57 protein-coding genes, 3 pseudogenes and 1 riboswitch (1 of these 61 only partly in view) are annotated in these 54,201 nt (G+C 73.3%); of the genes and pseudogenes, 39 read left to right on the top strand and 21 right to left on the bottom strand.

Translation table 11 applies throughout. The features are described 5' to 3' along the window. Window positions 1-140 carry the beginning of a family 43 glycosylhydrolase gene (locus AB0K05_RS39965; RefSeq protein WP_364236453.1) on the bottom strand. It extends 1,312 nt beyond the left edge of the window, so the window shows 140 of its 1,452 coding nt (coding positions 1-140); it begins with the start codon at window positions 138-140; its stop codon lies off the left edge, out of view. A 220-nt stretch (window positions 141-360) separates the two neighbouring features. Here AB0K05_RS39965 and AB0K05_RS39960 point away from each other — a divergent pair, with 220 nt between their 5' ends. From AB0K05_RS39960 to AB0K05_RS39950, 3 genes are all read left to right on the top strand, one after another. Next, complete coding sequence (locus tag AB0K05_RS39960) at window positions 361-801, top strand: hypothetical protein (RefSeq protein WP_364236451.1); 441 nt, start codon at window positions 361-363, stop codon at window positions 799-801. Between the two features lie 108 nt (window positions 802-909). Further along, window positions 910-1,043: riboswitch (cyclic di-AMP (ydaO/yuaA leader) on the top strand. A gap of 12 nt (window positions 1,044-1,055) precedes the next feature. Further along, window positions 1,056-1,949: a serine hydrolase gene (locus AB0K05_RS39955; protein ID WP_364236449.1), complete on the top strand. Its 894-nt coding sequence runs from the start codon at window positions 1,056-1,058 to the stop codon at window positions 1,947-1,949. Window positions 1,950-2,053: 104 nt separating this feature from the next. Continuing rightward, window positions 2,054-2,428, top strand: a complete 375-nt coding sequence (locus tag AB0K05_RS39950) for a DoxX family protein (RefSeq protein ID WP_219545861.1) — start codon at window positions 2,054-2,056, stop codon at window positions 2,426-2,428. Between the two features lie 21 nt (window positions 2,429-2,449). On the opposite strand, the gene AB0K05_RS39945 is transcribed toward AB0K05_RS39950, so the two are convergent. From AB0K05_RS39945 to AB0K05_RS39935, 3 genes are all read right to left on the bottom strand, one after another. Next, on the bottom strand, window positions 2,450-3,454 hold the full coding sequence (locus AB0K05_RS39945) for a LacI family DNA-binding transcriptional regulator (protein ID WP_364236445.1): 1,005 nt from the start codon (window positions 3,452-3,454) through the stop codon (window positions 2,450-2,452). 72 nt (window positions 3,455-3,526) lie between these two features. Further along, entirely contained in the window at window positions 3,527-3,913 is a 387-nt protein-coding gene (locus tag AB0K05_RS39940; RefSeq protein ID WP_364236442.1) for a VOC family protein, read from the bottom strand. 43 nt (window positions 3,914-3,956) lie between these two features. Then, window positions 3,957-4,343 carry a RidA family protein gene (locus AB0K05_RS39935; protein WP_364236439.1) on the bottom strand — a complete coding sequence of 129 codons (387 nt, stop codon included), beginning with the start codon at window positions 4,341-4,343 and terminating at the stop codon, window positions 3,957-3,959. A gap of 72 nt (window positions 4,344-4,415) precedes the next feature. On the opposite strand from AB0K05_RS39935, the gene AB0K05_RS39930 reads away from it, so the two are divergent. Beyond that, entirely contained in the window at window positions 4,416-5,303 is an 888-nt protein-coding gene (locus AB0K05_RS39930; RefSeq protein WP_364236437.1) for a LysR family transcriptional regulator, read from the top strand. Between the two features lie 8 nt (window positions 5,304-5,311). Here the strand turns inward: AB0K05_RS39930 and AB0K05_RS39925 are convergent, their stop codons facing one another. Then, on the bottom strand, window positions 5,312-6,052 hold the full coding sequence (locus AB0K05_RS39925) for a hypothetical protein (protein WP_364236435.1): 741 nt from the start codon (window positions 6,050-6,052) through the stop codon (window positions 5,312-5,314). A 42-nt stretch (window positions 6,053-6,094) separates the two neighbouring features. Continuing rightward, window positions 6,095-6,889 (bottom strand): universal stress protein, encoded by a 795-nt coding sequence (locus tag AB0K05_RS39920; protein WP_364236432.1) that lies wholly within the window; start codon window positions 6,887-6,889, stop codon window positions 6,095-6,097. Between the two features lie 222 nt (window positions 6,890-7,111). Here AB0K05_RS39920 and AB0K05_RS39915 point away from each other — a divergent pair, with 222 nt between their 5' ends. Beyond that, window positions 7,112-11,233, top strand: coding sequence for a multicopper oxidase domain-containing protein (locus AB0K05_RS39915; protein ID WP_364236430.1), 4,122 nt, complete (start codon window positions 7,112-7,114; stop codon window positions 11,231-11,233). A 234-nt stretch (window positions 11,234-11,467) separates the two neighbouring features. Here AB0K05_RS39915 and AB0K05_RS39910 read toward each other — a convergent pair whose 3' ends face one another. Further along, window positions 11,468-11,704: a hypothetical protein gene (locus AB0K05_RS39910; protein ID WP_364236428.1), complete on the bottom strand. Its 237-nt coding sequence runs from the start codon at window positions 11,702-11,704 to the stop codon at window positions 11,468-11,470. A 114-nt stretch (window positions 11,705-11,818) separates the two neighbouring features. Between AB0K05_RS39910 and AB0K05_RS39905 the strand changes: the two genes are divergently transcribed. Further along, the gene (locus AB0K05_RS39905; protein WP_271279406.1) at window positions 11,819-12,001 is read left to right on the top strand and encodes a hypothetical protein; all 183 of its coding nucleotides are present in this window, start codon (window positions 11,819-11,821) and stop codon (window positions 11,999-12,001) included. A 51-nt stretch (window positions 12,002-12,052) separates the two neighbouring features. Here the strand turns inward: AB0K05_RS39905 and AB0K05_RS39900 are convergent, their stop codons facing one another. Both AB0K05_RS39900 and AB0K05_RS39895 read right to left on the bottom strand, forming a co-directional pair. Further along, window positions 12,053-12,793, bottom strand: coding sequence for a DUF2249 domain-containing protein (locus AB0K05_RS39900; protein ID WP_148031814.1), 741 nt, complete (start codon window positions 12,791-12,793; stop codon window positions 12,053-12,055). Window positions 12,794-12,957: 164 nt separating this feature from the next. Further along, a complete protein-coding gene (locus tag AB0K05_RS39895) occupies window positions 12,958-15,105 on the bottom strand; it encodes a BTAD domain-containing putative transcriptional regulator (protein ID WP_364236424.1) in 2,148 nt (715 codons plus the stop codon). A 59-nt stretch (window positions 15,106-15,164) separates the two neighbouring features. Between AB0K05_RS39895 and AB0K05_RS39890 the strand changes: the two genes are divergently transcribed. The 4 genes from AB0K05_RS39890 to AB0K05_RS39875 all read left to right on the top strand — a co-directional run bounded on the left by AB0K05_RS39890 (window position 15,165) and on the right by AB0K05_RS39875 (window position 19,471). Further along, entirely contained in the window at window positions 15,165-16,655 is a 1,491-nt protein-coding gene (locus AB0K05_RS39890; RefSeq protein ID WP_364236422.1) for an MFS transporter, read from the top strand. Window positions 16,656-16,767: 112 nt separating this feature from the next. Beyond that, window positions 16,768-17,007 carry a hypothetical protein gene (locus AB0K05_RS39885; RefSeq protein ID WP_364236419.1) on the top strand — a complete coding sequence of 80 codons (240 nt, stop codon included), beginning with the start codon at window positions 16,768-16,770 and terminating at the stop codon, window positions 17,005-17,007. Then, entirely contained in the window at window positions 16,995-17,897 is a 903-nt protein-coding gene (locus tag AB0K05_RS39880; protein ID WP_364236417.1) for an ABC transporter ATP-binding protein, read from the top strand. Before AB0K05_RS39885 ends, AB0K05_RS39880 begins: the two co-directional genes overlap by 13 nt. After that, window positions 17,894-19,471 carry an ABC transporter permease gene (locus tag AB0K05_RS39875; protein ID WP_364236414.1) on the top strand — a complete coding sequence of 526 codons (1,578 nt, stop codon included), beginning with the start codon at window positions 17,894-17,896 and terminating at the stop codon, window positions 19,469-19,471. The genes AB0K05_RS39880 and AB0K05_RS39875 overlap by 4 nt, the downstream gene beginning before the upstream one ends. Before the next feature lie 19 nt (window positions 19,472-19,490). Here AB0K05_RS39875 and AB0K05_RS39870 read toward each other — a convergent pair whose 3' ends face one another. From AB0K05_RS39870 to AB0K05_RS39855, 4 genes and pseudogenes are all read right to left on the bottom strand, one after another. Then, the gene (locus AB0K05_RS39870) at window positions 19,491-20,375 is read right to left on the bottom strand and encodes a GerMN domain-containing protein (protein WP_364236411.1); all 885 of its coding nucleotides are present in this window, start codon (window positions 20,373-20,375) and stop codon (window positions 19,491-19,493) included. A gap of 172 nt (window positions 20,376-20,547) precedes the next feature. Next, window positions 20,548-21,591 (bottom strand): zinc-dependent alcohol dehydrogenase family protein, encoded by a 1,044-nt coding sequence (locus tag AB0K05_RS39865; protein ID WP_148031808.1) that lies wholly within the window; start codon window positions 21,589-21,591, stop codon window positions 20,548-20,550. A gap of 115 nt (window positions 21,592-21,706) precedes the next feature. Continuing rightward, window positions 21,707-21,880, bottom strand: a pseudogene (locus AB0K05_RS39860) (flavoprotein); the annotation flags it as partial. Continuing rightward, window positions 21,817-22,050, bottom strand: coding sequence for a hypothetical protein (locus AB0K05_RS39855; protein WP_364236409.1), 234 nt, complete (start codon window positions 22,048-22,050; stop codon window positions 21,817-21,819). The pseudogene AB0K05_RS39860 and the gene AB0K05_RS39855, both read right to left, overlap by 64 nt. Window positions 22,051-22,190: 140 nt before the next feature. On the opposite strand from AB0K05_RS39855, the gene AB0K05_RS39850 reads away from it, so the two are divergent. After that, a complete protein-coding gene (locus AB0K05_RS39850; RefSeq protein WP_148031807.1) occupies window positions 22,191-22,757 on the top strand; it encodes a dihydrofolate reductase family protein in 567 nt (188 codons plus the stop codon). Window position 22,758: 1 nt separating this feature from the next. On the opposite strand, the gene AB0K05_RS39845 is transcribed toward AB0K05_RS39850, so the two are convergent. Then, window positions 22,759-25,950, bottom strand: coding sequence for a BTAD domain-containing putative transcriptional regulator (locus AB0K05_RS39845; RefSeq protein WP_364236406.1), 3,192 nt, complete (start codon window positions 25,948-25,950; stop codon window positions 22,759-22,761). A 209-nt stretch (window positions 25,951-26,159) separates the two neighbouring features. On the opposite strand from AB0K05_RS39845, the gene AB0K05_RS39840 reads away from it, so the two are divergent. The 6 genes from AB0K05_RS39840 to AB0K05_RS39815 all read left to right on the top strand — a co-directional run bounded on the left by AB0K05_RS39840 (window position 26,160) and on the right by AB0K05_RS39815 (window position 31,185). Then, window positions 26,160-27,128: a hypothetical protein gene (locus AB0K05_RS39840; RefSeq protein ID WP_271279171.1), complete on the top strand. Its 969-nt coding sequence runs from the start codon at window positions 26,160-26,162 to the stop codon at window positions 27,126-27,128. An 8-nt stretch (window positions 27,129-27,136) separates the two neighbouring features. Next, window positions 27,137-28,402, top strand: coding sequence for a histidine kinase (locus tag AB0K05_RS39835; protein WP_271279172.1), 1,266 nt, complete (start codon window positions 27,137-27,139; stop codon window positions 28,400-28,402). Continuing rightward, window positions 28,399-29,058, top strand: coding sequence for a response regulator transcription factor (locus tag AB0K05_RS39830; protein WP_364236402.1), 660 nt, complete (start codon window positions 28,399-28,401; stop codon window positions 29,056-29,058). Before AB0K05_RS39835 ends, AB0K05_RS39830 begins: the two co-directional genes overlap by 4 nt. A 141-nt stretch (window positions 29,059-29,199) precedes the next feature. Continuing rightward, on the top strand, window positions 29,200-29,613 hold the full coding sequence (locus AB0K05_RS39825) for an Hsp20/alpha crystallin family protein (RefSeq protein ID WP_364236399.1): 414 nt from the start codon (window positions 29,200-29,202) through the stop codon (window positions 29,611-29,613). A gap of 199 nt (window positions 29,614-29,812) precedes the next feature. After that, window positions 29,813-30,337: a hypothetical protein gene (locus AB0K05_RS39820; protein WP_364236396.1), complete on the top strand. Its 525-nt coding sequence runs from the start codon at window positions 29,813-29,815 to the stop codon at window positions 30,335-30,337. A gap of 125 nt (window positions 30,338-30,462) precedes the next feature. Continuing rightward, window positions 30,463-31,185: a universal stress protein gene (locus AB0K05_RS39815; RefSeq protein WP_364236393.1), complete on the top strand. Its 723-nt coding sequence runs from the start codon at window positions 30,463-30,465 to the stop codon at window positions 31,183-31,185. On the opposite strand, the gene AB0K05_RS39810 is transcribed toward AB0K05_RS39815, so the two are convergent. Further along, entirely contained in the window at window positions 31,172-31,495 is a 324-nt protein-coding gene (locus AB0K05_RS39810) for a cupin domain-containing protein (protein ID WP_148031801.1), read from the bottom strand. The genes AB0K05_RS39815 and AB0K05_RS39810 overlap by 14 nt on opposite strands. 72 nt (window positions 31,496-31,567) lie before the next feature. Between AB0K05_RS39810 and AB0K05_RS39805 the strand changes: the two genes are divergently transcribed. Together AB0K05_RS39805 and AB0K05_RS39800 are read left to right on the top strand one after the other, a co-directional pair. After that, the gene (locus AB0K05_RS39805) at window positions 31,568-32,527 is read left to right on the top strand and encodes a helix-turn-helix domain-containing protein (protein WP_364236390.1); all 960 of its coding nucleotides are present in this window, start codon (window positions 31,568-31,570) and stop codon (window positions 32,525-32,527) included. Window positions 32,528-32,560: 33 nt separating this feature from the next. Further along, complete coding sequence (locus AB0K05_RS39800) at window positions 32,561-33,286, top strand: phytanoyl-CoA dioxygenase family protein (RefSeq protein ID WP_148031799.1); 726 nt, start codon at window positions 32,561-32,563, stop codon at window positions 33,284-33,286. Here AB0K05_RS39800 and AB0K05_RS39795 read toward each other — a convergent pair whose 3' ends face one another. Then, window positions 33,287-34,099 carry an AraC family transcriptional regulator gene (locus tag AB0K05_RS39795; RefSeq protein ID WP_364236387.1) on the bottom strand — a complete coding sequence of 271 codons (813 nt, stop codon included), beginning with the start codon at window positions 34,097-34,099 and terminating at the stop codon, window positions 33,287-33,289. 107 nt (window positions 34,100-34,206) lie between these two features. Here AB0K05_RS39795 and AB0K05_RS39790 point away from each other — a divergent pair, with 107 nt between their 5' ends. From AB0K05_RS39790 to AB0K05_RS39760, 7 genes are all read left to right on the top strand, one after another. Continuing rightward, on the top strand, window positions 34,207-35,205 hold the full coding sequence (locus tag AB0K05_RS39790) for an ABC transporter substrate-binding protein (protein ID WP_364236385.1): 999 nt from the start codon (window positions 34,207-34,209) through the stop codon (window positions 35,203-35,205). Between the two features lie 2 nt (window positions 35,206-35,207). Next, window positions 35,208-36,017 (top strand): siderophore-interacting protein, encoded by an 810-nt coding sequence (locus AB0K05_RS39785; RefSeq protein WP_364236382.1) that lies wholly within the window; start codon window positions 35,208-35,210, stop codon window positions 36,015-36,017. Continuing rightward, window positions 36,007-36,993, top strand: coding sequence for an iron chelate uptake ABC transporter family permease subunit (locus AB0K05_RS39780; protein ID WP_364236380.1), 987 nt, complete (start codon window positions 36,007-36,009; stop codon window positions 36,991-36,993). The genes AB0K05_RS39785 and AB0K05_RS39780 overlap by 11 nt, the downstream gene beginning before the upstream one ends. Further along, the gene (locus tag AB0K05_RS39775) at window positions 36,990-38,012 is read left to right on the top strand and encodes an iron chelate uptake ABC transporter family permease subunit (RefSeq protein ID WP_364236377.1); all 1,023 of its coding nucleotides are present in this window, start codon (window positions 36,990-36,992) and stop codon (window positions 38,010-38,012) included. Before AB0K05_RS39780 ends, AB0K05_RS39775 begins: the two co-directional genes overlap by 4 nt. Window positions 38,013-38,036: 24 nt before the next feature. Beyond that, on the top strand, window positions 38,037-38,201 hold the full coding sequence (locus AB0K05_RS39770; RefSeq protein WP_364236374.1) for a hypothetical protein: 165 nt from the start codon (window positions 38,037-38,039) through the stop codon (window positions 38,199-38,201). 57 nt (window positions 38,202-38,258) lie between these two features. Further along, window positions 38,259-38,525, top strand: coding sequence for a hypothetical protein (locus AB0K05_RS39765; RefSeq protein WP_219545885.1), 267 nt, complete (start codon window positions 38,259-38,261; stop codon window positions 38,523-38,525). 388 nt (window positions 38,526-38,913) lie between these two features. Continuing rightward, a complete protein-coding gene (locus AB0K05_RS39760; RefSeq protein ID WP_364236371.1) occupies window positions 38,914-40,302 on the top strand; it encodes an MFS transporter in 1,389 nt (462 codons plus the stop codon). A gap of 42 nt (window positions 40,303-40,344) precedes the next feature. Here AB0K05_RS39760 and AB0K05_RS39755 read toward each other — a convergent pair whose 3' ends face one another. Beyond that, window positions 40,345-40,821: a nitroreductase/quinone reductase family protein gene (locus AB0K05_RS39755; RefSeq protein WP_364236368.1), complete on the bottom strand. Its 477-nt coding sequence runs from the start codon at window positions 40,819-40,821 to the stop codon at window positions 40,345-40,347. 75 nt (window positions 40,822-40,896) lie between these two features. On the opposite strand from AB0K05_RS39755, the gene AB0K05_RS39750 reads away from it, so the two are divergent. From AB0K05_RS39750 to AB0K05_RS39705, 10 genes and pseudogenes are all read left to right on the top strand, one after another. Then, window positions 40,897-41,559, top strand: a complete 663-nt coding sequence (locus AB0K05_RS39750) for a TetR family transcriptional regulator (RefSeq protein WP_364236366.1) — start codon at window positions 40,897-40,899, stop codon at window positions 41,557-41,559. 32 nt (window positions 41,560-41,591) lie between these two features. Next, window positions 41,592-42,200, top strand: coding sequence for a TetR/AcrR family transcriptional regulator (locus tag AB0K05_RS39745; RefSeq protein ID WP_187281177.1), 609 nt, complete (start codon window positions 41,592-41,594; stop codon window positions 42,198-42,200). Between the two features lie 60 nt (window positions 42,201-42,260). Continuing rightward, window positions 42,261-43,052 (top strand): VOC family protein, encoded by a 792-nt coding sequence (locus AB0K05_RS39740; protein ID WP_271279186.1) that lies wholly within the window; start codon window positions 42,261-42,263, stop codon window positions 43,050-43,052. Window positions 43,053-43,195: 143 nt separating this feature from the next. Continuing rightward, window positions 43,196-43,360, top strand: a pseudogene (locus AB0K05_RS39735) (hypothetical protein); the annotation flags it as partial. Window positions 43,361-43,522: 162 nt separating this feature from the next. Then, window positions 43,523-43,708, top strand: coding sequence for a TrmH family RNA methyltransferase (locus AB0K05_RS39730; RefSeq protein WP_345482622.1), 186 nt, complete (start codon window positions 43,523-43,525; stop codon window positions 43,706-43,708). Further along, window positions 43,705-43,929 (top strand): annotated as a pseudogene (locus tag AB0K05_RS39725) (rRNA methyltransferase); the annotation flags it as partial. The gene AB0K05_RS39730 and the pseudogene AB0K05_RS39725, both read left to right, overlap by 4 nt. Window positions 43,930-43,933: 4 nt before the next feature. Next, a complete protein-coding gene (locus tag AB0K05_RS39720) occupies window positions 43,934-44,434 on the top strand; it encodes a hypothetical protein (RefSeq protein ID WP_364236547.1) in 501 nt (166 codons plus the stop codon). Between the two features lie 279 nt (window positions 44,435-44,713). Beyond that, window positions 44,714-46,171, top strand: a complete 1,458-nt coding sequence (locus AB0K05_RS39715; protein WP_364236364.1) for a glycoside hydrolase family 43 protein — start codon at window positions 44,714-44,716, stop codon at window positions 46,169-46,171. Window positions 46,172-46,316: 145 nt separating this feature from the next. Next, window positions 46,317-46,790, top strand: coding sequence for a hypothetical protein (locus tag AB0K05_RS39710; protein ID WP_364236361.1), 474 nt, complete (start codon window positions 46,317-46,319; stop codon window positions 46,788-46,790). A 230-nt stretch (window positions 46,791-47,020) separates the two neighbouring features. Beyond that, a complete protein-coding gene (locus tag AB0K05_RS39705) occupies window positions 47,021-48,274 on the top strand; it encodes a TIGR04053 family radical SAM/SPASM domain-containing protein (RefSeq protein ID WP_364236359.1) in 1,254 nt (417 codons plus the stop codon). 377 nt (window positions 48,275-48,651) lie between these two features. Here AB0K05_RS39705 and AB0K05_RS39700 read toward each other — a convergent pair whose 3' ends face one another. After that, entirely contained in the window at window positions 48,652-49,620 is a 969-nt protein-coding gene (locus AB0K05_RS39700) for a phosphotransferase (protein WP_364236356.1), read from the bottom strand. Between the two features lie 9 nt (window positions 49,621-49,629). Then, the gene (locus AB0K05_RS39695) at window positions 49,630-50,193 is read right to left on the bottom strand and encodes a helix-turn-helix domain-containing protein (RefSeq protein WP_364236354.1); all 564 of its coding nucleotides are present in this window, start codon (window positions 50,191-50,193) and stop codon (window positions 49,630-49,632) included. Between the two features lie 242 nt (window positions 50,194-50,435). Here AB0K05_RS39695 and AB0K05_RS39690 point away from each other — a divergent pair, with 242 nt between their 5' ends. Both AB0K05_RS39690 and AB0K05_RS39685 read left to right on the top strand, forming a co-directional pair. Beyond that, window positions 50,436-50,732, top strand: a complete 297-nt coding sequence (locus AB0K05_RS39690) for a hypothetical protein (protein ID WP_148031783.1) — start codon at window positions 50,436-50,438, stop codon at window positions 50,730-50,732. Then, window positions 50,732-51,832 (top strand): WXG100 family type VII secretion target, encoded by a 1,101-nt coding sequence (locus tag AB0K05_RS39685; protein WP_219545900.1) that lies wholly within the window; start codon window positions 50,732-50,734, stop codon window positions 51,830-51,832. The genes AB0K05_RS39690 and AB0K05_RS39685 overlap by 1 nt, the downstream gene beginning before the upstream one ends. A gap of 34 nt (window positions 51,833-51,866) precedes the next feature. Here AB0K05_RS39685 and AB0K05_RS39680 read toward each other — a convergent pair whose 3' ends face one another. Together AB0K05_RS39680 and AB0K05_RS39675 are read right to left on the bottom strand one after the other, a co-directional pair. Then, a complete protein-coding gene (locus tag AB0K05_RS39680; RefSeq protein WP_219545901.1) occupies window positions 51,867-52,277 on the bottom strand; it encodes a VOC family protein in 411 nt (136 codons plus the stop codon). Between the two features lie 10 nt (window positions 52,278-52,287). Further along, window positions 52,288-52,728: a helix-turn-helix transcriptional regulator gene (locus AB0K05_RS39675; protein WP_364236349.1), complete on the bottom strand. Its 441-nt coding sequence runs from the start codon at window positions 52,726-52,728 to the stop codon at window positions 52,288-52,290. 162 nt (window positions 52,729-52,890) lie between these two features. Here AB0K05_RS39675 and AB0K05_RS39670 point away from each other — a divergent pair, with 162 nt between their 5' ends. After that, window positions 52,891-53,883 carry a hypothetical protein gene (locus AB0K05_RS39670; RefSeq protein WP_364236346.1) on the top strand — a complete coding sequence of 331 codons (993 nt, stop codon included), beginning with the start codon at window positions 52,891-52,893 and terminating at the stop codon, window positions 53,881-53,883. The last annotated feature ends 318 nt before the right edge of the window (window positions 53,884-54,201 follow it).

The raw sequence follows: 54,201 nt of genomic DNA, 5'->3' as shown, positions 1-54,201 counted from the left end.
GGCGTCGGGACGACGGGGTTGGTGAAGGACGGGCCGGGCGCCGCCTGGGCGCGGCCGGTCGTGAACAGGGCTGACAGGACGATCGTGACGACGGCGAGCGTCAGGATCCGGCGCACCGTGCCCGGCAGGGAAGCCAACACGAGGACTCCTTGGGGGGTGGGGTCGACCAGTTGTGTTAGCGCTAACACAACTGGTTGCTTCGTCGTGCTCACTTGCTGGTGGAGAGATGTGTGCCAAGTGTTAACGCCAACACCACAACCGTCAAGGGCGCCTCCGCCGCCGGCTGGGAGGTGGGACAACCTTCAGAGTGCCTGAAGCTTCCGCTAAGCTTCAGTCACCCTGAAGGTTGGAGGATCGAACGTGAGGGATCACGTCCTGCTGTCCGTGCACGTCCTGGCGGCCATCGTGTTCGTCGGGGGCTCGGCCGTGGCCGCGAGCCTGTTTCCCCGCTACGCCCCCGTGGCGGGCCCGCCGGGCGAGGGCGAGCGCAGCCCGGCCGTGGCCGCCGCCCTGCACCGCATCACCCGCGGCTACAGCCTGTTCGGTCTGGTGGTGCCCGCCGTCGGCATCGTGATGGCCCTCGCGCAGGGCCGGATGGGGGAGCTCTGGATCGTCGCCTCGATGGTGCTGACCGGCGTCGCGGCCGTCCTGCTGGCGACCCAGATCTACCCGCGCCAGCGGGACGCGCTGCGCGACCCGGACGACGGGAGCCGGCTGCGCGCGCTGTCCATGCTCGCCGGCTTCTACAACCTGGTCTGGGCGGCCGTGGTCGTGCTGATGGTCGTCCGGCCGGGAGCATGACCGGCGATATCGGAGGTCAAGTCCTAATCATGGCGAGTTGCGACGTTTGTCAGATTGCATTACGTTGAGGCTTCATTTGCCCAGACCGTGCGTGCCCCACCCCCGGGGAGCGCACGGCCGCCGAATCCGTTCGCGGAGCCGGGGACCCATTCCCCTCGGGGTGAATCGGCGCACCACGCGCCGTAGGGCACTTCCACGCCCGAACCCGTCAGCTAACCCGGTAGGCGGCATGGAAGCTAGGAGCAAGCCCCGAGATGAACGTCACCCACCGGTTCGGCGGAGCGCTGATCAGCCTCGCCGTCGCCGCCGCGGCGTTGACCGCCGGCAGCACCGCCGCCCACGCCGCCCCGCCGGTCGCCACCCCCGTCGACGCCGCGCAGGCCGAAGCCGCCCCCGCCGTCCTGGCCACGGCCGCCCACCTGGTCGACGCCACCACCGGCCAGGTCCACTTCAGCAAGGAGGCCGACCTGCGCAGGCCGGTCGCCAGCCTCACCAAGATGATGACCGCGTACGTGGTGCTCCAGCGGGCCGAGCCCACCGACAAGGTCGAGGTCACCACCGCCGACGTCGGCTACGCCGCCAGGGGCGGCGCCGCGGTCGCCCACCTGCGCGCCGGCGACACGCTGACCGTCGAGGACATGCTGCACGCGCTCATGCTGCCCTCCGGCGCCGACGCCGCGCACGCGCTCGCGCGCACGTACGGGCCGGACGTCGAGGAGTTCGTGGCCGCGATGAACGCCACCGCCCGGCAGCTCGGCATGAACGACACGCTGTACGTCAACGCGGACGGCATGCCCTACGGCGGCGGCGGCCACTCCACCGCCCGCGACCAGGTCCGCCTGGCCCAGAAGGTGCTGGAGAACCCGACCCTGGAGAAGGTCACCTCCACCCAGTACCACACCGTCCCCGCGACCTCCGAGCGCCGTTCGTACTCATGGCGCAACACCAACCGCCTGCTCGGCACCTCCGGCGCGCTCGGCGTCAAGACCGGCTACACCCGCGCCGCCGGTTACACGCTCGCCTTCGCCGCCGATCGGGGCGGCAGCCGGCTCGTCGGCGTCCTCCTCGGTGAGACCAGCTCCAGCCGCCGCTTCCAGACCGCCGAGGCCCTGCTCGGCTGGGCCGGCGCCGCGGCCGCACAGCGATAGCGGTCTCCGTGCGAGCGGCCCGGCCAGGGCCGCTCGCACGGACGGACCGCCGCACCCTCTAGGGTCCTGTTGAACATTTCAAGCCGCGTGAGAACGGGACCCCCATGAACCTCGCACTGTGGATCGTCGCGGGCCTGCTGGCCGCCGTGTTCGGTGTGGCCGGGCTGATGAAGCTGGCGCAGCCCAAGGAGAGGCTCGCGGCCTCCGGCCTGGCCTGGACGGAGGACTTCTCCGCCGGCGCGGTCAAGGCCATCGGCGGGCTGGAGGTGCTGGCCGCGCTCGGGCTGATCCTGCCGGCGACGTTCGGCGTCGTCCCGATCCTCACCCCGCTGGCGGCGGCCGGGCTGGTCATCGTCATGATCGGCGCCGCGGTCACGCACGGCCGGCGCGGGGAGCATCCGGCGATCGCCGTCAACGTGGTGCTGCTCGTCCTGGCCGCGTTCGTGGCCTGGGGCCGCTTCGGCCCCCATGCCTTCTGACGTGACAGCTCGGCCCGGGATTCACGGGTGCGCCGTCGAGACCCGCTCCACCAGGTCAGGCTGGAAGACCACGTGACGGTGCTCGTGGCCGCCGGGGCTGTCGGCCTCCTCCAGCAGCATCAGCGCCGCGGTGCGGCCCAGCTGCTCGCGCGGCTGGCGGATCGACGACAGCGGCACGGCCGCCGCCGCGGCGAAGTCGATGTCGTCGTACCCGAGAATCGCCACGTCGGCGGGGACCCGCAGGCCGCGCTGGGTGAGCTCCTGCAGCACGCCCATCGCCACCAGGTCGTTCGCGCAGAACACGGCAGTGGGCCGCTCCTCGCGGGGCAGGCCGGCCAGCTCCTTGCCGGCCTGGCGGCCGGTGGCGACGGTGAGGTCCGGCAGCGGGATCACGGTCAGCTCGCTGTCCGGGCCCAGCACACCGGCCAGGCCGTGGTGGCGGTCCTCCACCTGGCGGACGGGGAACGGCCCGCCGGCGAAGGCGATCCGCCGGTGACCCCGGTCGAGCAGGTGACGCCCGGCGAGCCGGCCGCCGAGCACGTCGTCCACCGAGACGGCGCACCCGTAGGAGTGGCGCGACGAGCTGTCGAACGTCACCACAGGGATGCCCCGGGAGATCAGCCCGCCCAGTCGCTCCCGCTGGCCCGAGGCGTTGACCGGGGTGATCAGCACGCCCAGCGGGCGCTCCTCCTCGAACATGCGCAGCAGCCGCGCCTCCCGGGCGGCGTCCTTGCTGCTGTTGACCACCATCACGTTGACGTCCACGTCCTGCGCGGCGGTCTCGACGCCGTTCAGCACGTCGATGAAGAACGGGTTGGTCAGGTCGAGCGCGACCACGGCGATCGTCGTGCTGCGCCCGGCCCGCAGCTGGCGGGCGGACCCGTTGCGGACGTAGCCGAGCTGGACCACCGCCGCCTCCACCCGCATGCGGGTCTCCCTGGCCACCATCTCGGGCCGGTTGAGCACGTTGCTCACGGTGCCGACGGAAACCCCGGCGAGTCGGGCGACGTCTTTGATGCTCGGCATCGTTCCTCGGTCATGAAGTGCGGCGGCGCTTGAACCGTATCAATGCTACGGGCGCCCCCGAGAGACCGCGTCTCAGCGCGGATCGCGCCGCAGCGGATGCTCGGGCGGCACCTCCACCAGCACGATCCGGTGCCCGTCGGGGTCGGCGATCCAGAACTCGACCAGCCCCCACGGCTCCCGCCTGGCCTCGCGCAGCACGGTGACGCCCGCCCGCCGCAGCCGCTCCTCCTCCCGGCCCACGTCGCGGACCTGCAACCACAGCATCATGCGCTCGCCCGCCGGTCCGCCGGAGTGCCCCGACAGTTCGAGGAACCCCTGCCCGAGGAAGAAGACCACGCCGGGATGGTCCGGCGGGCCGAACTCCCGGTAGACGGCCAGGCCGAGCGTCTCGGCGTAGAAACGGCGGCTGCGCTCCAGGTCACCGGGGCGCAGCAGTACGCGGCTGCTCAGCACTTCCATGACCCGGACCGTTCCCCGCCGGCACCGGATCAGACGCCGCCGGTCAGGACGGGCGGCGCGCGTACACCTCGATCTCGATCTTCATGCGCGGGTCGGCGAGCCCGCAGACCAGCATCGTCGCGGCCGGGCGGACCTCGCCGAAACAGCGGCGCAGCGCGGGCCAGCAGGGCTCGAAGTCGGCGCGGTCGGGCAGCAGGTAGCGCACCCTGACCACGTCGCCGAAGCCGCACCCCGCCTCGGCGAGCGCCGAGCCGATGTTGCGCAGGCACTGCTCGGCCTGCTCCACCATGTCGCCGGAGATCGTCATGGTGGCGTAGTCGAAGCCGGTCGTCCCGGACACGTGCACCCAGTCGCCGTCCACCACGGCGCGGGCGTAGCCGATCTGCTCCTCGAAGACCGAACCGCTGAGGATGGCGCGTCGCTCTGTCATGCGCGGCACGATAGGTGATCGGCGGCGATACGTCGAAGACGCGTGGACTCATGGACTGATATCTCTGGGCGTATGGACCGTCCCGAGCTTCCGCTGCACCACCTGCACGCGTTCGCCGTGCTCGCCGAGGAACTCCATTTCGGCCACGCGGCCGTCCGCCTCGGCATCGCGCAGCCGCCGCTGAGCCAGCAGATCCGCCGCCTGGAGGAGAGGGTCGGCCACCCGCTCTTCCACCGCGAGCCGGGCCGGATCTCCCTCACCGCCGCGGGCCGGGAGCTGCTGCCGGCCGCCCAGCGGGTCCTCGCCGGCGTCGCGGCCGGGCTCGCCGCCGCGCGGGACGCGGGAAGCGGGCGGACCGGCCGGCTGCGGATCGGGTTCGCCGCCTCACTGGCGCTGACCGTGCTGCCCGGCCTGCTGCGCGCCTTCCTGGAACGGTTCCCCGAGGTGCGGCCCGACATCCGCGAGATGACCACGGCCCCGCAGCTCGCCGCCCTGCACGACGGGACGATCGACGTCGGCCTGCTGCGCGAGCCGCACTCCGGTGAGGCGGAGCTCGGCTTCGCGACGGTGCTGACCGAGCCCTTCGTCGCCGTCCTGCCGTCCGCGCATCCGCTGGCGTCCCTCCGGTCCGTCCCGCTGGCGCGGCTGGCGGACTCGCCGTTCGTGCTCCTGCCCCGCGCGGCGGGGCCGGGCCTGTACGACCAGATCACGGACCTGTGCGCCGGCGCGGGCTTCACCCCGCGGATCGGCCGGCACGCGGTGGAATGGCTGACCGTGTGCGCCCTGGTGGAGGCCGGGCTGGGCGTGTCACTGGCCCCGGCGAGCATCCGGCGCGTCCGGCTCGCCGGGGTCGCCTTCCGCGCGATCACGCCCGGCACGGCCCGCACCCGCGTCGCCGCCGCCTGGCGCCGTGACGACCCGAACCCGGTAGTCGCCAACTTCCTGGCGACGCTGCCCTGACGAGGGGGTCACGCGACCTTGGCGGACGGCGCCTTCCACGTGTTGCACGCACCCGGCTTGCCGGCCTTGTGGCCCTGCCCGGCCCAGTGAGCACGGTTGGCGGGCTTGCCGTCGTTCTTGGCGAACCTGGCATACGCCTTGGGCTGAGCGGACTTGAGGAAGGCCGGCCAGTCCTTGACGGTGCGGCCCAGGCTCTTCACCGACACGCCCTGGAGGCAGTCGGACTGCAGGCCGTACCGGCGGTTCTGCTCGTTCATCACCTTCTCCGAGCCGTCGTTCCGCAGCGCCCACCAGGCCCGGCCGATGCCGGTCTGGCCGAGGACGACGCCGCTCCACGTCCGGGTGAGCGAGGAGAGGATCTTGTCGTCCTTCTTCGCCCTGATCCAGTCGTCGGCCAGCCGCACCTTGATGACGGTGCCGCAGACCTCGGAGAAGGACTCGCGCAGGTCCATGCCGCTGGAGCAGGACTGGAGGTCGTCCTTGGCCCTGAACTCCACCTTGACCGGCTGGAAGTCCTCGATGGCCGGCTTCCACGCCTTGTTGAGACAGCCGACGAGCTTGGTGATGTACGTCCTGGTCGAGGCGGCGGTCGTGCCCTTGGCCGCCCCGCAGGAGACCTTGGGCAGCTTGGCCGCCTTGTAGAGCGCGTTATGGGTCAGTTCAGGGGCGCCCTTGACCGGGTCGGCGTGGGCCGCACCTGACAGAAGCACCACACCGGCGGCCACCGCCGCCGACAAACGAATGATCATGACGCGGAATCGTACGGCCCGCGCCCGTGGAATGGCCAGCCGTCACGTCACGTCACGGGTGATCATGACCGGGCAGGGCGCGTGCTGGGCACAGTACTCGCTGGTGGACCCGAGCAGGACGCCTTCCAGCCGGCTGCGGCCGTGGGAACCCAGGACGAGCAGGTCCGCCTCGGCGCCGAGCCTCGTCAGCACGTCGGTGGGGTGGCCCTGGACGACGAGGGGCCGGGCCTTGACCCCGGTCTCGGCCAGTTCGCGGTCCAGCGTGCGCTCGCCCCACTCCATCAGCCGGTCGGTGTCGGGCTTGACCAGTTCGACCCCGACGGAGTCCCAGTGCACGGCGTGCACGGCGTGCAGGTCGACGCCGCGCAGCGCGGCTTCCTCCGCCGCCACCCGCAGGGCGTGCCGGGCGTGCTCCGATCCGTCGACCGCGGCGATCACGTGGCTGTGCGAGTCCGACAGGCGCGGCAGGTCCGGGACGACGGTCACCGGGCACGGCGCCTGGTACAGGCAGGCCTTGCTGACCGAGCCGAGCAGCAGCCCGGCGAGCCGGTTGTGGCCCCGCGAACCGACGACGAGCAGGTCACCGGGGGAGCAGGCGGCGATGAGGCCGGCCGAGGCACCGCCGTGGCCGAAGCGCGGTTCGGCGTAGCCCCGGATGATGTCGCCGGCCGCCCGGCGCAGGTCTTCCTCGGTCTTCTCGTCCGTCGCCGATGTCCGGTCCGGCAGGATCGTCCAGGGCTGGAGCTCGGCGCGGTGCAGGCGAGCCTGGCCGAGCGCCCACCCGAGCGCCCTGACGGAGCCCGGCGAGCCGTCGAATCCGGCGATGACGCGTTCCACGGAAATGTCCTCCTTGGCGTGGTGGAGCAGATGATCTCGCGGCGTGGTCGCTTGTCGAGGGCGGTGGGGCGCCCCATACCCCGGGTCACGCTCCGTACGCGGCTTCCTTGATCCCGGTGGAAAAGGACTTTGGTCCTTCCCGAGATGACCTTCGGCCCCCGACCGGCGGCCTGAGCTCGCCCTACGTTGGTCACGTCCCTCCCGGAAGTGGAGCAACCGCCCGTGCCGACGACCCGTGCGCACCCCGGCCCCCGCCTGGCCGCCGGGCGGCTCCCCCTGCTGGCCGGGGCCGCGGTGGCGCTGGTCGCGGGCCTGTTCGGCGGAGTGGCCCTGCTGGTCGCCTGGTTGCCGGCCCCCGCGGCGTTCACCGAGCAGCACGGGCCGCTGATGGCGCTGGGCTTCCTGGGCACGCTCATCTCGCTGGAACGCGCGGTGGCGCTCCGGCAGCTCTGGGGATACGCGGCCCCCGCGCTGTCCGCGTTCGGGGCGGTCGCCCTGGCCGCCGGCGCCGAACAGGCCGGCAAGGCGGCGCTGACCGCCGCCGCGGGCTGGCTGGTGGCCGTCTACGTCGCGCTGCTGGGCCGGCGGGTGAGCCGCGAGACGCTCATGCAGCTGGCCGGCGCGCTGGCCTGGTTCGGCGGCGGCCTGCTGTGGCTGGCCGGACGGCCGATCCCGGAGCTGGTGGTCTGGTTCGCCGCCTTCCACGTGCTGACCATCGCCGCCGAACGGCTGGAGCTGGCGCACGTCGTCTTCCTGCGGCCCGGGGCGTGGGGCGGCCTGGTGGCCGCGGCCGCGCTGGTCGGCGGCGGCGCCCTCGTCTCGCTCGCCGGCCCGGCCATGGGCGCGCGGACGGCCGGGGCCGGGATGGTCCTGGTCGCCGTCTGGCTGGCCTGGCGCGACGTGGCCCGCCACACCGTCCGCGGCTCCGGTCTGCCCCGGTACGCGGCCGTGTGCCTGCTGGCCGGCTACGCCTGGCTCGGCGTGGCCGGAGTCCTGTGGGCCGCCACCGGCCTGTCGTCCGGCCGCTACCTGTACGACGCGGCCCTGCACGCGCTGTTCCTCGGCTTCGTGATGTCGATGGTCTTCGGCCACGCCCCGGTGATCCTGCCGGCGGTGCTGCGGGTGCGGCTCCCGTACCGGCCCGTTCTGTACGCGCCGCTGACGCTGCTGCACGTGGCCGTGGCCGCCCGGGTCGCCGGTGACCTGGCCGCCCTGGACGCGGTGCGCACATTCGGCGGCGTCCTGGCCGTGTTCTCCCTGCTCTTGTTCGCCGGATGCGCGGTCGCGGCGTCGCGCTCGCGGACCGGTCACGATAAGGAGGTGCCGGCGGTGAACCCCGTCGAGATCCGTAAGGGGCCGGGTGCCCCGAGCACGCCGCCGCAGCGCCCGCGCGCGTCGTGGCACCTGCGGGCGAACGCGATCGTGGTCGGCTGGCTGGCCCTCACCGTCGCGGTGGCGCTGGCCGGCGACGTGCTGCCGGCGCCGCGCTGGCTGCTGATCCACGTGTTCCTGCTCGGCGGGGTCTCCACCGCGATCCTCATCTGGAGCGAGCACTTCACCGTCGCGCTGCTGCGCACCAGGACCCCCGCGCAGACGGCGAGCCTCGCCCGGCTCGCGCTGCTCAACGCCGCCACGATCGCGATCCTGTACGGGGTCGCCGCCGGTCCCTGGCAGCTCGCCGCGGCCGGCGCGGGCGTGGTGGTGGTCGTGGTGCTGTGGCACGCGTACGTGCTGGTCGCGCTGCTGCGCCGGGCCCTGCCCGGCAGGTTCGGGCACGTCATCGGCTGGTACGTGAGCGCGGCCGGCGCTTTGGCGGCCGGTGGCGTGCTCGGCGGGCTGCTGGCCGCGCACGTCCCGCACGCCGATGCCCACGAGCGCATGCAGGCCGCGCACGCCGAGGTGAACCTGCTCGGCTGGGTGGGGCTGACCGTGCTCGGCACGCTGTTCACGCTGTGGCCGACCGTGCTGCGCACCCGCATGCCCGACCGGACCCGCCGGGCCTCCAGGATCGGGCTGTGGCTGGCCGCCCCCGGTCTGGCGGTGACCGTGGCCGGGCTGCTCACCGGCTGGCGGTGGGTCGCGGTCGCCGGGCTGGCCGCCTACGCGGCCGGCACCGTGGCGGCGCTGGCACCGCTGGCCGAGGCGGTGCGCCGGCGGCGCCCGCACACCGGGGCGGCCTGGACGATGGGAGCGGGCGTCGTCTGGTTCGGGATCGCGCTGGCCGCGAACCTGGCGATCGTGGCCACCCGTCCGGCCGCCGAGGTCACCGCCGGGCTGGATCCGCTGCTGCCGCTGGTGCTCGCCGGGTTCGTCGCCCAGGTGCTGCTCGGCTCGCTGCTGCACCTGCTCCCTGCGGTGCTGGGCGGCGGCCCGGCCCGTTTCAAGGAGAACGCGGCGCTGCTGGAGCGCGGCTGGGCGGTGCGGCTGGCGGCCTTCAACCTCGGGGTGCCGCTGCTGGCGCTGCCGGTGCCCGCGCCCCTGCGCCTGCTCGGCTGGGCACTCGTGCTCGCCGCGACCGCCGCGTTCGTGACCCTGGCCACGACCGCCCTGACCCGTTCCCGAGCGCTCGGGCGTACGCGCCCCGCAGCCGAGAAGACAACCGTCACGACGCCAGGCCACGGCCCCACCAGCGGCGGCGCGACGCCCCTCATCGGACCCGACGGCGGCGTGATGAGCCCCATTGGACCCAGCGGCGCGACGCCCCTCATGGGACCCGGCGGCGGCGCAACGCCCCTCATCGGACCCGACGGCGGCGTGATGAGCCCCATTGGACCCAGCGGCGCGACGCCCCTCATGGGACCCGGCGGCGGCGCGACGACCCGCCCCGGACCCGGCGGCGGCGCGATCGCAGGAGGCGCTTCCGCCGACGGCGCGTCCCGCAGCGCCTCTGCTGGCGACGCGTCTCGCGGCGCCTCCATCGGTGGCGCGACGGCCGCCGACGCCGCCCCAGGCGCCGCCGCAGGCGCCAGCGGCGGTGACGGTGATGGTGATGGGACTGGTGGTGGGTGGCTGCGGGCTTGGCCCGGGCTGGCCGGGGTGGTGGCGGGGATTCTGCTGACGGCGGCGGCGGTCGTGGTGTCGACGACCGGTGGTGAAGGGACGGCGGAAAGGGTCACCGCTACGGGGGCGCGGACGGTCGAGGTGACCCTGGCCGGGATGAGCATCAGGCCCTCGGTGATCGAGGCCGCGCCCGGCACCGTGCTGACGCTGCGCGTCACCAACACCGACGCCCAGCGGCACGACCTGCGGTTGGCCACCGGCGAGCGCACCCCGCTGCTGGGCCGCGGCGAGAGCGCCACGCTCACGCTGCCGCCCCTGGCGGAGGCGGTCGACGGCTGGTGCACCGTGGCCGGGCACCGCGCCGCGGGCATGGCCATGCGCGTCGTCCTCGCCGGCACCGCGCACGGCGGCCACGCCACCGGCGGCGACACCGGCGGCGACACCGGCGGCGACACTGCGGCCCCCGCCCGCCTCGACCTGTCCGCGCCCATGTCACCGGAATGGACCCCGCACGACGCGACGCTCAAGCCCGCGCCGGGAGGCGTGGAGCACCAGGTCGAGATCCGCGTGGACGACCAGGCCGTCCAGGAGGTCGCGCCCGGCGTGCGGCAGCGCGTGTGGACGTTCAACGGCAAGGTCCCTGGCCCGGTGCTGCGCGGCAAGGTCGGCGACATCTTCACGGTCACGTTCGTGAACGGCGGCACGATGGGCCACGGCATCGACTTCCACGCCGGGGCGAACGCGCCGGACGAGGTCATGCGCAGCATCGAGCCGGGCGAACGCCTCACCTACCGCTTCCGCGCCGGGCACGCCGGAGCCTGGCTGTACCACTGCTCGACCATGCCGATGACGCAGCACATCGCCAACGGCATGTACGGCGCGGTGGTCATCGATCCGCCGGAGCTGCCGGAGGTGGACCGCGAGTACCTCCTGGTGCAGGGCGAGCTCCACCTCGGCGAGCCGGGCAGCGACGCCCAGGTGGCCAAGATCCGCGAGGGACGTCCCGACGGCTGGATGTTCAACGGCACCGCCGCCGGGTACGACCACGCGCCGCTGGCGGCGAAGGCCGGGGAGCGGGTGCGGATCTGGGCCGTCGCCGCAGGTCCCAGCTCGGGCACGGCACTGCACGTCGTGGGGGCGCCGTTCGACACGATCTACAAGGAGGGCGCGTACCGGCTGCGGAAGGACGACGCGGGCGGCGCGCAGGTGCTGGATCTGGCCCCCGCCCAGGGCGGCTTCGCCGAGCTGGTCTTCCCGGAGGCGGGCACGTACCCGGTCGTGGACCACACGATGCGGCAGGCGGAGGCCGGCGCGCACGGCCTGTTCAAGGTGAGCGCCCGCTGACCAGGGCCACGCCCGTCCCGCACCCCACAGCTGCCCACGTCGTGGGCGCCCCAGCGGCGGTGGAAGTCGTCGCCGAGGGTGGACAGTTCGCCGACCAGGTCGAAGCTGCCGGCGGCGCCGTCGAGGAAGGTGAAACGGGCGAAGTTCGGCGGCCGGGTGAGGTGGGCGCAGACGTCAGGCACGCAGACGTCAGGCACGCAGACGTCAGGCACGCAGACGTCAGGCACGCAGACGTCAGGCACAGGGCGCGGCCCAGGAGGTTGGCGGTTCCGACCGGTCGTTGCCGACGATCGCCGGGGCGGTGGTGAGGGTGTCGAACATCCACTGCAGGCCGGGGCGTGTCGTCGGCTGCGTGGGGCGGCGGCGCGGGATGGCGTTGCCGCCGTTGGCCTCGTGCGCGAGGCGCGGCAGGTGGGCGCGTTCGAGCTTGGCGTAATACTTCACGCTCATCCCGGCATACTTCACGCTCATCCCGGCACGCTCGGGAGTGATCTTGGCGCGCCGGGAGGTGAGGAATTCGCGCACTTAGGATGGCCGGGTGTTCGCCCAGGCCGCCGTCGAATTCGGCGAGCGTCGCTCTGAGGGATGCCGGTCGTGCTGTGGCTCGGCGACCAGGCCGTCACTTTGATCGACCCGCCGCCGTCGCGGCAGTTCGCCGCGATTTTGGCGTTGACCGTGCGGCTGACGGACGCGACCGGCCTGGACGGGCACGCCGAGGCGGGCGAACGGGTCACGGTCCGGATCGAGCCGGCCGCGACCGGCTCTTGACCATCACGGCAGCCCTTGTGGCGCTCTGGCCGAGGTGGCCGGGCCTTGTGGTCAGGGACGGCCGATGCGGACCTTCCAGACAGTCGGTCCCGACTCGAGGTACTCCCAGGTGAACTCGCCGGGGTGCTCGGCGGCGAACTGGTAGTAGAGCGGTTTCGGGTCATGGTCGTTGACCAGCACGAACGCCGTACGCGCGGTCAGTTCGCCGAACGTGGCGAAGATCTGCTCGTGGCGCTGCGCCGGGACCAGCCGGCGCACGTCGAGCTCCGGCGACTCGGCCGGGGCCCGCTCCTCCTCGACGGCCTCGACGGTGTCCGGCTCGCCGCCGAGGACCTCCTGCATGCCCTTGAGCAGGGCGGCGAGGTCGACTCCCGCGTCCGCCAGCGCGGGCAGCAGGATCTCGTTCTCCTTCTCCACGTGGCTCTGGAAGACGGCGTTCAGCGCCGTGGCGGCGGCGGAGATCTCTCCCGGGGAGCCGGCCGAGGCGAGGTCGCCGACCAGCTCGCGCAGCGTCAGGTGCTCGTCGTGCATCGCCCGCACCAGCAGCCTGGTCCTGGGCAGGTCGGCGGCGACGCGGTACACCGTCTCCTCCTCCGCCATGGCGTGCGGGAGCACCTCCTGGTTGCAGAAGTCGACCAGCACCCCGCGCCGGGCCGCGGGCGACGCCAGACGGTCGATCGAGCGGCTGATGGTGAGCGCGTGGTCGGACATGGTCCGGCCGAGCTGGTCGTGGTGGGCGCGGATCGTCGCCAGCACACCGTCCTGAGTGCCGCGGTCCGTGGATGCGGTCATGGGTTCAGCCTTTCTGTCGGGTGAGCAACGGGGCGCGGCCGCGCGTACTCGGCATGCTGAAACGCTAGGCCGCGGTTCCGGCCCGTGTCACCGGCTACAAGTCACCGGGCGGGCGGGCACTAGGACCCCGATTTCCGGGCCCTTCGCCTCTGGCGGGCGACGGCTCACGTGGCCTGCAGGTCACGCAGGCCCGGCTCCTCGGCCAACCGGCCGGCCTGCACCCAGTACCAGCCGAGCGAGGCGGTGAACCGCTCGGTCAGCCGCGTGTCGCCCAGGCTCATGGCGGCATCGAGCGCGCCGCGCAGGTTGGCGGCCTCGGCGTCCAGCCGCCGGATCCAGCGGTGCCGCGCGGGCCCGCTCCGGTAGGACTCCGCGCACTCGGCGAGCTGGGTGTAGTAGGTGGCGTACCAGCTCAGGACGCGGTCGTGCTCGCCTGCCTCGCGCAGGCGCTCCAGCCCGTACGCGGCCACGGACTCCAGCAACCGGTACCTGTCGCCCGACCGTACGATCAGCGACCGGTCCACCAGCCGGGCCAGCAGATTGGCGACGTCGTCCGGCGCCAGGTCCGACCCGCGGACGGGCGGCGCTCCCTCGATCGGCAGAGGCACGGCGCAGACCCGCTCGGCGGCCTCCAGCGTGCAGCCGCCCACGTGGACGGCCAGGCGGCGCAGCACCACGCGTTCGGGCTCGGTGAGCAGCTCCCAGCTCCAGTCGAGTGCCGCCCTGAGGGTCCGCTGGTGGGCGGGGCCGGCCCGGCGTCCCGCCGACAGCAGCCGGAAGCGGTCGTCCAGCCGCGCCGCCAGGGCCGCCACGCCCAGCGAACGCGTCCGGGCGGCGGCCAGCTCCAGCGCCAGCGGGATGCCGTCGAGGCGGCGGCAGATCACCTCGGCGGCGTCGGCGTCCGCGGCCGTCAGCGCGAAACCCGGCTGCGCGTCGGCGGCCCGGGCGGCGAACAGCCGCATCGCCGCCCATACGTCCAGCGGCGGCACCTCCCGCACCACCTCGCCGGTCACCCCCAGAGGCTCCCGGCTGGTGGCGATCACACACAGCCCGGACCCACCGCGCAGCAGCCGCTCCACAAGCTCGGCCACCGCCTCCACCACATGCTCGCAGTTGTCGAGCACCAGCAGAGCCCGTCGATCGCCGAAGACCGCGGCGATCGACTCCCCCATTCCGCCGGGCACCCCCGGCACGGTCGCGCCCGCGCCGCCGCTGATCACTCCGCGCGTTGTCCCGTCGGCTTCGCCGTCGCCGGTCATGCCGGGTGCCGCCCCCGCGCCGCCGTCGTCGCGTACCCCAAGTGTCGTCGCGATGGTTTCGGCCACGTCCGGGCCCGCGGTGACCGATGACAGCTCCACCAGGTACGCGCCGCCGGGGAAGTCGCCGGCGAGCCGGTGGGCGGCAGCCAGGGCGAGGCGGCTCTTGCCGACGCCGGCCGTGCCGATGAGCGTCACGAGCCGGGTCGTGGGTGGCAGCGCGGCCAGTTCGTCGAGGGCCTCGTCGCGGCCCACGAGCTCGGTGAGCGGTTCGGGCAGCCGGGCGGGGGCGGGCGCCGGGACGACCGCCGGGCGGCGCAGGCCGGGGCTCTGCTCCAGGATCGCCTGGTGGAGAGCGGCGAGCTCGGGGCCGGGGTCGAGGCCCAACTCGTCGCGGACGCGCTCACGCAGGGACCGGTAGACCTCCAGCGCCTCGGCCTGCCGTCCCGAACGGTAGAGGGCGCGCATGAGCAGGCCGTGGAAGCGTTCCCTCGTGGGGTGCTGAGCGGCGAGTTCGGCCAGCTCGCCGATCTGGGACGAGTCCTGCCCGAGAGCCAGCCGTACGTCGGCGTAGTCCTCCAGAGCCGTCAGCCGCTGCTCCTCCAGCCGGGCCGCGGCCCCCCGCACGAGCGGTTCGCCGGGGAAGCCGGCGAAGGCCGGGCCGCGCCACCATGACAGCGCCTCGGCCAGCAGGGCGGCTCTCTCCCGGGGGTCCCTGGAGGCCCCGGCCCGGCCGGCGGCCTCGCGGAAGCGGCGGGCGTCGGTGTCGCCGTCGACAAGGTAGCCGGGCGACCGCGTGACGATCAGCTCCCTGGCACCCGGCTCCGCCTCGTCCAGCGCCCTGCGCAGCTGCGACGCCTTGGCGCGCAGCGCGCCCAGCGGGTTGCCCGGCGGCTCCGGCCCCCACAGGTTCCCGATCAGCCGGTCGGCGGCCACGACCTGCCCGTCTCCGGCGAGCAGGCAGGCCAGGAGCGCCCGTACCTTGAGCTCGGGCACGCGCACGGCACGCCCGTCGTCGGCGATCACCTCGAGCGGCCCGAGTACGGCGAAGCGCATGGATCTCACCCTAAGCAGTTCCGAACAGGACCCGAACGTCCGCCCTCCAGGCTGATCGCATGACGACCACCACGACTTCCCCCATGACCGGGGCGCGGGCGTGGCTGGGGCTGCTCGTGCTCGCCCTGGCCACGCTCCTGCTCGCCGTGGACAACACGGTGCTGATGCTCGCGCTGCCTCACCTGGCCGCGGACCTGAACCCCAGCGCCACCGAGCTGCTGTGGATCACCGACGTGTACGGGTTCATGATCGCCGGATTCATCATCACCATGGGCTCGATCGGTGACCGGATCGGCCGGCGCAGGCTGCTGCTGATCGGTGCGGCCGCGTTCGCCGCCGCCTCGCTCGTGGCCGCGTACTCCACCACGACCGTGATGCTGATCGGCGCCCGCGTGCTGCTGGGGATCGCGGGCGCCACGATCGGGCCGTCCGCGCTGGCGCTGGTGGCCGGGCTGTTCGCCGACGCCAGGCGGCGCGCCCTGGCCATCGGCGTGTTTACCGCCTGCTTCATGGGCGGGGCGGCGGCCGGGCCGGTGATCGGCGGGGTGCTCCTGGAGCACTTCTGGTGGGGCTCGGTGTTCCTGATGGGGGTGCCGATCATGGTGGTCGTCCTGGTGGGCGGTCTGGTCCTGCTGCCGGAGACCAGCGCCGAGGGCTCCGGCAGGCTCGACTGGGCGAGCGTGGCGATGTCGCTGGCCGCGATCCTGCCGCTCGTCCACGGACTGAAGGAGCTGGCCGACGACCCGGGGCAGCCGGTGGCGTACGCGGCCCTCGGCGTCGGCCTGGCGTTCGGCTGGGCGTTCGTCCGGCGGCAGCGCCGGCTGGCGGAGCCGCTGGTGGACCTGCGCCTGTTCGGCGACCGCTCGTTCAGCGCGGCCCTGCTGATCCTGGCGCTGGCCATGGTGCTGCAGGGCGGCGTCTACCTGTTCGTGAGCCAGCACCTGCAGCTCGTCGAGGGCCTCTCGCCGCTGGCCGCGGGCCTGTGGATGGCCGTCCCCGCTCTGGGCCTGGTCGCGGGGTCGCTCGCGGCGCCGCTCGTCGCGGGCGTGTTCCGGCCGGGCCTCGTCGTCGGGGCCGGGCTGGTCGTGTCCGCCGCCGGGTTCGCCGTCGTCGTGGCGGGCGACGGCCTCGGCACGCTGATCGCGGGTGTCACGATCGCCTTCCTCGGCATGGCGCCCGTGGGCGCGCTGGGGCTCGGCCTCATCGTCGGAGCGGCGCCGCCGGAGCGGTCCGGGTCCGCGTCGGCGATGGCCGAGTGCGGCGGTGAGCTGGGCATCGCGCTCGGCATCGCGCTGCTCGGCAGCGTCGGCACCGCCGTCTACGGCGGCACGGTCACCTCGCCGCACGCGGGCGGCTCGCTCGGCGAGGCGCTGACCGCCGCCGCCGCGCTGCCGCCGGGACAGGCCGCGGACCTGGTGGCGGAGGCGCAGGCCGCCTTCACCCAGGGGCTGCTCGTCGTCACGGCCCTGAGCGGGGTGCTCGTGCTCGGCCTGGCCGTGACCGCCATGACCCTGCTGCGGCATCTCCGCCCGATCGGCGGGGACCGGTAAGCACCGCCGCCGGAAGCGGGATGACGGCCCGCCGGGACGAGGGGCGAAGGTCCGTCCCATCGCGGGACCGTGGCCTCTGACCCACGAGCCGGGATCGCCGGACGATGAGGGCATGAGAATCGGAATCAACGGGTTCGGCAGGATCGGCCGCGCCATCCTGCGCTCCAGCACCGACCCGCTCGTCTCCCGCGACGTCATCGGCGATGCCGCCCCCTGCGTGGTCGACTCCGGTCTCACCCGGTCCGGCGGCGACCTGGTCAAGGTCTTGGGGTGCTACGACAACGCATGGGGCTGTGCCGACCGGCTCGTGGAGATGGCCCAGCGGATGGAGGAGCCGGCATGTCAGCGGTGATGGTCGAGGGACTGCGCAAACAGTACGGGACGGTGAAGGCCGTCGACGGGGTGAGCTTCACCGTCGAACGGGGAGAGGTGTTCGCGCTGCTCGGACCGAACGGCGCGGGCAAGACCACCACGGTGGAGATCCTGGAAGGGCACCGCGGGCGCGACGCCGGTCACGTGTCGGTGCTGGGCTTCGATCCGGCCACCGGCGGCCGGGCCTACCGCGAGCACATCGGGATCGTCCTGCAGGAGGCCGGCTTCGAGGAGGAGTTCTCCGTCTTCGAGCTGGTGCGGCTGTACGCAGGCTTCTACCCGCGCCCACGCGATCCTGACGAGGTTGTCGAGCAGGTCGGGCTTCAGGACAAGCGCGACGCCCGCGTGCGGACGCTGTCCGGTGGGCAGCGGCGCCGGCTGGACCTGGCGCTCGGCCTGGTCGGGCGCCCGGACGTGCTGTTCCTGGACGAGCCGACCACCGGCTTCGACCCGTCGGCTCGCCATCACGCGTGGGAACTGATCGACGGCCTGCGTTCGCTCGGCACGACGATCCTGCTCACCACCCACTACATGGACGAGGCCCAGCACCTCGCCGACAGGGTCGCGGTGCTGCGCGCGGGCCGGTTGGCCGCCTGCGGCGCGCCGGACACCCTCATCGCGGCCGAGCGGGCCAGCGTGCTGTCCTTCATCCTGCCCGAGGGCACGGCCGCAGCCGACCTGCCACCGCTCACCGGCCGCGTCGAGGTGCGTGGCGCGGCGGTGTCGGTCGAGACCGCGCGGCCCGCCCACGACCTGCACGCGCTGACCGGCTGGTCGCTGGAGCGCGGCACCGAACTGACCTCGCTGACCCTGTCCCGGCCGTCGCTGGAGGACGTCTATCTCGACTTAGTCGGCGAGGCGCCATCATGATCAGGCGGCTGGTCCGGCACGAGACCCTCTCCTTCGTCCGCACCCCGATGGCGGCGTTCTTCACCGTCGCGATGCCCCTGCTGATGACGGTGATCGTCGGGGCGGCGGTGGGGAACCAGGTCGTCCAGCCCGGTACGGACGTGCGCGTCATGCAGTTCGTGATCCCCGTCATGGCCGTGTTCGGCGTCGCCCAGGGCTGCTTCGGCGCGCTCGCCATCCGCCTGGCGGATCTGCGTGACCGCGGCTGGCTCAAGCGGCTGCACGGCACGCCGGTGCCGGCCTCGGCGGTGCTCTCCGGGCTGACAGGGGCGTCGCTGGTGGTCGCGGCCACGACGGTGGCCGTGCTGCTCACCGTCGGCGGACTCTTCTACGGCACTCAGATGGTCTGGCGCACGCTGCCCGCTCTGCTGCTCACCCTGCTGCTCGGGGCGGCCTGCTTCACCGCGCTCGGCTTCGCGATGGTGGCGCTGCTGCGCAACGCGGCGGCGGTGCAGTTACTCGGCACCGGCCTGCTGCTGGCGCTGGCGTTCATCTCCGACGTCATCCTCGTCGGCGCCCGGCTGCCCGCCTGGCTGGACGTCGTGGGCTGGGTCTTCCCCTTGCGGCACTTCGCGCACGCCGTCCGCGACGCCATGAACCCGTTGCTCACCGGAGCGGGCTTCCAGGCCGGCCACCTGGCGGTGCTGGCGGCATGGGGTGCCGGCGGCGCCGTGGCGGCCGTCTGGCGCTTCCGCTGGGAACGGCCCCAGGCCCAGGCCCAGACCGCGAGGGCGGCGCGGAACCGGCGTCCCCTGCGGCAGGGGCGCCCCGCGCGATGGCGGCTGGTGACCGATCAGGTCACGCACGCGCTGGTCCGGTTGCGCAGGGACCTGTCCACGGCGTTCTTCACGGTGATCCTGCCGGTCTTGCTGCTCGCGCTGATCTCACTGATCTTCGCCGGCGCCCGGGTCTCGGGGGTGCGGCTGCCGGTGTTCATGCTCGCCGCGATGATCACCTACACGGTGGGCGTGGCCTCGTACGTGAACATTCCCGACGCGATCGCCGGCGATCGCGAGCGCGGCGTGCTCAAACGGCTGGCCGGCACCCCGCTGCCGCGCTGGGCCTACCACACCGGCCACCTCGCCACCGCACTGCTGGTCACCACGGCCACCACCGTCCTGCTGGCGCTGGTGGCCGCGCTCGGCCACGGCGTCAGGATCGGGCCCGGCGCGCTCGCCGGCATGCTCGCCGCGATCGTCCTCGGCACGGCGTGCTTCACCGTGCTCGGAGCCCTCGTGGTGGCGTTCGCGAGCAGGCAGCAGACCGTCAACGCCATCACCCTCGGCACGTTCCTCCCCCTGGCCTTCGTCTCCGACGTCTTCGTCATCGGGGGCGAACTCCCCGGCGCGCTGCGCATCGCCGGGGACGTCTTCCCGCTCAAGCACGTGTCGCACACGGTGCTCGCCGCGCTGGCGGGACGGCCGTGGCCGTGGACGGACCTCGCCATGGTGACGTTCTGGACCCTGGGCGGGATGGCGGCCCTCGCCGTCGTGGAAGCCCGGCGCAGGACGGGCGGACGGCTCCAGCCGCCATGATCGCCGCAGGGGGCCCGCCTCACGGCTCCAGCGACTCCGGGACGGAGTCGGACGGGCCGTAGGGCCGCTGCGTGTGGCCACCGGCGTCGTAGATCTTCACCCACTTGACGGAGGGGAACTGCTTGAGCGTCGGCCTGATCTGGTCGGCGACCGTGAACGTCGACCCTCCGCTGGTGAGACGGCCGGTCAGGTAGACCCTGGCGACTCCGTTCTTCACGGTGAGCCTGCTGAAGCCGGTGGCCCTGGAGCTGACGAAGCGCAGCCCGTGCGCCTTCTCCGCCTGGGTGGGACCGGCGAACAGCCGCTGCAGCGCGCCGTGGGCGGTGGCGGGTGGAATCACCGGCCGCCGTACACCGGTGGTGTGCGGCCCCCGTCCGGTCTCGTACCTGGCGGTGTCGAGGAAGTGGGCACGTACCGGCACCGTCCGATGGGGCGTGGCGATGTCGATGACGACACGGCTCGGCCGGGTGAGCGTGTAGACCCGGTAGGGCGCGCGCCAGGCCAGGCCCGCGCCGAAGGTTAAGGCGGCCTCGAAGTCGCCGGTGTTGACGACCTGGATGAGGCCGGGCAGCGCGTACGTCCGGCTGGCCGGGCCGTAGGTGACCTTGCCGTTACGGTCGTGGCCGTCGGCCCCGGCGAAGCGGATCCGCAGCAGCGCGCTGCCCACCGCGTTCACCCGCCGGCCGGAGCCGTCGGCGATCAGCTTGGACACGTAGCGGACGTCCCGCTGGTCGGGCACCCGCCCGCGGAACTCGAAGACCAGCCGGTCCAGGCCGTTGTGGTGCGCGGCCCGGATCCCGACGAGCGTGGGCGTGGCCTGCTGGACGGCCTGCGCCGGTACGGCGAGCAGGCCCGTGGTGGTGGCCACCATCGTGGTGGCGATGAGGGAACGAATCGGGAGCATGTCGATCATCTTCTTCCCTGTGAGTGCTCCTGATCCCAGGGTGGACCCTCCGGCCGTCCCGCGACACCGGCGAACGTCCCCGCTCCCCAGGCCTTTCGGCGCGCGCCCGTCATGGTGCCGGAACTCCCGTACGAGGTCCGCGCCGCGGACCTCGTACGGGACTGCGCACGCCTCAGGCGTCGCGGGACAGGACGACCTTCAGCGCCCCGCTGCCCGCCGGGTCGGAGAACGTCTGGTATGCGGCCTCCATGTCGTGCAGGGCGTAGCGGTGGGTGACGAACACGGTCGGGTCGAGCCGGCCGGCGGCGACCATGTCGAGCAGGGCCGGGGTGGAGTAGGTGTCGACGAGGCCGGTGGTGATGGTCAGGTTGCGGATCCACAGGTCTTCGAGGTGCAGGGTGACCGGCGCGCCGTGGACGCCGACGTTGGCGAGGTGCGCGCCGGGGCGGACGAGGCGGGTGCAGAGCTCGAAGGTCTCCGGGATGCCGACCGCCTCGATGGCGACGTCGGCGCCCAGGCCGCCGGTCAGCTCGGCGACCGCGGCCTCGGGGTCGTCCCCGGAGCCCACGAGAAGGTCCGCGCCGAGTCTCTTGGCCGCCTCCAGCCGGGTCGCGGCGGGGTCGACGGCGATGATGTGGCCAGGTGTGAACAGCCGCGCGGTCGTGATGGCGGCCAGGCCGATCGGTCCGGCGCCGACCACGACCACGGTGTCGCCGGGCCGGACCCGGCCGTTGAGCACGCCGACCTCGTAGGAGGTGGGCAGGATGTCGGCGAGCATGAGCGCCGCCTCGTCGGTCACGGCCTCGGGCAGCAGGTGGGTGGAGGTGTCGGCGTACGGCACGCGGACGTACTCGGCCTGGGTGCCGTCGATGCGGTGGCCGAGGATCCAGCCGCCGCCGCCCAGGCACTGTCCGTACATGCCGGTGCGGCAGTAGCGGCAGCGGCCGCACGCCGTGATGCAGGAGACCAGGACCCGGTCGCCCTGCTCGACGCCGGTGACCGCGCTGCCGGCCGCCACGACGGTGCCCACGGCTTCGTGGCCGAGGACTCTGCCCGGCTCGACCGCGGGCACGTCGCCCTTGAGTATGTGCAGGTCGGTGCCGCAGATCGTGACGGCGTCCACTCGTACGATCGCGTCCGTCGGGGAGGTGAGCTGCGGGTCGGGGACCTCTTCCCAGGTGCGCCGGCCCGGCTCGTGATAGGTCATCGCCTTCATAGGAGCCTCCTTGTCCTTCCTGCCACGCTCCCGGCCGCGGGCGGGCGGGAGTAGGGGCGAAGGTCCCGCCGGGCGATACCCTTCGCCGGGAGAACGGGTCAGCGCGCCGGAAGTCCAGCGCGGCCACCATCGAGCGGGCCTGTTCGTAACCGGTGGCGAGCAGGAAGGCGGGGGCGCGACCGTAGCTCTTCATGCCGATGGCGTAGGAGCCGGGCTCCGGATGGGTCAGCTCGTCCACGCCGTGCGGGCGTACGGTGCCGCAGGAGTGGTCGTCGGGGTCGATGAGCGGGGTCGGCAGGCGGGTGGTGCCCAGGATCGGGTCCAGGTCCAGGCGGAGTCCGGCGGCGATGGCGTGGTGCCGGTGGCCGCGACGACACGGTCCGCGGCGAGCCGCCGTTCCGAGCCGCCGACCTGCCGGGAGACCAGTTCGAGGCCGGTTCCGCCCGGTCGTACGCGCACGGCTCGAATCTTGACGTTCGCGGCCGGTCCACCGATGTCGTCCGGCGGTACCGGTAAGGAAACGGTAAGGGGCCGGCGGCAGCCTGGAATCAGCAGGTGAGCGGCACACGGGCCGCGCACGCTGACCAAGGAGTGAGACCATGCGCAAGCTCATCGAGTCGACGTTCGTGTCGCTGGACGGCATCATCGACGACACCCGCCCCTCCACCGCGTCACGGGCCGAGCCCCAGCACTGGGGCCACCCGTACTGGGACGACGAGCACCACGGTTACGTCACGAACCTGTCCGCCTCGGCGGACGCCATGCTGCTGGGCCGGGTGACCTACGAGGGATTCGCCGAGGCGTGGTCGGCGCAGGACGGCCCGCAGGCCGAGGCCATGAACAAGATGCCGAAGTACGTGGCCTCGCGCACCCTGACCGAGACCACCTGGAACGCCACCCTCATCCGGGGCGACGTGGCCGAGGAGGTCGCGAAGCTGAAGGAGCAGCCCGGACAGAACATCATCAAGTGGGGCACCGGAGAGCTGGACCGCACGCTGGTGGAGCACGGCCTGGTCGACGAGTTCCACTTCTGGTACTTCCCGGTCGTCGTCGGGGCAGGCAAGCACCTGTTCGAGGGCGCGGGGTTCGACACCACCCACCTCAAGCTGGCCGAGGTGAACCGGTTCGGCTCGGGGATCGTCGTCCACGTCTACGTCCCCAAGTAGGTCACGTGCCCGTGGCGTCGTCGAGCAGCCGGCGCGCCCGCTCCAGCGAGAGCCCGTCACCGGCGGCGAACAGGGCGGCGAAGCCGGGCTCCGCGGCCTCGACCCCGCCGGTGATCCTCGCCAGCTCGTCGCGCTCGGAGTCGGACAGCGGCTGCCCGGATTCCCGCCACGCGGCCGCGGCGGCGCCGAGCGACCGCGCGGCCACGCCGGGCCGCCCGTCAGCCGCCGCGGCGGCGGCCATGCCCGCGATCGCCCAGGCCATGCCGCGGGCCGAGCCCTGGTCGCGATACGCGTCGAAGCCCTGCCGGAGCCAGGGGAGCGCGGCGGCGTGCTTGCCCCGCTCGCCGGCCAGCAGCCCCATCTCGACCAGCACCATCGACAGGTACGGCGGGTCGCCGTCTCCGGCCTGCCGGTCGCGGGCCTCGGCCAGCAGCCCGCGCAGGTGCTCCTCGGCGAGGCCGAGCCGGCCCGCCCGGCGGGCGGCGAAGGCCAGGCCGATGGTGGCGAACACCTCACCCGAGCGCTGACCCAGCTCCGCGGCCAGCCGCTTGGCCTGCTCGGCGTGGCGGAGAGCACGCAGTGGGTCCCCGGTCTGGACGTGGACCCAGGCCAGCCAGGCCTGCCGACCGGCCACGTCGGACCACAGCCCCAGGTCCTCGGCCATCCGCAGGTCGTCCTCGGCCAGCCGGGCCGCCTCCGCCCAGTCGCCCGTCAGGTCGGCCAGGCCGATCAGCCAGTCGCGGGCCTGGAGCACCCCCCAGTCGTCACCCAGGTCGCCGAACAGGGCCGCGCCGCGCCGGGCGTCGTGCTCCAGCGCGCCCTGGTCGCCGTGCAGGTGCGCGAGCATCGCGCGGGTGCTCAGCACCGCTGCCTCGCCCCACCGGTCGCCGCTCGCCCGGAACGTGTCCAGCGCCGGATCCAGCAGCTCGCCGGTGGTCTTCTCGTCCCCGAAGTCGATGATGGACGCGGCCAGGAACCAGGCGGCGTGCGCCCGTCCGGCCTGGTCGGTCTCGGGGAACCCGCGCAGCGTCTCCGTCACCCGCTCCGGCCCGGCCTGTCCCAGGCGGATCGAGAGACCCAGGTGCCAGGTCCCGGCCCGGGCCCGGAGCTCCGGGGGAGCGTCGCCCGCCACGGCCAGCGCCGCCTCCAGGGCCCGGCGCGCCTCCGCGAACCGGCCCCGCAGGAACCAGTACCAGACCAGAGCCGTGGTGAGCCGCAGCGCCGGCTCGGCCGCGCCCTCGTGCCGGAAGGTCTCCAGGGCCGCCCGCATGTTCGCGGCCTCGGCGTCCAGCCGGCGCAGCCACTCCCGCTGGCCCGGCCCGCGCAGCCGGGGTCCGGCCTCTTCGGCCAGCGCCAGGTAGTGGCCGGCGTGCCGGCGCCGCAGCTCCGCCTCCTCGCCGCTGCGGCCCAGCTGGTCCAGGCAGTAGGCGGAGACCGACTCCAGCAGCCGGAACCGGGGCCCTTCCCCGCGCGTCACCAGCGAGCGGTCCACCAGCCCCGCCACCAGATCCAGCACCTCGCCGCCGGAGACCACGCCGCCGCGGCACACCGCCTCGGCCGCGGCCAGCGTGCACCCGCCCGGGTGGACGGCCAGCCGGCGCAGCACGGCCTGCTCGGGCTCGGTCAGCAGCCTCCAGCTCCAGTCGATCACCGCCGCGAGCGTGCGCTGCCTGGCCGGCGCGTCGCGCGGCCCGGAGCCGAGCAGCCCGAACCGGTCCCCTGGCACGCGCAGGCGCGCCGCCAGCTCCCGCACGCCCAGAGCCGGAGCCCGGGTGGCGGCCAGCTCCAGCGCCAGCGGGATGCCGTCCAGCCGCCGGCACACCTCGGCCACCCCCGCGACGGTGTCCGGCTCCGGGACCAGCCCGGCCCGCGCCAGGAACAGGCGCACGGCGGGCGAGTCCGCCAGCCGGGCGGGGTCGTCGCTGTCGGGCACGTCCAGCGGCGGAAGATCCCGGCGGACCTCGCCGCGCAGCCGCAGCGGCTCCCGGCTGGTGGCCAGCACCCGCAGCTCCGGCACGGCCGGCAGCAACGCCCCCACCAGCTCGGCCACGGGCTCGATGACATGCTCGCAGTTGTCGAGGACCAGCAGCGTCCGCCGCCCGCGCAGGGCGGCCGCCAGCCGTTCGCCCGCCGGGCCCGGATCACCGGGCGCGTCGGGGATGGACAGGACCGACAGAACCAGCTCCGCCGGGTCGCCCCGCCCGTCCCAGGCGGTCAGGTCAACCAGCCACACGCCTTCCGGGAACGTCTCGACCAGGGCGCGCGCGACGGCGAGCGCCACGCTGGTCTTGCCCACCCCGCCGGGGCCGGTGAGCGTGACCAGCCGGGCGGCGGTCAGCGACTCCCGCACCCGCCGCACGGCCGGGTCGCGGCCGACCAGCTCGGACACCGGCGCGGGGAGATTGGTGGTCGGCCTGGTCGACCGCGGTGCCGGTACGGGGGCGTCCTCCGCCGGGTCACCGGTGAGGATGGCCCGCTGCAACGCCACCAGCTCGGGGCCCGGCTCCAGGCCCAGCTCGCCGGCGAGCGCGCGCCGCAGCTCCTGGAAGCTGTCGAGCGCCTCGCCCGCGCGGCCGGCCCGGTAGAGGGCACGCATGTGGGCCGCCCGCAGCCGCTCCCGGTAGGGATGCCCGGCGACCTGCTCGCCCAGCCCGCCGACCAGGTCGCCGTGCTCACCCAGCTCCAGCCGGGCTTCCGCCCAGGACTCCAGCGTGGCCAGCCGCTGCTCCTCCCACCTGGCCACGGCCACCCGGGCGAACTCCTCGTCGGCGAAGTCGGCCAGCGCGGGACCGCGCCACAGCTCCAGCGCCTCGGCCAGCAGGCCCGCCCGCACCCGTGGATCGCCGGAAGCCCGCGCCCGCCCGGTCAGGGCCGCGAACCGCGCCGCGTCCACCGCCTCCGGCCCGGCGCGCAACGCGTACCCGGGAGCCTGCGACACCACCAGGTTCCGGCCGTCAGGCTCCGCGCCGGCCAGGGCCCGGCGCAGCTGGGAGACCCGGACGTGGAGTGCGGCCGTGGGGTCGGCCGGCGCCGCCCCGCCCCACAGGTCCTCGACCAGCCGGTCCGCCGACACCGGACGTCCCTCGTGCACCAGCAGGTTTGCCAGCAGGGCCCGCACCATGCGCCCCCGGATCGAGACGGGCTCGCCGTGATCGGTCCACACGGCCAGCGGCCCCAGCACCCCGAATCGCATGACGTCCTCCCGCCGCGGAAACCCCGCCGCGCAAGGTACCAGCCGCCGGCGGGGCACGCGCGCCGGTCAGCGGGTGGTGCGCGGGTAGCGGCCGTGAGGCGAGACCTCCGGATGACCCCGTCGCGACCTGGCGACGATGTGCGGGAGGCCGCCGCGGCGGCAGATTGAGCCGGGTGAACACCTCTCAACCGCGAAGGCGCCGTCCGGCGGTGTCTGTCCTGATCATCGCTGTCTGGTCGGTGAGCTATCTGGCCCTCGGCCTCCTCTGGGCGCTCGGCGGGCCCGGGTACCCCTTCGACGCCGGGCGTCCCGGCCCGGGCAACACCCTGCTCGACCCGCTCGCGCCCGCGGTCGGCGGGAGCGTGCTGGCGGTGTCGGCGCTGGTGGCCGGCGGCGTCGCCGTGCTCGCCGCCAGGGGCCGGCTCACCCGGGCCGCCGCCGTCGTGGCCGTCGTTGCCGGAGCCGGCCTGGCGGTGCTCCTGCCGGACGTGCGCATCATGATGACGGCCGGGTACCTGCCGGTGATGCTCGTCGCCGTGCTCGCCGGCCAGGCCGAGTTCTCGCTGATCATGTCCATGCTGACCTGGCCGAGCCTCAACCTGCTGATCCTGACGGCGGCCGGCGTCAGCCTCATGGTCCTGGGGACGCGGGCGCTGCTCGCCGACCGGCCCGGCAGCGCCGCCGGCGCGCTCAGGGCCGGCCGGTACGCGGTCGCCGTCGCGGTCGCCGTCCCCGTCTTCTACGCCGTCACCCGCTTCGGCTGGCTGCTGGGGATCCCCGTCGGCATCAGCGACGAGTTCCTGGCGTACATCGACGAGATCACGCCGATCGGCGCCGGCCTCGCGGCCGTCGGGCTCCTCGGCGCGGTCCTCACCCTCGGCCTGGTCCGGCCGTGGGGGGAGGTCTGGCCGCGCTGGGTGCCGTTCCTGCGCGGGCGGCCCGTCCCGGCGCGCCTCCCCGCCTGCGCGGCGCTGGCCGTCTCCCTGCCCATCACGTCCGCCGGACTGATGTACGTACGCAAGAAACTCGGCGGGGAGAGGCTCGGCCCGGCCGGGGCGGGCGACGAGCTGGGCGCCTGGCTGCCGGAGATGCTGTGGCCGCTGTGGGGCGCGGCCCTGGCGGTGGCCGCCCTGGCGTACCTCAGCCGCCGGAACGCCGCGCACGGCCGCCGACCATAATGGCGGGTGTGAAAGAGTCCCCGTCTCCGGCCGAGGCCGCGGTGGACTCGTTTCTCCGCCGGCACCAGGTGAGCGGCGACGCCGTGCTCGCCGTCCTGCTCGCCGTGCCCCTCGGCCTGGTCTCGTTCGGCCTGCTCAGAGCGTCCGGCAGCCCGCTCTCCCTGCGCCTGTTCGCGGGGGCCGGGCTGCTGGTGCTGCACGGCTGCGTGGTCGCGCGCCGCCTGCGCCCGCTGACGGCGTACGGCCTGGCCGCCGCGGCGATGCTGCTGCTGGTGCTGCTGCCGCCCCTGCACGACCCGTCCGGCGCCTATTACCCGGCGGTGCTGCTGCCCAGCTCGCTGGTGTTCGGGCTGCTGATCTACACGGTGTCCAGCAGGCTGGACCTGCTGCCCGGGCTGGCCTGCCTGGCCGTCGCCCTGACCGGGGTGGTCCTGGTCCTGGCGCGGTTCTGGGACCCGGCCTCGTGGGGAGGCTCGTCGGGCGGCTACGACCTGGTCGCCTGGCGGATCGGGCTGTCGGCCGGCCTGGTCGCCGTGACGGCGTGCCTGTGGTCGCTGGGCCGCCTCAGCCGGGTCCGGGCGTTGTTCCTGGCCGAGCTCAGGGCGAAGGCCGAACGCGCCGAGACCGACCGCGCGCGCGAGCGGGCCGAGGCGGCGCGGGCGGAGCGCGACCGGATCAGCCGCGAGATGCACGACGTGGTGTCGCACTCGCTGGCCGTCATGGTCAGCCAGGCCGAGGGCGGCAGGCTGTCCGGCCCGGGCTCGCCCGGCGCGGCCGTGTTCGCCACCATCGCCGGCGTCGGGCGCGACGCCCTGCGCGACATGCGCGGCCTGCTGGGTGTGCTCCGCGCCGACGGCGGCACCGCTCCGCAGCCGGGTCTCGGCGACCTCTCCGACCTGCTCGACCACGTACGCACGACAGGCGTCCGCGTCGCGGTGCAAGAGGTCGGGGACGCCCGGCCGCTGCGCCCCGCCGTCGACCTGACCGCCTACCGCGTCATCCAGGAAGGGCTGACCAACGTCATCAAGCACGCTGGGCCGGTGGCCGCGGCCGACCTGACGCTCGCGTGGCGTCCGGACGGCCTGCACATCACCATCAAGGACGACGGCGCCGGGCCCGCGGAAGCGGAGGCGGGCGTCGGGCTGGCCGGGATGCGCGAACGCCTCAGCATGGTGGGAGGCACCCTGGAGGCCGGCGGGCGGCCCGGGGCCGGCTTCGAACTGTCGGCCGCCGTGCCCTACGAGCCGAGGAGCCTGCCATCATCAGGATCATGATCGTCGACGACCAGGAGCTGCTGCGCAACGGCCTGACCATGGTCGTCAGGTCCCAGCCCGACATGGAGGTCGCCGCCGAGGCCGGCGACGGGCTGGAGGCCCTGGAGACACTGAAGGCACTGAAGGCGCTGGAGTCGCGGCGCGTCGACGTGGTGGTGATGGACATCCGCATGCCCCGGATGGACGGCGTCGCCGCGACCCGGGAGATCCAGCGGCTGGACGACCCGCCCAAGGTGCTGGCGCTGACGACGTTCGACCTCGACGAGCACGCCCTGGCCGCGCTGCGGGCCGGCGCGAGCGGGTTCATGCTGAAGGACGCGCCGGGGGAGGAGATCATCGCCGCGATCCGGCACGTCCACCGGGGCGACTCGATCATCGCGCCCTCCACGACGCGGCGTCTCGTCCGGCAGCTCGTGACGAAGCCGGGCACCGACCCGGAGGCCGTGCTCGGGGCGCTCACGCAACGTGAGCGCGAGGTCTTCCGCGGTTTGGCCAGGGGCGCCTCCAACGCCGAGATCGGGGCCGAGCTGTTCCTGTCTGAGGCCACGGTCAAGACGCACGTCGGGCGCATCCTGACGAAGTTCGGGCTGCGCGACCGCGTCCAGGCGGTGGTGCTGGCCTACGAATCCGGTGTCGTCACCCCGGGTGAGGGCTGACCGGCGGGTGACGCCGGGGAGGCACCGTTCCCGACCCTGAGCAGATGGTGACGATGGTCCCGCCGTCGCGGGACCTCCTTCTCTGGTCACGCGGTCGTGCCGGGTGTGGCCTGGAGACGTGGGACACGGAAGGAGGCCGCCATGAACCTGCCTGAGCGGAGAGATGTCAGGTTCCCGTTCCCGGAGTTGCTGGAGTGGGTGGAGAACCCGATGTTCGGGTTCCGACCGTTCGGTCAGCTCGTCCGGGTCGAGGACTACATCGCCGATGATCGGTACGTGCTGCGGGCCGAACTCCCCGGGGTCGACCCCGATGAGGACATCGAGGTCACCGTGGACGGCGGCATGCTGCACATCCGCGCTGAGAAGACCCACCGGGCCACCGAGCCGCACCGCTCCGAGTTCGCCTACGGGGCGCTCTCGCGGACGGTGACGCTGCCGGCCACGGCCAGGACCGACGACGTCAAGGCCGTCTACAAGGACGGAGTCCTGGAGATCAGCGTGGGGCTGGAGGAGGAGAAGAAGGCCGAGGGCCCGCGGATCGCCGTCGAGCACTGACGCCACGACCGGGCGCGGACGGGGATGTCCCCCGCCCGCGCCCTTCGCGCGCCGCCTCGCGGTAGCCGTCCGCCGGGGGAGCGGTGACGGGACGAAGGTCCTCGTGCCGGGAGTCGTACGGCACTGCTCCTGAGACCGCGCATGCGGTGTGCTGTGGGTGACACGGAAACGGCGATCACCCTTCGGAAGGGGGGCCATCATGGACGCCACCGTCAGCAGGCCCGTCAGGGAAACCGGCGCCGCGCAGGCGCGACGCCCGGTCGACTACGTCTGGGCGGTCGCCCGGATCTCGATCGGCTGGGTCTTCCTGTGGGCGTTCCTGGACAAGACCTTCGGGTGGGGGTTCGCCACTCCGGCCGACCGGGCCTGGATCTCGGGCGGCAGCCCGACGACCGGGTTCCTCAAGGGCACGGGCGAGAACGCGCTCGGCGGCCTCTTCTCGGGCCTGGCCGGTCAGGCGTGGGTGGACTGGCTCTTCATGGCCGGTCTGCTCGGCGTCGGCCTGGCGCTGGTCCTCGGGATCGGCACGCGGATTGCGGCGGGCGCCGGCACCGCGATGCTGGTGCTCATGTGGGCGGCGGAGCTGCCCCTGGCCAACAACCCGTTCATGGACGACCACATCATCTACTCGATCGTCCTCGTCGGTCTCGCGCTCGCCGAAGCCGGACGCACCTGGGGGCTGGGCAACCTGCCGATCGTGCGGCGCACCGCCTGGCTGAAGTAGCGCGACCGATCCCGCGCCCACCTCCGGCAGCCGGAGGTGGGCGCCGGCATGCCCGGCTGGAAGACCCTGGTCAGGAGGACGAAAGCCTCTCGTTGAGGTGCCGTCACCGGGGGGACGATGGTTACATGAACCAGATCCTGCTCGGCTACGACGGCTCGGACTTCTCCGTGCAGGCGCTCGACTGGGCCCTGGACGAGGCCGAGCTCAGAAAACTGCCGCTGACCGTCGCCCACGCCTGGCAGTGGCCCTACGGCCAGGCGGCGGAGGAGGCCAAGGCCCACCTGCGCAAGGCGGCCGAGCACGTGCTGTGGCACGGCGCCGACTGCGCCCGCCAGACCAGCTCAGGCGTACGCGTCGAGACGGACCTCCACGAGGGATCCGCCGCCGAACGCCTCGTCGAGCTCTCCGAGGACGCCGCGCTCGTCGTGGTCGGATCGCGCGGGCTCAACACGCTGTCCAGGGCCGTCGTGGGCTCGGTGGCCGAGTACGTCGCCGTCCACGCCGCTTGCCCCGTGGTCGTCGTACGGGGGCCGGGACCGTTGCCCGTGACGACGAACCCCGGCCCGATCGTCGTCGCCGACCCGGCGCCGGACGCGGCCGTCCTGGAGTTCGCGTTCGAGGAGGCCGCCCTGCGCCAGTTGCCGCTCGCCGCCTCGGCGGACCTCGCGGAGCAGGCGGCGCGCCACCCGGGCGTGCGCACCGAGCCGCTCGCCGCCGGCGCGTCCGCCTCTCTCGTGGTCGCCGGCCGCGAGCACGCCACGCGCGCCGGTGTGGCGGGCGTGTTCCAGGGGCGCGTCCCGTGCCCCGTGGCGGTGGTGGGCGGCCGGAAGCCGGTCAGCGGGTCATGATGCTGATGCCGAGCATGCGGGCGCCGGTCTCGGTGCGCGGACGGTGCGTGCTTCCGGGCGCGAACACCACGTAGCTGCCCGGCCCGAGCCGCCGCCCCCGGTCGACGAACTCTCCGGAGATCACGTAATAGCGTTCCTCACCGTCGTGGACGTCGTCCTCCGGCCACTCCGTCCCCGGGGCGAAGTCGTACATCCACCCGCGCGCCCACTCCGTGGCGGGCAGGCGCCGCCGGATGATCCCGGGGACCACCTCGACCGGTTCGACCTCGTCCACGTGCAGGACCTGAACATCATCGGGCTCTCGCGTCATGGGACCCATCGTCGCGACGACGGGCCCCCGTGGCCCAGTGTCTGGAATGACGCCTTCGGGTACTTTTCTGCCATGAGTGTTCACCGGGTGGCCGCCCTGGTGCTGCCGCCGCAGTCCACGTTCGAGCTGGCCTGCGCCGCCGAGGTCTTCGGCATGAGCCGCCCCGGGCTGCCCGCCCGCTACGCGTTCGCCGTGTGCGGGGAGCGGCCGGGCGCGGTCCCGACCCTGGCGGGCTACGACATGGTCGTACGCCTGGGACTGGCCGCGCTGGAGACCGCGGACACGGTGGTCGTCCCCGGCTGGCAGGACCGCGAGCGCCCCGCGCCGCCCGCCGTGATCGACGCGCTGCGGCGGGCGCACCGGCGCGGCGCCCGCATCGTCGCGATCTGCTCCGGCGCGTTCCTCCTGGCCCAGGCGGGGCTGCTCGACCACCGCAGGGCCACCACCCACTGGCGGATGGCCGCCGACCTCGCCGCGCGCTTCCCCGATGTCCAGGTCGAGCCCGACACGCTCTACATCGACCTGGGCGACGTCGCCACCAGCGCGGGCACCGCCGCGGGCATCGACCTGTGCCTGCACCTGGCCCGCGCCGACCACGGCGCCGCGCACGCCGCCAGGATCGCCCGGCACATGGTCATGCCGCCGCACCGTGAGGGCGGCCAGCTCCAGTACGCCGCCCAGGACCGCGACGGCCACCCGCCGGAGTCGCTCGCCCTCGTCCTCGACTGGGCGCTCGAACGGCTGCACGAGCCGCTCGGCGTCGGCGACCTCGCCGCCCAGGCCGGCATCTCCCCCCGGACGCTCGCCCGCCGGTTCGCCGGGCAGCTCGGCGTCACCCCCGGCCGCTGGCTGCTCCAGCAGCGCGTCGCGGCGGCCCGGACCCTCCTGGAGGAGACGGACCTCCCCGTGGAGGCGATCGCGACCAGGGTCGGCCTGTCGTCGGCCGCCAACCTCCGCAGACGCTTCCACACCCTGGTGCGTACGACTCCCGCCGCCTACCGCCGATCCTTCGCGCCGTGCGGAGATCGCTGAAAACCGGTGGACGGCGTCGTTAGTGTGGCTCGCATGACTGTCGTGGACGTCGACCGGTTCGTGACCGAAGGATTCGCCAAGCTGGAGGCGGCCGTGCCCCGTGAGGTCGCGGACGCGGCCAGTGCGCAGGTGTGGCAGCAGATCGGGCTCTCGCCCGACGACCCCGCCGGCTGGCGGGAGCCGGTGGTGTGGACCGCCGACATGACCGGCCATGGCGCCTTCGGCGAGCTGGCGCGCAGCCCGCGGCTGCGCGAGGCGCTCGACGAGATCGCCGGGCCCGGTGGATGGGTGCCGCGCGCCGCCCTCGGCAACATGCCGATCCGCTTCCCCGGCAAGGCGCCGGTCGACGACCGGGGCTGGCACATCGACGCCTCGGTGGCCAGGCCCGACGGCTCGTGGGCGGTGTCGGGCCGGCCGGAGACGATGCTGCTGCTCGTGCTGCTGTCGGAGGTGGGCGACGACGACGCGCCGACCCGCGTCCGGGTGGGCTCGCACCGCGACGCGGCCGAGGCGCTGGGCGAGCGGGTGCTCGACCCGTTCGAGGCCGGGCCGCTGCTCGACGCCGCCTCCAAGGACCGCCCGGTGGCCCACGCGACCGGCCTGCCCGGCGACATGTACCTCCTGCACCCGCTGACCGTGCACGCCGCCGACGAGCACCGCGGCACCCGGCCGCGTTTCATGTCCCAGGGGCCGGTGTTCCTGAAGCAGCCGGTCGCCCCGGGAGAGGGCAACGCCCTGGCCCGCGCCCTGCTCTCCTGACTACCGGGCCGAGTAGCGTCCGGGCGTGCAGCCGTACTCCTTCACGAAGGCCGTGATGAACGCCGAAGGGCTGGAGTAGCCGACCCGGCGGGCGACCTCCGACACCGGCCGGGTCTCCAGCAGCGCGCGCGAGGTGCGCAGCCGCAGCTTGGTGCGCACCCGCGAGTAGGGCATGCCGAACTCGCGCTCGAAGTCGCGCTGCAGCGTCTTGACGCTGACGTGCAGCCGCTCGGCCCACTCGTCGAGGCGGACGCTCTCGCCGGGGTTGTGCGACAGCTCGCGCACGACCGCCAGCGCGAAGCCGGTGCCCGAGCCGGGGTGCCCGGCGGGCTCCGCGCTCGCCGGGGCGACCCCGGCCATGATGCGGGCACGCGCCTCCAGCGCGGCGGCCTCGTCGTGACCGGGACGCGCGATGGCCTCGATCAGCCGGGCCGCCTCGGGGGCGACGGAGACCGCTCCGGCCCGCAGCCCGCCGAGCGCCGCGGGGACCTCGCGCAGGCAGATCCGGTAGACCGTCTGCCGGTCGGCCGCCCGCACCTCGTGGGTGACCGCGCGGTGCGCCCAGAACGCCTCACGCGGGCCCACGAACTGCGCCTGCGCTCCGTGCCTGGCCGACAGCATGCCGTCGGGCGACCAGTAGAGCTGGTGGAGGAAGTCCTCGCGGCTCTCGCCGAACTCCAGCACGGTCGCCGACCGGTACTTGAGCACCAGGACGCCGGTGGGCCGGCCGAGACCGTAGCCGTACTCCTCGCACCGGAGCGGATCGGCGCCCGTCGGCCCCGCGAGGGACACGGTCTGACGTCTCAGCGACATCGGCTGACCTCCCGTCGACATCACAAGCAACTTAGGTAAGGGTAGCCTAACCATGCCTCGGCCAACTCGTGGCCTGGCCTTTCACCCTGTTCCGAGGAATGTTTCTGATGCGTTCTGCCCTGCCCTGGCGCACCGCCGGCGCCGTGGCCCTCGCGCTCGCCCTGGCGACCGGCTGCGGTACGGCCGAGTCCGGTGAGCAGCCCGCCGAGGCCGCCGCGACCCGGACCTTCACCGTCGACGACGGCGAGATCACCATCCCCGCCGACCCCAAGCGGGTCGTCGCGACCGGGTACGCGGTGCCCGTGCTGATCGAGGCCGACGCCGCCCTGGTCGGCATCTCCACGTGGAAGCGCGGCCTGCCGCTGATGTCCGAGGAGGACCTGGCGACGTACGACGGCCTGGAGAAGGTCGCGGGGGAGTCCGCCGCCGAGACCAACTACGAGGCCATCGCCAAGGTCAAGCCCGACCTGATCGTCATCGGCGTCCCCAAGCCGGTCCTCGCCGACGTGGACATCGAACGCCTCAAGTCGATCGCCCCGGTGGCCGTGATCGGCCCGACGGTGCCGTCGGCGTGGCGTGAGCTCTCGCGCCGCCAGTCCGACGCCGCGGGCCGCTCGGAGAACTTCGACGCCGCCAAGACCGCGTACGAGAAGAAGGCCGCCGGACTCACGGCCAAGTACAAGGACGCGGTGTCGGGCCTGAAGTTCGGCCATGTGGGCGCGTACGGGGACATCTCCGACGGCACGTTCCATCGTGAGTTCTCCGGGTCGTGGGGCCCGAACATCATCGAAGACGTCGGCGTCACCTACTACGGCGAGGTCAAGGAGAAGACCGGCGGTTCCGGCGACGTCTCGGAGTACCCCTCGATCGAGGAGCTGCCCCAGAGCCTCGGCGAGGCCGACGCCATCACCTACTCGGTCCAGGACGACGGCACGCCGAGCGAGGCCGTGAAGTACGTGCTCGACTCCGAGCTGTGGAAGGGCCTGCCCGCGGTCAAGGCCGGCAGGGTCTTCCCGATCCGCTACACCGAGGCCGCCACCTACGAGTCGGCGATGAAGACCCTGGACGCCGTCGACGAGGCGCTCGCGCCGCTGCTCGCCTCATGAGGATGGAGCGCCACAACCCCCGGGAACGGGTCGCCGAGCACCACGTCAACGGCAACGGCGTCGCCCGCGTCGGCTACCCGATCGGCATCCGCACGGCCCCGGTCGCCGCCCGCGAGCTGATCACCCCGCGCATGCTGCGGCTCACGCTCAAGGGCCCGGAGCTGGAGGGGTTCCACAGCTACCAGGCCGACGACCACGTGAAGATCGTCTTCCCGGACGCGGACGGCACCCTGCGCCTCCCCGTGCCGAATGACGAGCAGATGCTCGACTGGCCCGACCCCTCGCCCACCACGCGCACGTACACCATCCGGCGCTACGACGCCGACTCCCGCGAGATCGACCTCGACATCGTGCTGCACGACGGCGGCGTGGCGGCCACGTGGGCGGCCACCGTCCAGGTGGGCGACGAGGTGTCCATCGCCGGACCGCCCGGAGCCAAGGCGTTCCCGCACACGTACGGCCACTACGTGTTCGCGGTCGACGCGACCGCGCTGCCCGCGGCGGCGCGGTGGCTGGAGGAGTCGCCGCCCGGCGTCTCCGCGCACCTCGTGATCGAGACCGGCGACCCCGCCGAGCACGCCTACCCGCTCGCCGAGCGCGACGGCGTGGAGGTGATCTGGCTTGTCCGCGAGGGCGGGCGGTCCTCGCTCGCGGACACGGTGCGGTCCCTGACGCTGCCGGAAGTCCCGTCCTTCCTGTTCGCCGCCGGTGAGGCGGGCGACATCAGGCCGCTGCGCCAGTGGAGCGCGGGCCGGCTCGACTCGCTGTTCACCGGCTACTGGAAGCGTGGAGTCGCGGGGCTTGAAGACTGATCGGCGACGGGCGGCCATCCTCGTGGCCGCCCTCGCGCTCCTGCTCGTCGTGGCGGGCGCGAGCGTGTCCGTCGGCGCCCAGGCCATCGCGCCCGCCGAGGTCTGGCGCGCCTTCACCGCCTACGCCGGGACCGGCGAGCACCAGATCGTGCGCGGGATCCGGGTCCCGCGCACGGTGCTCGGCATCTTCGTGGGCGCCGCCCTGGGCACCGCGGGCACGCTGGTCCAGACGCTGACCCGCAATCCGCTGGCCGAGCCGGGCATCCTCGGGGTGACCGCCGGCGCGGGGTTCGCGATCACCGTCGGCGCCGTGCTGGGCCTGGCCGGGAGCCCGGCCGGGCAGCTCGGGCTGGCCTTCGCGGGCGCGGTGCTGGCCTCGGTCGCCGTCTACGCCGTCGGCTCGACCTCGCCGCTGCGGCTGGTCCTGACCGGTGTGGCGCTCAGCTCCGTCCTCGCGGGCGTCTCGCTCGGCATGCGGCTGATGCTGCCCGACGTGTTCGACACGTTCCGGTTCTGGTCCGTCGGAGCTCTGGCCGGGCACGAGCAGCAGCCGCTGACGCTCGCGCTCTGGACGATCGCGGTGGCGCTCGCCTGTTCCGTGGCGATCACCAGGCCGCTGAACGCGATGGTCCTCGGCGACGACGTGGCCAGGGCGCTCGGCGGGCACCTCGCGCGCACCCGGTTCGGCGTGCTCGTGCTGGTCACCCTGCTCGCCGGCGCGGCCACGGCCGCCGCCGGGCCGATCGCGTTCCTCGGGCTGATGGTGCCGCACCTGGCCCGCCGGGCGGCGGGCGCGTCGATCCCGTGGCTGATGGCCTACACGATGCTGCTGGGGCCGATCCTGCTGCTGGTCTCCGACATCGCCGCCCGCGTGCTGCTCCCGACGGGGGAGGTGCCGGTGGCCGTGGTCACCGCGTTCCTCGGCGCGCCCGTGCTCATCTGGGCGGTACGACGGCGCGGGGCGGTGCGATCATGACCGGTCATGTCGTGCTGCGTGCGGGCACGTACTCGATCAGGGTGGCGCGGCGGCCGCTGGTGGCGTCGCTCGCGCTCGTGGCGGCGGCGCTGGCGCTGGCGTTCACGGCGCTGTGCTTCGGCGCCTCGTGGTCGCGTCCCGGTGAGGTGCTCGCGGCGCTGGCCGGCCACGGCGACTCCGTCGTGGTGGTCCGCGACTGGCGGCTGCCCAGGGTCGCCGCCGCGCTGGTCTTCGGAGCCGCGCTCGGGCTGGCCGGGGCGATCTTCCAGAACCTCACCAGGAACGCCCTCGGCAGCCCGGACATCATCGGGCTCGACGCCGGCTCCTACACCGGCGCGCTGTTCGCCATCACCGTGCTGAGCGGCACCTCCGCGCAGCTCTCCGTCAGCTCCGTCGCGGGCGGCCTGGCCGCGGCGGCGGCCGTCTACTTCCTGTCGCTGCGCTCCGGGCTCAGCGGCATGCGGCTGATCGTCATCGGCATCGCCATGAACGCCATGCTGACCGCGCTGAACTCCTGGATCGTGCTGCGGGCCGAGCTGGAGGTGGCCATGGCCGCGACCGGGTGGAGCGCGGGCTCGCTGAACGGGGTCGACTGGGCCGAGCTCGTCCTGCCGTTCCTGGTCATCGGCGCGCTGACGCTGCTGCTGGTGACGCTGTCGTCCGGGATGCGCCAGGCCGCGCTGGGCGACGATCTCGCGGTCGCGTCAGGGGTGCGGCTGAACCTGCTCCGGCTGCTGCTCGTGCTGGCCGGCGTCGGCTGCACGGCCACGGTGACGGCGGTCGCCGGGCCGATCGTGTTCATCGCGCTCGCCGCGCCGCAGATCGGCCGGCTGCTCGCCGGGACGGCGGGGGTGGCGCTGATGCCCGCCGCGCTGACCGGCGCGGTGCTGCTGCTGGCCGCGGACCTCGTGGCGCAGGCGGTGTTCGCCCCCATCTCGCTGCCGGTCGGGGTGGTCACGACGGTGATCGGCGGCGGGTACCTCATCTGGCTGCTCGTCAGAAGGGCCGGGCGGACGTGAAACCGGTGGCGCGGCGGAGAACTGGTGCACGCCGCGTCATCCTCCGGGCCGCTCCCCGCGGCCGGCCGGACCGTCAGGCGCCCCGCCCGTCCCTGGACCGGCACCGTCCACGCGCTGCTGCGCCACCTGGCCGAGACCGGGTTCACCGGCTGCCCGGGGCGCGGAACCCGCGTGGCCGGGTGGCCGTGACCGTCGTGCCCTGGTCACCGACATCGGCTCGTGATGTGGACCTGGGATCTTTCCCGCATGAGTACGGTCGCGCGACGCGTGGCGAGCTGGCTGGGGCTGGCCGGCCACCTGGGCACGCTGGTGCCCTTCTACGTCTCCAGCGGTCTCATGGCCCCCCTCTGGGCGATCATCGTGCTGTTCGCGGTGTGGCTGGCCCTGCTGGTGGCCGCGGTCCAGGCGGTACGGGCCCGCTCCCCGTGGGGATTGCTGGTGCCGGTGGTCTCGCTGGCCTTCTGGTGGACCGCCATGTCCGCGGGCGGGACGTTCCTGGGCTGGACCCCCTGAGCGCGCGGACGATGATCGTCCGAAATTAGGCGGGGCTCCGGCCGCGGCACTCTTGACACTCCGGGGGGTGGGACTTAGCGTCTCTTTGCAGACGCATTTCGTCCAAATTAAATCCCCAGCGTACCGCTACGAAACCAGCTCCATAGCTCATCGCTCCAGCTACCGGAAGACGCCTGCGGGCGGGGTGCCGGCGCCCTCGTCACGCATGCCTTTGGCACGGTCCACAAGACCTTCCGCCACGCCTGGAAACCGCCACGAGCCGGGCGCGTCTTCCGCCTCGCCTCCCGGCTGACGCCCGGGAGCCCCCCAGCCCTCCGCCACACATCCCGCCCGCATGCCTTCCTGCCCTTCGGCGTGCGGCCGGCGACGTCACCGCAAGGAGCCCCGCATGGTCAGTGAGCGTGTTCCACCGCAGAGCGAACCAGGCAACCCCGACACCGCCACGGTGGCGGATCAGCCTAAGCACCGGCCGGTCGTGGCGTGGGTCATCACGCTCATGCTGCTCGGCTGCACCCTGATCAGCTATCTCGACAGGGCCATCCTGGGGCTGGTCGCGCAGCCCGCGATGGCGGACCTCGGCCTGACGGCCGCCGAGTTCGGGGCCATCAGCAGCGCGGCGAGCCTGCTCAGCCCGATCGCGGCACTGCTGTTCGCCTTCGTGGCCGACCGGCTGCCGCTCAAGAACACCCTCTTCACCCTCGTGCTCGTGTGGTCGCTGCTCCAACTGCCCATCTTCTTCGCCGCCTCGGCCGGGCTGCTGCTGGTGACCAGGCTCATCCTCGGCGCGGCCGACGCCCCCGCGAACTCGCTGATGCACTCGATCGCCTACTCCTGGTGGCCCAACGAGCGGCGCGGCCTGCCGGCGGCCATCCTGACCACCGGGGCGTCCTTCGGCAAACTGATCTTCGCCCCGGTCATCGTCGTCATCATCGCCGCGTTCAGCTGGGAAGCCGGCTTCCTGACCGTGGCGATCATGGGCTTCGTCTGGTGCGTCGCCTGGGCGTTCGTCGGCAAGGTCGGCCCGTACGCCGACGACGTGACGCCCGCCAAGGCGGAGGCCGTCGCGGAGGGCCCCGCCGACCCCACGGTCGGCAGGCGCGCGCCGCTGCTGTCCATCCTGCTGACCGGCACCTTCATCGGCTACCTTGCCGTCTTCACCGCGGCCGGGATCCTCGTGGTCATCGTGCTCACCTGGCTCCCGTCGTACTTCCAGGAGGGCCTGGGCTTCTCCGCCGTCATGGCCGGGTCGCTGTTCGGGGTGCCGAGCATCATGTCGGTGGTGTTCCTGTTCCTGTACGGGCCGCTGGGCGACAAGGCGCTCAGCAGGGGCGTGCCGGCCCGGGTGGTCCGCGTGCTCATCGGCGGCGCGCTGGTGGCGGCCGGCGGCCTGTCGCTGCTGGCCCTGCCGCTGGTCTCCGGCGTCGCCGGGCCCATGGCGCTGCTCATGCTCGGCTACGGACTGGTCACCAGCATCTACGCCGTCGCCAACCCGACGCTCGCCCAGATCGTGCCGGCCGCGCAGCGCACCAGTGTCCTGACGATCGGTCTCGCCCTGAGCGGCCTGCTCTCGGTGGTCGGGCCGTGGCTGGCGGGCGTGGTGCTCGACGCCGCCAAGGCGTCGGGGGCCGGGGCCGACGGATATCTCGACGTGTTCATGATGGCGGGCGGCATCGCCATCGCCGGCGGCGCGCTCTTCGCGCTGCTGGCCAACCCCGAGCGGGACGCGCTGAAGGTGGAGGCGGCCCGCGCCGCGCTCGCCGCGCGCAACGCCGCGTGACAGCCGGAAGCCCGGCAGTCCGAGCGGGCTGCCGGGCTTCCGCTATGCCGGCGTGACGCGGAAGACCGGGTACCGAGCGGCGATCCGCTCGAACTCCTCCAGCGGCGCCTCCTGATCCACGGGGATGTGGGTGCGGCCTCCGGGCGAGACGGCCAGGTAGCGGCGCAGGACGGGCGCGCGCGACCCGGGCTCCACCTCCTCCAGGCGCACGGCCTCGGTGCGGCCGTGGCGCAGGACCGCCCGGCCTCCGGCCGCGCGGACGTTGCGCACCCAGTTGGTGTCCTGGCCGAGCATCGCCACCAGGTAACGCTCACCCCCGAGGTCCGCGACGACCAGGGGGAAGGAGACGTCACGGCCGGTGCGCCGGCCTTGCACCCGGAGGGTCACCATCCGGCCGGTCCCCAGGATCCCCGCCGCGAACACGGTGGCCCAGACCCGGTTGATCGCCCGGGCCAGGCGGTTGGGCCGCCCGCCCCGATAGAGCCAGCGGTCGAGGCGATGCAGTCGTGTGGCCTTCATGACTCTCCTGTCCAATGTTCATGCACAGTGTTCATGAACACCGTACATGAACATTGGACAGGATAAGGTTGCCGGGTGACTCTGGAGAAGCTGACCCGCCAGGCCGTCGTCGAGCGGGCGATGAAGATCGCCGCCACCGACGGGCTCCAGGCGGTCACCATCCGCCGCCTCGCCGCCGACCTCGGCGTCACCCCGACGGCTCTCTACTGGCATGTCAAGAACAAGGACGAGCTGCTCTCCGCGCTCGCCGACCACCTGCTCGCGGCGCTCGTCGCCGACGTGGACCCGGGCCGGCCCTGGCAGCAGCGGCTGCGCGCGGTGGTCACCGCGCTGGTCGAGCAGACCCGCGCGCACCCCTATCTCGCCGCCCTGCTGCCGGTGATCGACAAGGGCACGGCCGAGGCCTACCACCGCGCCACCGACACCGTGATCGGGTTGCTCACCGAAGCCGGGTTCACCCTCCCGCAGGCCGACCAGGTGGCCACCTACCTGCTCATGGGCGCCACGGCCATGGTGTCCTGCCAGCCCGGCGGCGCCGGCGGCGACGAGGAGGAGGCCGCGGAGCTCAGCCGGCGGCAGCGCCTCGACCTCGAACGCCTGCCTCCCCGCCGCTACCCTCACCTGGCCGCCTTCGCGGCGACCCTCACCGGGCCTCCCGACCTCGACGCCTACTACTCCTTCGGCGTCGACCTGCTGCTGTCCGCGGTGGAGGCCATGGCGCCGGCCGCCGATCGCTGAGCGATGATCACCGAATCTGGCACACTGGGAGCGTGAGCGCACGAGGCCGTCCACCGGACCCCGACCTCGAGACCCGCGTGCACGCCGCGGCCCTCGAACTCTACGGGGAGGTCGGCTGGGCGGGGTTCAGCTTCGACGTGCTGGCCCGCCGGGCCCATGTGGGCAAGGCGACGCTCTACGGCAGGTGGGGGAGCAAGGAGAAGCTGATCGTCGACGCCCTGGCCACGGGGCTTCCGCGCCATCCGGAGGAGAAGGTCTCCGGTTCGCTGCGGAACGACCTGATCCGGATGGCCGGCGAGATCCTCGACAGCTACCTCGAACCCCAGGGGCTGGTCTACCTGAGGGCCCAGATCGAGGCCAGGGTCTATCCCGAGCTGTTCGGGCAGGCGCTGGAGACGTTCCAGCGCGAGCGCATCAGGATCGGCCGCGCCATCGTGATCGGCGCCATCGAGCGCGGCGAACTGCCGCCGGGCACGTCTCCCGCGCTCGTGCTGGACGCGGTCGCCGGCGTCCTGACCAACCGTTTCCTCTCGACGCCGATCAGCCAGACGGCCTCCCTGGCCGCGCGCAAGGACGCGTACGCCGAGGAGACCGTGGACTTCGTGCTCTCCGCCGTCCACTACCGCGCTCCGGGATCTTGACACCGCCCGGCGCCCGCTTTAGCGTCTAATAGACGGTTTTCGTCCGAAATTAGGGGTCTCATGACGGCTTACTCGCTGGATCATGTCGCTCTGGCCGTGCGGAGCTGGACCCAGGGCGGCCCGGTCCTGGCCGGCCGTTTCGGCGGCCGCTGGCGCCACGGTTTCGAGCAGGCCGGGGCCTTCAACCCCGCGCAGATCGAGTACGCCAACGGCATGCGGGTGGAATTGCTGCAGCCCGGCTCCGACCCGGCGTCGTTCGTCCGCCGCTTCCTCGACGGCACCGGCGCGCGGGCCCGCCCGCACCACATCACCTTCAAGGTGCGCGACATCCGGGCCAGCCTCGGCGCGGCGGGCGCGGCCGGGTTCGAGCCGATCCTCGTCAACCTGGACTTCGAGGGATGGCAGGAGGCGTTCCTGCACCCCAAGGACACCGGTCTCGGCTTCCTCGTCCAGATGGCCCAGGCCGAGGAGATGCCGGAGGAGCTGGCCGGCGACATGCCCGGCCTGAGCCTGACGCCCCCGTGGCCCGAACCCGAGGTCGCCTGGGCGGCCCTGCCCGCGGTCGCCGGGCAGGTGTCGCGGTGGGACCCGGTGCGCCGGGTGCTCCGCGACGTCCTCGGCGGCGCCGAGACCCCGCTGGAGCCCGGGATCTCCCGCTTCACCTGGCCGAGCGGGGCCGACCTGGTGCTCGCCACCGGGGAGGAGCCCGGCCTGCGGGCCCTCGCCTTCCGCGGCGACGGCGCGGTCTCCTGGGAGCTCGCCGACGTCCTGCGCGCCGCCGCCCAGGAGCCGATCGTGCCGGAGCTCGGCATCAGGGTCGCCGACCTGGCCTCGCAGCGGGTGGCCGGCTGAGCGCGATCGGGCCCGGAATCACGATGTGACCGTGACTCCGACACCCCGACGCGCGTCCCGCTCCCGAAAGGCCGCCGCCCCCGAACCGCGCCGGGTGCGCGTCGAAGGCGACCTCTACCACGGCCGGGTGCCCGCCGGGCGCGGTCTACATCGGCCGGGCCTGCCCGGGCATGCCGGGGAGTCCCTTCCACAACCCCTTCCCGGTCAAGACCCACGGCCGCGCCGAAGCGTTGCAGCTCTTCCGGCATCACCTGGTCGAGCACCCCGAGTTGGTCGAGGCGGGGGAGTCACAAAAAGCGTGGAGGTAAAGATCCTCCTATTCTGTAGTTCGTGGGGAATCGAGGGCATTCGGCGTCGGGGAGCGTGCGCATCACGCGTGCGATCGCGCGGTTCCAGCAGTGGCAGACGCTGCTGGGCAACCGGGCCAAGCGGCAGCGGGCCGGGGGCGCTGCGCCGTCGCCGAACTCGACCTGACCGGCCCTACCCTGCTGGCTATCGGCGACGAGACCAACGGACTGAGCGCGGGATGGCGACAAGCGTGCGGCACGATGGCGCGCATCCCGATGGCCGGTTCAGCCAGCTCCCTGAACGTCGCCAGCGCGGCGACCGTGGTGTCGTACGAGGCCGCCCGTGAGCATCGCGGCCCCACAGCATGACCTACCGTCACGCGATTGTCCGGACCAGCCATGAGGACCTGGCCAGCGGCGCGGTGCTGCATTCGGCCCCGAGGTTTCCCGCGTTCCCCGTCCGGCTGGCCAGCGAGATCTTCCAGCGGGCGCTGGCTCTGCGCGGGGGCGACCAGCCCGCCGTGCTCTGGGACCCGTGCTGCGGCAGCGGTTACCTGCTGACCGTGCTGGCGTTGCTGCACCGGCGCCAGATCGCTGCGGTGCTGGCCTGCGACCTCGATCCTGAAGCGCGGAACCTGGCCGAACGCAACCGCCCTGCTGAGCCAGGCCGGTCTGGCGGCTCGCGCCGCCGATCTCAAGGCCCGCGCTGCCCGCTTCGGCAAACCGGCCTACGACTCGGCCGCGCGTGCCGCCTGCCGTCTCGCCGCCGAACTCGACGCCGCCGGAGGGGACGTGCCGCACGCGGTGCGCCAAGCCGACGTGTTCGACCCTGCCCAGCTCCAGCGGACACTCGGCCGGCACGCACCCGACATCGTGATGACCGACGTCCCCTACGGCGAACAGACCCATTGGCGCGGTCCCAGCGCGGCGGCAGGGGTCAGCGGCATGGTCGAGGCTCTATCGGCCGTGCTCCCGCACGACAGCGTGATCGCGGTGACGGTGCGGGGCCGCAAGGTTCCCGCGGACCGTGGGCCGCGGCCCCAGGCGTCCTTCAAAATCGGTACCCGAGCCGTCGCGCTGTTCCGAACCTCCTGACGTCTTCGCACTTCCGCACGTGCGTGACAGTCGGAGGACGCCACATTCGTGGTGAGTTCCTCGTCCTTGACCGGCACGCCCCGGGCGCGCAACTGGTCTACGATCGCCGCGGCCCGGAACTCCTATAGCTCCGGCCGGCCCACCGCCGGCCCGCCGCACCCCAGGTGCGGCGGGCCAGGCGCGGGTATTGACCGCCCCGGTACGGACGATCACACTGGCGGAACGCCGGGGGAGTGCTCCGTTTCTGAATGTTAGCGATAACACGCGAAGGAGACGCGCATGTCGAGAGCCCTTTCCCGATTGGGCGCGGTGGTCGCCGCCGCCTGCCTGCTGTTCGCGTCGTTGTCCGTGGCCGACCAGAAGGAGGCCGCCGCGCTGGAACCTTTCACCGGATATCTGATGGCGCACTTCACCGGGGAGTCGACCAACGGGGAGCAGATCTACCTCGCCCACAGCGACGACGGGCTGCACTGGACCGACCTGAACAACGGCGCGCTCGTCCTGCGCTCCACGGTCGGCACGCGCGGGGTCCGCGACCCCGCCCTGGTCAGGTCGCCCGCCGGTGACCGCTACTGGATCGTCGCCACCGACCTGCGCATCGCCGCCGGCACGTCCTGGAGCGACGCCGCGAACCGGGGGAGCACCTCGCTCGTCGTGTGGGAGTCGGCCGACCTGGTGAACTGGTCGGCCCCACGGCTGATCAACGTCGCCGGCGCCATCCCCGGCGCGGGCAACGCCTGGGCGCCCGAGGCCATCTACAACCCGGCCACCGGCGACTACGTCATCTACTGGGCGACCAACTCGCCGCGCGACGGCGTGACCAAGCACCGCATCTGGTACGTACGCACGAGCGACTTCCTCAGCTTCACCGCGCCGCAGCCGTTCATCGAGCGCGGCGGCGCCCAGGGGATCATCGACACGCAGATCGTCGAGGTGCCCGGCGCCGTCGGCGGGTACCTCTACTACCGGGCGTCGGCCGACGGGCACATCTCGATCGAGGCCGCCAACTCGATCCTCGGCTCCTGGACCAGCCTCGGGAACTTGTCACACCTCGGCATCTCCAACGGCACCGGCGGCGGCAATGTCGTGGAAGGCCCGATGTGGATGAAGTTCAACGACCGCGACGAATGGGCGCTCTGGCTGGACCAGTTCGCCACCGGCCGCGGCTACATGCCCATCACCTCGACCAACCTGGGCAGCACGCGGAACTTCCACACGCGCTCCGACTACGGCATGGGCGCCGGCCGCAAACGGCACGGCTCCGTGCTCAGCCTGACCGCCGCCGAGGAGAACCGGGTGCTCGGCCGCTGGGGCGCGACCCTGCCGGTCAACCGCATCCAGTCGTACAACTTCCAGGACCGGTACGTCCGGCACGCGGACTTCGACGTGCGCCTCGACGCGAACGTCAGCCCGGCCCAGGACGCGCAGTTCCGGCTGGTGCCGGGCCTGGCGAACGGCTCCGGGTACGTGTCCTTCGCGTCGGTGAACTACCCCGGCTACTACCTGCGGCACTACGGGTACGACCTGGTGCTGGCGCCCGACGACGGCACCGCCGTCTTCGCCGCGGACGCCACCTTCCGCCAGGTCCCTGGGCTCGCCGCCTCGTCGTGGGCGTCGTTCCAGTCGTACAACTATCCCGACCGGTACCTCCGGCACTCGAACTACCTGCTCAGGATCGACCCGATCACCGACGCTCAGGGCCGCGGCGACGCCACCTTCCGCGTCGTGGGCGGCTGACGGCCTCCGGCAGGCGTCCGGAAAGATGGTCCATCGGACGCCGCCGCGGGACTTTCGTCCCTGCCGTGCACGGGCCCGCGCCGGAAACCTGGGCGGTGTCCGGCCGACGCCGGACCCACCAGCGTGACGACGTCAGGAGCGATACGTGAGCATGCTGCAGGCAGCGGTGACCCTGCTGGGCGCGGTGGGCGCGGCGATGGTGCTGTCGGGACCCGTCATGGCGATCCAGGGGGTCAGGGGGCGCGCGGAGATCCGCCGGGAACTGCGCGGCCAGGGCATCAGCTTCCCCCGCACGGGACCGCCCGCCGTGCTCGCCGGCCGGGCGGTCGTCACCGGCCCTCAGGCCCGCGCGTTCGCCGACGTGATCGGCGACAACGTGCTGGCGGCCACCGGCGGCCGGACCTACGCACAGGTGAGCGCCGAGCTGATGGCCGCGCCCGGCGGTGACGACGAGCTCGCGGCGCTGCGCCAGACGGCCTTCACCGGGCAGATGCTGCGCGCCTCGCTGCTCAACGCCTACCAGGCATGGCAGGTCACCACCCTGGTCATCGGCCTGGGCGTACTGCTGACCGCCACCGGCGCGGCCCTGCTCACCGCGAGCATCGCCCTGGCCCCCTGAACCCTGGAGCAACCTCCTTGACCACCGACCCCACCTCCACCACCACCGACCTCACCGCGGCCACACACCCCGCCGCAGGCACAGAGGCGGCCACACACCCCGCCGCAGGCACAGAGCCCGCCGTGACTACGGACCCCGTCGTGACCACGGATCCGGCCGCAGCCACAGATCCCACCGTGACTGCGGACCCGGCGGTGATTGCGGACCCGGCGGTGATTGCGGACCCGGCCGTGACTACGGACCCCGTCGTGACCGTGGACCCGGCCGCGGCCACAAACCCCGCCGTGGCCACAGACCCCGCTCTGACGGCGCGGCCGTTGCGGCGTGCGCGTCGTGACGTCGGCGCCGCGCCGTTCATCGTCATCTGGGAGGCCACCCGCGCCTGCCCGCTGGCCTGCCTGCACTGCCGCGCCGAAGCCCGGCCCGACCGCCATCCTGGCGAGCTGAGCACGCACGAGGCGCGGGAGCTGATGCGCCAGGTCGCGGCCTTCGGCCGTCCCGCACCGCTGTTCGTGATCACCGGAGGCGACCCCTTCGAACGTCCCGACCTGTTCGACCTCGTACGGTACGGCCGCGAGCTCGGCCTGGCCCCCTCCGTCTCGCCCTCGGCCACGCCCGCGCTCACCCCCGCCAACCTCAGCAGGCTGCACGAAGCCGGCGCGGCCGCGATCTCGCTCAGCGTGGACGCGGCCACGGCCGCCCGCCACGACGAGTTCCGCGGCTACGACGGCGTGTTCTCCCGCACCCTGGCCGCCTGGCGGGCGGCGCGCCAAGCTGGGCTCAAGGTGCAGATCAACACCACGGTGACCCGCCGCAACCTGTCCCAGCTGCCGGACATCGCCCGGCTGGTACGCGACCACGGCGCCATGCTGTGGAGCGTCTTCTTCCTCGTGCCCACCGGCCGGGGCAGGGCTCTCGCGGCGCTGAGCCCGCAGGAGGCCGAGGACGTGCTGCACTTCGTCCACGACCTCGGGACCGTGGTCCCGGTCAAGACCACCGAGGCACACCACTTCCGGCGCGTCGCCGTACAGCGGCTCATCCTGGCGGAACACGGCGCCGACCATGCCGCCGAGCTCGGGCTCGGCCCGCTCTACCGGGATCTGCGGCGGCGCGCCCGGCGCGCCGGGCTGATCAGGGAGCGCCGGACCCGCCGCCCGCCGATCGACGTCAACGCCGGTCGCGGCCTGGTGTTCGTCTCCCACACCGGGAGCGTGCACCCGTCCGGTTTCCTCCCCGTGGCCTGCGGCGACGTGCGCGAGCGGCCGCTGACCGAGATCTACCGGAACGCTCCACTGTTCCGCGCGCTGCGCGATCCCGGACGGCTCTCCGGACGCTGCGGCGCCTGCGAGTTCCGGGCCGTCTGCGGCGGTTCACGCTCTCGCGCGTACGCCTGCACGGGCGACGTGTTCGCCGAGGAGCCCTGGTGCGGCTACCAGCCGGGCAGCTTCCCCTACCAGCGGGAGCTCACGCCCTACCTCCCGTAGGAAGAGGCCCGAGAGAGGTAGGGCCCTCACGGAAGGCGGCCTCGGCAGAGCCGAGCGCCCACCCGTCCCCGGCGCTCCGCAGCCGGGCGACACGCGCTGGGGACCGGCCGTGGCCGCTCAGGGCGATCACGGTCCGGGCCGGGCGGCACGTGTTGTGGACCGGCCATGGTGCCTCAGGGCGACCACGGTCCGGGCCGAGCGGTACGCGTCGTGGACCGGCCATGGTGGCTTAAGGCGATCAGGGTCCGAGCTGAGCGGCACGTGTTGTGGACCGGCCGTGGTGGCTCAGGGCGAGCACGGTCCGAGCTGGGCGGCACGCGTCGCGGACCCGGCCATGGTCGCTCAGGGCGACCACGGTCCGAGACGGCCGTGGCCGCTCAAGGCGACCATGGTCCCTCGGCGAGGCGTTCGACCGTCCAGGCGAGCCCGTGTCTGGCGGTCTCGGTGTCCGGCGTGCGCGTGTGCGGCCCGCACAGCAGTACGGCGAAGTCCGCCACGTCGGCCAGCGCCCACCGCAGCCGGTAGAGCGCGATCGCCGCCACGTCCACCTGCCTGCCGGTGGCCCGCACGTAGGCGTCCAGCGCGGCCGGGTCGGGAGAGACCACGGCCAGGTCGCGCTCGGGCACCGCCAGCCCCACGGTGTCCCAGTCCACCAGCAGCAGCCGGCCGTCGTCGCGCTTGATCAGGTTGCCGGGATGCGGCTCACCGTGCGTGACCACGAGCCCGTCCCCGCGCCCGCGCACCCGTCCGGCCAGCTCGTCGAACTCGGCCAGCCGCTCCAGCACGGCACCGGCGTGCTTCCTGAGCAGCACGCCCGCCTCCGCCGAGAACGGCCCGTCAGCGCCCGGGTCCGCCAGCGACTCCACCAGCCGGTCGCGCCCCGGCACGTCCAGGACGGCGACGGGCGTCGTCTCCGGCGGGACGCGGCCGTGCAGGTCAGCGAGCAGCGCCAGCAGCCGGTCGCGCTCCTCGGGCGTCTGCTCCTGCCCGAAATGACCGGACGTGCCCGCTTCCCAAGGGAAGACGGTGACCGCGTACCGCGGCCCCGCCGCCATCACCGGATCGCCGCCGCGGGACCGTACCGGAGCCACCACGAACTCCAGCCCGTCACGCTCGCGCAGCACCGCCGCGGTCTCCATGGCCCGCCTCAGCCCCGGCAGCCCGTGCTCCTTGCGCGCCGGGTCCGACACCGTGGCGAACCACCGCCGGCCGCCGGTGTCCAGCACCGTCCAGTGGTAGTCGCCGAACCCCACCGGCGCGTACGCGACCTGTTCGGCCGCCACGCCGAACGCCCGCAGCGCCGCCACCAGGTCGGCCTCGCCGAACCCGTCCGGAAGATCTTCCATCGGCCCAGGTTAACCTCGGCGGGCGACCGGCTGCTCGGGCACCCGGGCGACGACCTCGTCGGGGAACAGGCCGTGGCGCAGCACCACCCGGCCGCGGGCGTGGTGGCGGGCGCGGACGCCGGCGTCCTCCTCGGCGGCGAAGACCTCGGCCATCCGGATCGCGAGCAGCACCTCGGTGAGGCCGACGCCCTCGCGGACCGTGCCCGCACGGGCGGCGTCCTCGACGAGCGGCCGGAAGGCGTCCGCCGTACGGGCGGCGAGATCGTCGAACCGGCCGGCCGAGCGCGGCAGGATCGGCGCGATCGAGCGGCTGGCGAGCTGCATGTCGAGCACGAACTCGAACACCTCCAAGGCCCCGGTGTCGCTGCCCCGCAGCTCCGCGGCGCGTTCCTCGATCCGGACGATGTTGTCCTCGTAGACCGTCGCCGCGAGCTCCTCCCTGGAGCCGAAGGTGCGGTAGAGGGTCGTGCGGCTGACGTCGGCCGCCCGCGCGATCTCCGCCAGCGCCACCTCGTGCCCGTGCTCCGCGAAGACCCGCCGGGCGGCCGCGAGCAGCCGCCCGCGGTTCCGCACGGCGTCGCGCCGCCTGAGCCCGGAACCCTACGATAAGCAGAAACGTACAGTGATGTACGGATACGTTGCGGCGTCGCCGACATCGCCGCCGAAGGTCTGGAGTGTCAACGGCGGAGGCGGGTTCCGCGACTGAGCGGTTCCGGCCGTGCGGATCTTCCAGGACAGATGCGCTTGTTGTTGATGTTGAGGCAATATGGTCTGCGGCAAGGACATCATGGCGAAAAGTGCGGGGGGAGCAGTCGGTGGCGGACCTCGGCCTCCACTTCCAGGCGCTTGAAGAGTGCGCGTCGGCCGCGCGTAAGGCGGCCAGCCGGCTCTCCGAACTGGGCGACGACTATCCGGTCACGGGCACGAGTTCGTCGATCTTCGGCAAGCTGACCGACTCCTCCGGCCTGGCGACCCTCGTCGACGACGTCGAGAACACGGTCGACACCGAGCTCGGCCACGCCGGCAGGAAGCTCAGAGGCGTGGAGCGCGCCCTGGACAAGGTGGAGCAGAACGTCCGCACCGCCAACAACGCCAGCGGCGCGGCGGCCTGATGGACCTGGCCACCCAGATCTCGCAACTGCCCGGCTCGCGCAGCGGGGAGCTCGCCGAGATCCTGCGCAGCGTCAGCGGCAACCCCGAGGACATCCGCGCCATCGCCACCAGGTGGCGGTCCGCCGCGGGCACGGTGAGCGAGCAGACCGGGCGCGTCACCACCGCGGTCAACGACGTCGACACCGCCTGGGAGGGCGCGTCGGCCGACGCCTTCGACGGGTACATGGGCAAGTACGACAAGGCGGGGACCGCGCTCCACGACGTGCTGGAGGACAGCGCCGCCTCCCTCGACACGGCGGCCGGGGCGCTGGAGACGGCCGAGTCGGAGATCACCTCGATCTGCAACCGCCTGGTCGAGTACGCCGACAGCCACAGCGACGACCGCGACGCCGTCGCCACCGAGGTCGGCAACGCGATCGACGCCGCCACGCCGCACAAGACGGAGGCCAACACCGCCGTCACCACCGCCATGACCAAGATCCAGGGCTACCTGGACGACCACGAGTCGACCTTCGCCGCCATCAAGGCGCCCGGCGACCAGACGTTCGTGCCGGCGCCGGGCCACACCGTCGTGTGGGAGCCGTCGACGCTGCCGGACGACTTCATGAGGACGACGTACCAGAGCGGGGGCGACGGCACACCGCCCGGCGGGACCACTCCGTACTCCGCGACCGGTCCGGGCACCGGGACCACCTCGTACGCGGGCGGCTCCGGCGCGCCGCCGCAGCCGCTGTCGTTCGCGCCGGGCACCGCCACCGGCGACCGCATCGTCGAGGCCGCCCGCATGCACCTCGGCAAGCCGTACGTGTGGGGGGCCAACGGGCCGAGCGCCTTCGACTGCAGCGGGCTCGTCTACTACACACTCAACCAGGCGGGCGTGAAGATCGGCGACACGACCGCCGCCGGATACCAGGCGAGCGGCAAGCCGGTCAGCACCCCGCAACCCGGCGACATGGTCTTCTTCGGCCACCCGGCCGGCCACGTGGGCGTCTACATCGGCAACGGCCAGATGATCCACGCGCCCCGGCCGGGGTCCGAGGTCATGGTGGCGAGCGTCGCCGCCGACGGGCGGCCCGTCAGCTACCGCCGCTTCACCTGACCCTCTCGGGCCGGCCACCGCTCCGGGGGCGCGGTCAGGCCTTCGGCTCCTGCGAGATCCGCAGCATGTTGCCCGAGGGGTCGCGGAACGCGCAGTCGCGCGGGCCCCAGGGCTGGTCGATGGGCTCCTGGAGCACCTCCGCGCCGGTCGCCCGGACCCTTTCGAAGGTCGTGTCGAGATCGTCGGTGCGGAAGATGATCATCGGCAGGGCGCCCTTGACGAGCAGCTCCTGGAGGGCGTCGCCGTCCTCCTGGGACCGGCCGGCGTGCGGCGTGGAGATCACGATCTCCACGCCCGGCTGGTCAGGGCTGCCGAGGGTGACCCAGCGGAACTCGCCGGACGGGACGTCGTTGCGCACCTCGAGGCCGAGCCCGTCGCGGTAGAAGGCGAGCGACTCGTCGACGTCGTTGACACTGATGTGGCAGTACTGCAAGGCGATGGTCATGCCGGCAACGCTAGGCGGCGGATTCGCGGCGCGCTTCTCGGATCGTGCTCGAAGCGTTTCTGGCCGGGCGGGTGCGGATCTTCGCCACGCACGGCGGCATCGCCGACACGGCGTGGTGCTCCCTGCCGCGGTAGGCGCTCGGCGTCTCACCCAGCAGCTCGGTGAACCGCGAGCTGAACGAGCCGAGCGAGGTACAGCCGACCGCCATGCACGCGTCGGTCACGCTGGCGCCCGCGCGCAGCAGCGCCATCGCCCGCTCGATGCGGCGGGTCATGAGGTAGCTGTAAGGCGTCTCGCCGTAGGCGGCCCGGAACTGCCGGGAGAAGTGGGCCGGAGACATGAGCGCGTGACGGGCCATCGTCGGCACGTCGAGCGGACGCGCGTACTCCCGGTCGATCAGATCCCGCGCCCGCCGCAGGTGGGTGAGGTTGTCGAGATCCTGCGGGGTCATGACGCCAGCGTATAACGACCCCGTAGCCCGCGAGCCCGTGGGGCCAGGCCGAGAACGGGCCATCGGCGGCGATCCCCGGGCCTTTGGTCCCTGACGAGACCACGGCCGGGCGCGGGATCGTAGGCCCATGTCACCTGTCATCCCCGCACCGGAGACGTCCCGATGACCGCGCCCCCGTTCGCGACACCCGGCGGAGTGAGCCGGATGGTGAACGCCGCCGCCGCGGCGCCGTCGGTGCACAACACCCAGCCATGGCGCTTCCGCTGCGCCGACGAGGCGACCATGGAGCTGTGGGCCGACCTCGGCAGGCTGCTCCGGGTCACCGACCCGCTGGGCCGCGGGCTCGGCGTCAGCTGCGGGGCCGCGCTGTGCAACCTCCGGCTGGCGGTCCGGATGACCGGGCACGACGCCCAGGTCGTGACGCTGCCCGACCCCGCCCACCGCCCCGACCTGCTGGCCCGTGTGCGCGCCGTCCCCGCGGGGCCGCCCGGCCAGGACGAGCGACTGCTGTACGAGATGATTCCGCACCGGCGCACCAACCGCTTCCCCTTCGACGGCCGCCGGCTGCCCACCGCGGTCCTCGTGGAGCTGGTCCACGCCGCGCACGCGGAGGGCGCCACGCTGGTCCTGCTGAAGGGCCGGACGGCCCGGCGCGTGCTCGGCATGATCGGCGCGGCCGAGGCCACGCTCGCCGCCGAGGAGTCCTACCGCGCCGAGCTCGCCCGCTGGACGGCTCCCGGCCGCCGCGACGGCGTGCCCCGGCACGCCGTCGGCCCCCGCCCGCGCGACGGCGCGCTGCCCATGCGTGACTTCCGCCTGGGGGAGGGGCGGCACGCGGAGGGCGCGCCGAGCGCCGCCTTCGAGGCCGATCCGCAGCTCGCGGCGCTGTTCACCAGGGGTGACGGGCCGCTCGACTGGCTGCGCGCCGGGCAGGCGCTCCAGCGGGTGCTGCTCACCGCGACCGCGCGCGGCGTGGCGGCGTCGCTGTTCAGCCAGCCGCTCGACCTGCGGCCCGCCCAGCACTCCGGCGACCGCGCCGGGCCGCTGGGCCACGTGCAGATGCTGATCAGGCTCGGGTACGGGCCGCCGGTCCCGAGCGTGCCGCGCCGCCCGGCGTTCGAGGTGCTCGACCCGGTGGAGGCCGCGCGCAGGTGAGCCAGGAGGCCGCCCGCGAGCCGGTGGGACGGAGCGCGATCGCCGGAGTTGACGAGCCGCCTCGTGCTGTGACATTCTGAGGGCGGCACCGAGGTTGACGCTTTTAGTACGCGTGGACATTCGTTTCCCGAGTGCGTTATGATGCTCCCTCGCGCTGCCACGCCGCCCCGGATTTCCGCCGGGGCTTTCGGTGTGCGCGCAGCTCGACTCCATCCGTGTTCTCCGGAAGGACATCTGTTGGCAGCCTCGCGCAACGCCTCCGCCGTACCCGCTGGTCCCCGTCGCGTCTCTTTCTCGCGTATCCAGGAGCCGCTCGAA

It is taken from the genome of Nonomuraea sp. NPDC049486 (assembly GCF_040676925.1).
Taxonomy (GTDB): domain Bacteria; phylum Actinomycetota; class Actinomycetes; order Streptosporangiales; family Streptosporangiaceae; genus Nonomuraea; species Nonomuraea ferruginea.
Note: the sequence above shows the minus strand (reverse complement) of the source record. Positions and strands in the feature narration are given on the sequence as shown.

Bases quoted from the DNA above. Each gene is read 5' to 3' on its own strand.
- AB0K05_RS39935 (WP_364236439.1), bottom strand. From the start codon at position 4,343: ATGACAGAGCGACGCGCCATCCTCAGCGGTTCGGTCTTCGAGGAGCAG.
- AB0K05_RS39670 (WP_364236346.1), top strand. From the start codon at position 52,891: ATGACCGCGCCCCCGTTCGCGACACCCGGCGGAGTGAGCCGGATGGTG.
- AB0K05_RS39675 (WP_364236349.1), bottom strand. From the start codon at position 52,728: ATGACCCCGCAGGATCTCGACAACCTCACCCACCTGCGGCGGGCGCGG.
- AB0K05_RS39740 (WP_271279186.1), top strand. From the start codon at position 42,261: ATGACGGCTTACTCGCTGGATCATGTCGCTCTGGCCGTGCGGAGCTGG.
- AB0K05_RS39680 (WP_219545901.1), bottom strand. From the start codon at position 52,277: ATGACCATCGCCTTGCAGTACTGCCACATCAGTGTCAACGACGTCGAC.
- AB0K05_RS39905 (WP_271279406.1), top strand. From the start codon at position 11,819: ATGCCGGTCGTGCTGTGGCTCGGCGACCAGGCCGTCACTTTGATCGAC.
- AB0K05_RS39765 (WP_219545885.1), top strand. From the start codon at position 38,259: ATGAGTACGGTCGCGCGACGCGTGGCGAGCTGGCTGGGGCTGGCCGGC.
- AB0K05_RS39845 (WP_364236406.1), bottom strand. From the start codon at position 25,950: ATGCGATTCGGGGTGCTGGGGCCGCTGGCCGTGTGGACCGATCACGGC.
- AB0K05_RS39830 (WP_364236402.1), top strand. From the start codon at position 28,399: ATGATCGTCGACGACCAGGAGCTGCTGCGCAACGGCCTGACCATGGTC.
- AB0K05_RS39945 (WP_364236445.1), bottom strand. From the start codon at position 3,454: ATGCCGAGCATCAAAGACGTCGCCCGACTCGCCGGGGTTTCCGTCGGC.
- AB0K05_RS39755 (WP_364236368.1), bottom strand. From the start codon at position 40,821: ATGAAGGCCACACGACTGCATCGCCTCGACCGCTGGCTCTATCGGGGC.
- AB0K05_RS39900 (WP_148031814.1), bottom strand. From the start codon at position 12,793: ATGACCGCATCCACGGACCGCGGCACTCAGGACGGTGTGCTGGCGACG.
- AB0K05_RS39805 (WP_364236390.1), top strand. From the start codon at position 31,568: ATGAGTGTTCACCGGGTGGCCGCCCTGGTGCTGCCGCCGCAGTCCACG.
- AB0K05_RS39810 (WP_148031801.1), bottom strand. From the start codon at position 31,495: ATGACGCGAGAGCCCGATGATGTTCAGGTCCTGCACGTGGACGAGGTC.
- AB0K05_RS39895 (WP_364236424.1), bottom strand. From the start codon at position 15,105: ATGCGCTTCGCCGTACTCGGGCCGCTCGAGGTGATCGCCGACGACGGG.
- AB0K05_RS39870 (WP_364236411.1), bottom strand. From the start codon at position 20,375: ATGCTCCCGATTCGTTCCCTCATCGCCACCACGATGGTGGCCACCACC.
- AB0K05_RS39910 (WP_364236428.1), bottom strand. From the start codon at position 11,704: ATGAGCGTGAAGTATGCCGGGATGAGCGTGAAGTATTACGCCAAGCTC.
- AB0K05_RS39795 (WP_364236387.1), bottom strand. From the start codon at position 34,099: ATGTCGCTGAGACGTCAGACCGTGTCCCTCGCGGGGCCGACGGGCGCC.
- AB0K05_RS39930 (WP_364236437.1), top strand. From the start codon at position 4,416: ATGGACCGTCCCGAGCTTCCGCTGCACCACCTGCACGCGTTCGCCGTG.
- AB0K05_RS39940 (WP_364236442.1), bottom strand. From the start codon at position 3,913: ATGGAAGTGCTGAGCAGCCGCGTACTGCTGCGCCCCGGTGACCTGGAG.
- AB0K05_RS39785 (WP_364236382.1), top strand. From the start codon at position 35,208: ATGGAGCGCCACAACCCCCGGGAACGGGTCGCCGAGCACCACGTCAAC.
- AB0K05_RS39925 (WP_364236435.1), bottom strand. From the start codon at position 6,052: ATGATCATTCGTTTGTCGGCGGCGGTGGCCGCCGGTGTGGTGCTTCTG.
- AB0K05_RS39865 (WP_148031808.1), bottom strand. From the start codon at position 21,591: ATGAAGGCGATGACCTATCACGAGCCGGGCCGGCGCACCTGGGAAGAG.
- AB0K05_RS39885 (WP_364236419.1), top strand. From the start codon at position 16,768: ATGAGAATCGGAATCAACGGGTTCGGCAGGATCGGCCGCGCCATCCTG.
- AB0K05_RS39775 (WP_364236377.1), top strand. From the start codon at position 36,990: ATGACCGGTCATGTCGTGCTGCGTGCGGGCACGTACTCGATCAGGGTG.
- AB0K05_RS39800 (WP_148031799.1), top strand. From the start codon at position 32,561: ATGACTGTCGTGGACGTCGACCGGTTCGTGACCGAAGGATTCGCCAAG.
- AB0K05_RS39820 (WP_364236396.1), top strand. From the start codon at position 29,813: ATGGACGCCACCGTCAGCAGGCCCGTCAGGGAAACCGGCGCCGCGCAG.
- AB0K05_RS39850 (WP_148031807.1), top strand. From the start codon at position 22,191: ATGCGCAAGCTCATCGAGTCGACGTTCGTGTCGCTGGACGGCATCATC.
- AB0K05_RS39950 (WP_219545861.1), top strand. From the start codon at position 2,054: ATGAACCTCGCACTGTGGATCGTCGCGGGCCTGCTGGCCGCCGTGTTC.
- AB0K05_RS39700 (WP_364236356.1), bottom strand. From the start codon at position 49,620: ATGGAAGATCTTCCGGACGGGTTCGGCGAGGCCGACCTGGTGGCGGCG.
- AB0K05_RS39955 (WP_364236449.1), top strand. From the start codon at position 1,056: ATGAACGTCACCCACCGGTTCGGCGGAGCGCTGATCAGCCTCGCCGTC.
- AB0K05_RS39875 (WP_364236414.1), top strand. From the start codon at position 17,894: ATGATCAGGCGGCTGGTCCGGCACGAGACCCTCTCCTTCGTCCGCACC.
- AB0K05_RS39685 (WP_219545900.1), top strand. From the start codon at position 50,732: ATGGACCTGGCCACCCAGATCTCGCAACTGCCCGGCTCGCGCAGCGGG.
- AB0K05_RS39790 (WP_364236385.1), top strand. From the start codon at position 34,207: ATGCGTTCTGCCCTGCCCTGGCGCACCGCCGGCGCCGTGGCCCTCGCG.
- AB0K05_RS39825 (WP_364236399.1), top strand. From the start codon at position 29,200: ATGAACCTGCCTGAGCGGAGAGATGTCAGGTTCCCGTTCCCGGAGTTG.
- AB0K05_RS39880 (WP_364236417.1), top strand. From the start codon at position 16,995: ATGTCAGCGGTGATGGTCGAGGGACTGCGCAAACAGTACGGGACGGTG.
- AB0K05_RS39715 (WP_364236364.1), top strand. From the start codon at position 44,714: ATGTCGAGAGCCCTTTCCCGATTGGGCGCGGTGGTCGCCGCCGCCTGC.
- AB0K05_RS39815 (WP_364236393.1), top strand. From the start codon at position 30,463: ATGAACCAGATCCTGCTCGGCTACGACGGCTCGGACTTCTCCGTGCAG.
- AB0K05_RS39890 (WP_364236422.1), top strand. From the start codon at position 15,165: ATGACGACCACCACGACTTCCCCCATGACCGGGGCGCGGGCGTGGCTG.
- AB0K05_RS39760 (WP_364236371.1), top strand. From the start codon at position 38,914: ATGGTCAGTGAGCGTGTTCCACCGCAGAGCGAACCAGGCAACCCCGAC.